The organism is Tepidibacillus infernus (genome assembly GCF_048898065.1).
GTDB classification, from domain to species: Bacteria; Bacillota; Bacilli; order Tepidibacillales; family Tepidibacillaceae; genus Tepidibacillus_B; species Tepidibacillus_B infernus.
Map to the genome: position 1 here is coordinate 282,268 of NZ_JBLWFI010000001.1, position 57,671 is coordinate 339,938.

The 57,671-nt window shown below is 36.7% G+C and carries 56 protein-coding genes and 1 other annotated feature (2 of these 57 only partly in view); of the genes, 51 read left to right on the forward strand and 5 right to left on the reverse strand.

Annotated features, from left to right (window positions below):
- The 3 genes from lonB to yihA form a co-directional block, all read left to right on the forward strand.
- A protein-coding gene (gene lonB, locus TEPIDINF_RS01410; protein WP_421691217.1) for an ATP-dependent protease LonB crosses the window boundary here: on the forward strand, window positions 1-492 show its 3' end. 1,200 nt of this gene lie to the left of the window's left edge; only the last 492 of its 1,692 coding nucleotides appear in the window; its start codon lies off the left edge, out of view; the stop codon is at window positions 490-492.
- Window positions 493-582: 90 nt separating this feature from the next.
- Window positions 583-2,910 (forward strand): endopeptidase La, encoded by a 2,328-nt coding sequence (lon, locus tag TEPIDINF_RS01415; protein ID WP_069797352.1) that lies wholly within the window; start codon window positions 583-585, stop codon window positions 2,908-2,910.
- The gene (gene yihA, locus TEPIDINF_RS01420; RefSeq protein WP_068723011.1) at window positions 2,907-3,515 is read left to right on the forward strand and encodes a ribosome biogenesis GTP-binding protein YihA/YsxC; all 609 of its coding nucleotides are present in this window, start codon (window positions 2,907-2,909) and stop codon (window positions 3,513-3,515) included. The genes lon and yihA overlap by 4 nt, the downstream gene beginning before the upstream one ends.
- A gap of 2 nt (window positions 3,516-3,517) precedes the next feature.
- Here yihA and TEPIDINF_RS01425 read toward each other — a convergent pair whose 3' ends face one another.
- From TEPIDINF_RS01425 to TEPIDINF_RS01435, 3 genes are all read right to left on the reverse strand, one after another.
- Window positions 3,518-4,450 (reverse strand): DMT family transporter, encoded by a 933-nt coding sequence (locus tag TEPIDINF_RS01425; protein WP_068723013.1) that lies wholly within the window; start codon window positions 4,448-4,450, stop codon window positions 3,518-3,520.
- A gap of 91 nt (window positions 4,451-4,541) precedes the next feature.
- Window positions 4,542-5,363, reverse strand: coding sequence for an ABC transporter permease (locus tag TEPIDINF_RS01430; RefSeq protein WP_421691218.1), 822 nt, complete (start codon window positions 5,361-5,363; stop codon window positions 4,542-4,544).
- Window positions 5,353-6,123 carry an ABC transporter ATP-binding protein gene (locus TEPIDINF_RS01435; RefSeq protein WP_068723015.1) on the reverse strand — a complete coding sequence of 257 codons (771 nt, stop codon included), beginning with the start codon at window positions 6,121-6,123 and terminating at the stop codon, window positions 5,353-5,355. The genes TEPIDINF_RS01430 and TEPIDINF_RS01435 overlap by 11 nt, the downstream gene beginning before the upstream one ends.
- 162 nt (window positions 6,124-6,285) lie before the next feature.
- On the opposite strand from TEPIDINF_RS01435, the gene TEPIDINF_RS01440 reads away from it, so the two are divergent.
- Window positions 6,286-8,055: a M3 family oligoendopeptidase gene (locus TEPIDINF_RS01440; protein WP_421691219.1), complete on the forward strand. Its 1,770-nt coding sequence runs from the start codon at window positions 6,286-6,288 to the stop codon at window positions 8,053-8,055.
- A gap of 35 nt (window positions 8,056-8,090) precedes the next feature.
- On the opposite strand, the gene TEPIDINF_RS01445 is transcribed toward TEPIDINF_RS01440, so the two are convergent.
- Entirely contained in the window at window positions 8,091-8,402 is a 312-nt protein-coding gene (locus TEPIDINF_RS01445; protein ID WP_068723017.1) for a winged helix-turn-helix transcriptional regulator, read from the reverse strand.
- Window positions 8,403-8,534: 132 nt separating this feature from the next.
- Here TEPIDINF_RS01445 and TEPIDINF_RS01450 point away from each other — a divergent pair, with 132 nt between their 5' ends.
- Window positions 8,535-8,930, forward strand: coding sequence for a DoxX family protein (locus TEPIDINF_RS01450; RefSeq protein ID WP_068723019.1), 396 nt, complete (start codon window positions 8,535-8,537; stop codon window positions 8,928-8,930).
- A gap of 156 nt (window positions 8,931-9,086) precedes the next feature.
- Here the strand turns inward: TEPIDINF_RS01450 and TEPIDINF_RS01455 are convergent, their stop codons facing one another.
- Window positions 9,087-10,097, reverse strand: a complete 1,011-nt coding sequence (locus TEPIDINF_RS01455) for an ABC transporter substrate-binding protein (RefSeq protein ID WP_068723022.1) — start codon at window positions 10,095-10,097, stop codon at window positions 9,087-9,089.
- A gap of 154 nt (window positions 10,098-10,251) precedes the next feature.
- On the opposite strand from TEPIDINF_RS01455, the gene hemA reads away from it, so the two are divergent.
- From hemA to TEPIDINF_RS01685, 46 genes are all read left to right on the forward strand, one after another.
- The gene (hemA, locus tag TEPIDINF_RS01460; protein ID WP_421691220.1) at window positions 10,252-11,583 is read left to right on the forward strand and encodes a glutamyl-tRNA reductase; all 1,332 of its coding nucleotides are present in this window, start codon (window positions 10,252-10,254) and stop codon (window positions 11,581-11,583) included.
- Window positions 11,584-11,585: 2 nt separating this feature from the next.
- Window positions 11,586-12,395 carry a cytochrome c biogenesis protein CcsA gene (gene ccsA / locus TEPIDINF_RS01465; RefSeq protein WP_421691221.1) on the forward strand — a complete coding sequence of 270 codons (810 nt, stop codon included), beginning with the start codon at window positions 11,586-11,588 and terminating at the stop codon, window positions 12,393-12,395.
- 13 nt (window positions 12,396-12,408) lie between these two features.
- Complete coding sequence (locus tag TEPIDINF_RS01470; RefSeq protein ID WP_421691222.1) at window positions 12,409-13,074, forward strand: precorrin-2 dehydrogenase/sirohydrochlorin ferrochelatase family protein; 666 nt, start codon at window positions 12,409-12,411, stop codon at window positions 13,072-13,074.
- Complete coding sequence (gene hemC, locus TEPIDINF_RS01475; protein ID WP_068723030.1) at window positions 13,071-14,000, forward strand: hydroxymethylbilane synthase; 930 nt, start codon at window positions 13,071-13,073, stop codon at window positions 13,998-14,000. The genes TEPIDINF_RS01470 and hemC overlap by 4 nt, the downstream gene beginning before the upstream one ends.
- Window positions 14,000-15,514: a uroporphyrinogen-III C-methyltransferase gene (gene cobA / locus TEPIDINF_RS01480; protein WP_421691223.1), complete on the forward strand. Its 1,515-nt coding sequence runs from the start codon at window positions 14,000-14,002 to the stop codon at window positions 15,512-15,514. The genes hemC and cobA overlap by 1 nt, the downstream gene beginning before the upstream one ends.
- 26 nt (window positions 15,515-15,540) lie before the next feature.
- Window positions 15,541-16,518 (forward strand): porphobilinogen synthase, encoded by a 978-nt coding sequence (gene hemB, locus TEPIDINF_RS01485; RefSeq protein WP_421691224.1) that lies wholly within the window; start codon window positions 15,541-15,543, stop codon window positions 16,516-16,518.
- 2 nt (window positions 16,519-16,520) lie between these two features.
- Entirely contained in the window at window positions 16,521-17,573 is a 1,053-nt protein-coding gene (gene ahbA / locus TEPIDINF_RS01490) for a siroheme decarboxylase subunit alpha (RefSeq protein WP_421691225.1), read from the forward strand.
- Between the two features lie 5 nt (window positions 17,574-17,578).
- The gene (gene hemL / locus TEPIDINF_RS01495) at window positions 17,579-18,868 is read left to right on the forward strand and encodes a glutamate-1-semialdehyde 2,1-aminomutase (RefSeq protein ID WP_421691226.1); all 1,290 of its coding nucleotides are present in this window, start codon (window positions 17,579-17,581) and stop codon (window positions 18,866-18,868) included.
- Window positions 18,869-18,880: 12 nt separating this feature from the next.
- Window positions 18,881-19,828 carry a type I pantothenate kinase gene (gene coaA, locus TEPIDINF_RS01500; RefSeq protein ID WP_068723040.1) on the forward strand — a complete coding sequence of 316 codons (948 nt, stop codon included), beginning with the start codon at window positions 18,881-18,883 and terminating at the stop codon, window positions 19,826-19,828.
- 100 nt (window positions 19,829-19,928) lie between these two features.
- Window positions 19,929-20,387, forward strand: coding sequence for a YiiD C-terminal domain-containing protein (locus TEPIDINF_RS01505; protein WP_220126407.1), 459 nt, complete (start codon window positions 19,929-19,931; stop codon window positions 20,385-20,387).
- A 197-nt stretch (window positions 20,388-20,584) separates the two neighbouring features.
- Window positions 20,585-22,960, forward strand: a complete 2,376-nt coding sequence (locus TEPIDINF_RS01510) for a glycoside hydrolase family 31 protein (protein WP_421691227.1) — start codon at window positions 20,585-20,587, stop codon at window positions 22,958-22,960.
- A gap of 247 nt (window positions 22,961-23,207) precedes the next feature.
- Window positions 23,208-23,723 carry a DoxX family protein gene (locus TEPIDINF_RS01515; RefSeq protein ID WP_068723044.1) on the forward strand — a complete coding sequence of 172 codons (516 nt, stop codon included), beginning with the start codon at window positions 23,208-23,210 and terminating at the stop codon, window positions 23,721-23,723.
- Window positions 23,724-23,962: 239 nt separating this feature from the next.
- Window positions 23,963-25,156: a LysM peptidoglycan-binding domain-containing protein gene (locus tag TEPIDINF_RS01520; protein ID WP_421691228.1), complete on the forward strand. Its 1,194-nt coding sequence runs from the start codon at window positions 23,963-23,965 to the stop codon at window positions 25,154-25,156.
- 18 nt (window positions 25,157-25,174) lie between these two features.
- Complete coding sequence (locus TEPIDINF_RS01525) at window positions 25,175-26,155, forward strand: phosphotransferase (RefSeq protein WP_421691229.1); 981 nt, start codon at window positions 25,175-25,177, stop codon at window positions 26,153-26,155.
- Between the two features lie 27 nt (window positions 26,156-26,182).
- Window positions 26,183-27,187, forward strand: a complete 1,005-nt coding sequence (locus TEPIDINF_RS01530; protein WP_421691230.1) for a phosphotransferase — start codon at window positions 26,183-26,185, stop codon at window positions 27,185-27,187.
- Window positions 27,188-27,701: 514 nt separating this feature from the next.
- A complete protein-coding gene (locus tag TEPIDINF_RS01535; RefSeq protein WP_082732332.1) occupies window positions 27,702-28,274 on the forward strand; it encodes a GNAT family N-acetyltransferase in 573 nt (190 codons plus the stop codon).
- Complete coding sequence (locus TEPIDINF_RS01540) at window positions 28,259-28,816, forward strand: GNAT family N-acetyltransferase (protein ID WP_068723054.1); 558 nt, start codon at window positions 28,259-28,261, stop codon at window positions 28,814-28,816. The genes TEPIDINF_RS01535 and TEPIDINF_RS01540 overlap by 16 nt, the downstream gene beginning before the upstream one ends.
- 97 nt (window positions 28,817-28,913) lie before the next feature.
- Window positions 28,914-29,163: a binding site (T-box leader), on the forward strand.
- Between the two features lie 52 nt (window positions 29,164-29,215).
- Window positions 29,216-31,876 (forward strand): valine--tRNA ligase, encoded by a 2,661-nt coding sequence (locus TEPIDINF_RS01545; RefSeq protein WP_421691231.1) that lies wholly within the window; start codon window positions 29,216-29,218, stop codon window positions 31,874-31,876.
- A gap of 25 nt (window positions 31,877-31,901) precedes the next feature.
- Window positions 31,902-33,233 (forward strand): bifunctional folylpolyglutamate synthase/dihydrofolate synthase, encoded by a 1,332-nt coding sequence (locus TEPIDINF_RS01550; RefSeq protein WP_421691232.1) that lies wholly within the window; start codon window positions 31,902-31,904, stop codon window positions 33,231-33,233.
- 15 nt (window positions 33,234-33,248) lie between these two features.
- A complete protein-coding gene (gene murC, locus TEPIDINF_RS01555) occupies window positions 33,249-34,637 on the forward strand; it encodes a UDP-N-acetylmuramate--L-alanine ligase (protein ID WP_421691233.1) in 1,389 nt (462 codons plus the stop codon).
- Between the two features lie 186 nt (window positions 34,638-34,823).
- Window positions 34,824-36,479, forward strand: a complete 1,656-nt coding sequence (locus TEPIDINF_RS01560) for a GspE/PulE family protein (protein WP_421691234.1) — start codon at window positions 34,824-34,826, stop codon at window positions 36,477-36,479.
- A gap of 11 nt (window positions 36,480-36,490) precedes the next feature.
- Window positions 36,491-37,528, forward strand: coding sequence for a type IV pilus twitching motility protein PilT (locus tag TEPIDINF_RS01565; RefSeq protein ID WP_068723061.1), 1,038 nt, complete (start codon window positions 36,491-36,493; stop codon window positions 37,526-37,528).
- A 13-nt stretch (window positions 37,529-37,541) separates the two neighbouring features.
- Window positions 37,542-38,753, forward strand: a complete 1,212-nt coding sequence (locus TEPIDINF_RS01570) for a type II secretion system F family protein (RefSeq protein ID WP_068723063.1) — start codon at window positions 37,542-37,544, stop codon at window positions 38,751-38,753.
- Window positions 38,754-38,838: 85 nt separating this feature from the next.
- The gene (locus TEPIDINF_RS01575) at window positions 38,839-39,201 is read left to right on the forward strand and encodes a competence type IV pilus major pilin ComGC (RefSeq protein WP_068723065.1); all 363 of its coding nucleotides are present in this window, start codon (window positions 38,839-38,841) and stop codon (window positions 39,199-39,201) included.
- 82 nt (window positions 39,202-39,283) lie between these two features.
- Window positions 39,284-40,036: a prepilin peptidase gene (locus TEPIDINF_RS01580; RefSeq protein ID WP_421691235.1), complete on the forward strand. Its 753-nt coding sequence runs from the start codon at window positions 39,284-39,286 to the stop codon at window positions 40,034-40,036.
- Window positions 40,037-40,059: 23 nt separating this feature from the next.
- Window positions 40,060-40,422 carry a prepilin-type N-terminal cleavage/methylation domain-containing protein gene (locus tag TEPIDINF_RS01585; protein ID WP_068723067.1) on the forward strand — a complete coding sequence of 121 codons (363 nt, stop codon included), beginning with the start codon at window positions 40,060-40,062 and terminating at the stop codon, window positions 40,420-40,422.
- Window positions 40,419-40,910, forward strand: coding sequence for a type IV pilin protein (locus TEPIDINF_RS01590; RefSeq protein ID WP_068723070.1), 492 nt, complete (start codon window positions 40,419-40,421; stop codon window positions 40,908-40,910). Before TEPIDINF_RS01585 ends, TEPIDINF_RS01590 begins: the two co-directional genes overlap by 4 nt.
- An 11-nt stretch (window positions 40,911-40,921) precedes the next feature.
- Window positions 40,922-41,596: a hypothetical protein gene (locus TEPIDINF_RS01595; protein WP_421691236.1), complete on the forward strand. Its 675-nt coding sequence runs from the start codon at window positions 40,922-40,924 to the stop codon at window positions 41,594-41,596.
- A gap of 58 nt (window positions 41,597-41,654) precedes the next feature.
- Entirely contained in the window at window positions 41,655-42,695 is a 1,041-nt protein-coding gene (gene pilM, locus TEPIDINF_RS01600; protein WP_068723074.1) for a type IV pilus biogenesis protein PilM, read from the forward strand.
- Window positions 42,685-43,335, forward strand: coding sequence for a PilN domain-containing protein (locus TEPIDINF_RS01605; RefSeq protein ID WP_068723075.1), 651 nt, complete (start codon window positions 42,685-42,687; stop codon window positions 43,333-43,335). Before pilM ends, TEPIDINF_RS01605 begins: the two co-directional genes overlap by 11 nt.
- Window positions 43,328-43,954, forward strand: a complete 627-nt coding sequence (gene pilO, locus TEPIDINF_RS01610; RefSeq protein WP_421691237.1) for a type 4a pilus biogenesis protein PilO — start codon at window positions 43,328-43,330, stop codon at window positions 43,952-43,954. The genes TEPIDINF_RS01605 and pilO overlap by 8 nt, the downstream gene beginning before the upstream one ends.
- 126 nt (window positions 43,955-44,080) lie before the next feature.
- Window positions 44,081-45,238, forward strand: a complete 1,158-nt coding sequence (locus tag TEPIDINF_RS01615) for an SPOR domain-containing protein (protein WP_421691238.1) — start codon at window positions 44,081-44,083, stop codon at window positions 45,236-45,238.
- An 85-nt stretch (window positions 45,239-45,323) separates the two neighbouring features.
- A complete protein-coding gene (aspA, locus tag TEPIDINF_RS01620) occupies window positions 45,324-46,739 on the forward strand; it encodes an aspartate ammonia-lyase (RefSeq protein WP_068723081.1) in 1,416 nt (471 codons plus the stop codon).
- A gap of 204 nt (window positions 46,740-46,943) precedes the next feature.
- Entirely contained in the window at window positions 46,944-47,186 is a 243-nt protein-coding gene (locus tag TEPIDINF_RS01625) for a DUF4321 domain-containing protein (RefSeq protein ID WP_068723084.1), read from the forward strand.
- Window positions 47,187-47,191: 5 nt separating this feature from the next.
- Window positions 47,192-47,797: a Maf family protein gene (locus TEPIDINF_RS01630; protein ID WP_421691239.1), complete on the forward strand. Its 606-nt coding sequence runs from the start codon at window positions 47,192-47,194 to the stop codon at window positions 47,795-47,797.
- A gap of 50 nt (window positions 47,798-47,847) precedes the next feature.
- A complete protein-coding gene (radC, locus tag TEPIDINF_RS01635; RefSeq protein ID WP_082732334.1) occupies window positions 47,848-48,543 on the forward strand; it encodes a RadC family protein in 696 nt (231 codons plus the stop codon).
- A 99-nt stretch (window positions 48,544-48,642) separates the two neighbouring features.
- Entirely contained in the window at window positions 48,643-49,674 is a 1,032-nt protein-coding gene (locus TEPIDINF_RS01640) for a rod shape-determining protein (protein ID WP_421691240.1), read from the forward strand.
- 45 nt (window positions 49,675-49,719) lie between these two features.
- Window positions 49,720-50,622, forward strand: coding sequence for a rod shape-determining protein MreC (mreC, locus tag TEPIDINF_RS01645; protein ID WP_068727401.1), 903 nt, complete (start codon window positions 49,720-49,722; stop codon window positions 50,620-50,622).
- Window positions 50,622-51,131: a rod shape-determining protein MreD gene (gene mreD / locus TEPIDINF_RS01650; protein ID WP_068723090.1), complete on the forward strand. Its 510-nt coding sequence runs from the start codon at window positions 50,622-50,624 to the stop codon at window positions 51,129-51,131. Before mreC ends, mreD begins: the two co-directional genes overlap by 1 nt.
- A 20-nt stretch (window positions 51,132-51,151) precedes the next feature.
- Window positions 51,152-53,098 (forward strand): peptidoglycan D,D-transpeptidase FtsI family protein, encoded by a 1,947-nt coding sequence (locus tag TEPIDINF_RS01655; protein WP_421691241.1) that lies wholly within the window; start codon window positions 51,152-51,154, stop codon window positions 53,096-53,098.
- Between the two features lie 44 nt (window positions 53,099-53,142).
- Window positions 53,143-53,793 (forward strand): septum site-determining protein MinC, encoded by a 651-nt coding sequence (gene minC / locus TEPIDINF_RS01660; RefSeq protein ID WP_068723094.1) that lies wholly within the window; start codon window positions 53,143-53,145, stop codon window positions 53,791-53,793.
- A gap of 13 nt (window positions 53,794-53,806) precedes the next feature.
- Entirely contained in the window at window positions 53,807-54,604 is a 798-nt protein-coding gene (gene minD, locus TEPIDINF_RS01665) for a septum site-determining protein MinD (RefSeq protein ID WP_068723096.1), read from the forward strand.
- 102 nt (window positions 54,605-54,706) lie between these two features.
- Window positions 54,707-55,834, forward strand: a complete 1,128-nt coding sequence (rodA, locus tag TEPIDINF_RS01670; protein ID WP_068723105.1) for a rod shape-determining protein RodA — start codon at window positions 54,707-54,709, stop codon at window positions 55,832-55,834.
- Window positions 55,835-56,096: 262 nt separating this feature from the next.
- Window positions 56,097-56,747 carry a M23 family metallopeptidase gene (locus tag TEPIDINF_RS01675; protein WP_068723107.1) on the forward strand — a complete coding sequence of 217 codons (651 nt, stop codon included), beginning with the start codon at window positions 56,097-56,099 and terminating at the stop codon, window positions 56,745-56,747.
- The gene (locus TEPIDINF_RS01680; protein WP_082732338.1) at window positions 56,740-57,603 is read left to right on the forward strand and encodes a site-2 protease family protein; all 864 of its coding nucleotides are present in this window, start codon (window positions 56,740-56,742) and stop codon (window positions 57,601-57,603) included. The genes TEPIDINF_RS01675 and TEPIDINF_RS01680 overlap by 8 nt, the downstream gene beginning before the upstream one ends.
- Before the next feature lie 57 nt (window positions 57,604-57,660).
- A protein-coding gene (locus TEPIDINF_RS01685; protein WP_068723109.1) for an Rne/Rng family ribonuclease crosses the window boundary here: on the forward strand, window positions 57,661-57,671 show its start. The gene runs 1,453 nt beyond the window's last position; 11 of the gene's 1,464 nt are visible here — the first part of the coding sequence; the start codon lies at window positions 57,661-57,663; its stop codon lies beyond the right edge, outside the window.

Below are 57,671 nucleotides of genomic sequence, written 5' to 3' on the forward strand. Positions count from 1 at the left end.
AAAACTATCAGAAGGAAGAGTATGGCTTTAGGCTCCTTAGAAAATGTGTTAACCGTTCTAAACCTAAAGACAGACATCAATCCTTATGATTACGATATTCATATCAATTTCCCAGGAGGAACTCCAATCGACGGACCTTCTGCAGGGATTACGATGGCCACGGCGATCTATTCTGCGGTCAAAAAGATTCCGATCGACTCAAAACTGGCGATGACTGGGGAAGTAAGTATTCATGGAAAAGTAAAACCGATTGGTGGTGTGATTGCCAAGGTTGAGGCAGCAAGACAAGCAGGAGTAAAAAGAGTATTGATTCCAAAAGAAAATTGGCAGCACATTTTCAAAGAATTTCAAGGTATCGAAGTAATAAAAGTAGAGACGATTGAAGAAGTCTTAGATTGGGCTTTAACAAAAGTCGAAGAAGAGTCTTATGCAATGACTGCCGAAGTTTTTTCTGCATCTCCTACCACCTTAAATTTTAAAGCTATGAATTAGACAAATAGATAAATATAGGTTAAAATTTCATTTGAATGTACATAGATATTGCTTTTTTGTTCTGTATTTTTGGCATGGAGGTGCTAAAGAATGGGTTCAAGTGATAAAAAAGAAAAAACCCTTCCTCTTTTACCATTAAGAGGCCTACTTGTTTATCCAAGTATGGTATTGCATTTAGATGTTGGCAGGGAAAAATCGGTTAAGGCATTAGATCAAGCAATGATGAAAGATGATTCCCTTATTCTATTAGCGACTCAAGAAAAAGTTCAAATAGAAGAACCTTCCATTCAAGATATTTATAAAATCGGAACCGTTTCAAAGGTTCGACAAATGTTAAAATTACCGAATGGTACGATTCGCGTCTTGGTTGAGGGACTTTATCGGGCGAGAATTGTAGAATACGTTAAGGAAGATTCCTATTTTGAAGTAGTTTATCGGGTGCTAGAAGAGCAGGATGAGGCGGATGCGATTGTCGAAGCATTAATGAGATCTGCCCTAGAGCAATTTGAACAATATGTGAATGTATCGAAAAAAATCTCACCAGAAACATTAGCCTCTATCGTTGATATTGATGAGCCTGGGCGTCTCACTGATGTCATTGCTTCTCATCTACCATTAAAGATTAAAGATAAACAAGATATTTTAGAGTTGGTGTCTGTAAAAGAACGTTTAGAAAAAATCTTAGAAATTCTAAATAATGAAAGAGAAGTTCTAGAACTAGAGAAGAAAATTAGCCAGCGAGTTAAAAAACAGATGGAAAAAACGCAAAAGGAATATTATTTGCGTGAACAAATGAAAGCTATTCAGAAGGAACTCGGGGATAAGGAAGGGCGAGCAGGTGAAGTAGAAGAGCTTCGTAATAAGTTAAATCAGCTTGAAGCTCCAGACTATGTACTTGAGAAAATCACCAAGGAAATTGATCGTCTTGAGAAAATACCTACTGCTTCTGCAGAAGGAACAGTGATTCGAACCTATATTGATTGGTTATTTGATATACCCTGGACACAAAGTACTGAAGATGATCTCGATATTAAAAAAGCTCAGGAAATCCTTGATACAGATCATTATGGTTTAGAAAAGGCCAAGGAACGTGTGCTTGAGTATTTGGCTGTTCAAAAACTTACCAAAAAATTAAAAGGGCCTATCCTTTGTTTGGTAGGGCCTCCAGGGGTAGGTAAAACCTCACTAGCGAAGTCGATAGCCAAATCTTTAGGAAGAAAATTTGTTCGAATTTCTCTTGGCGGGGTACGTGATGAATCAGAAATTAGAGGTCATCGAAGAACCTATGTTGGAGCAATGCCAGGTCGAATCATCCAAGGGATGAAAACGGCAGGAACCATCAATCCGGTCTTTATCTTAGATGAAATTGATAAGATGGCTTCAGACTTTAGAGGTGACCCTGCATCTGCTTTATTAGAAGTGTTAGACCCAGAACAGAATAATACCTTTAGTGACCACTATATTGAGATTCCATATGATTTATCAAAGGTTATGTTTATTACAACAGCCAATACAGTACATACTATTCCAAGGCCTTTATTAGATCGAATGGAAGTCTTAGAAATTTCAGGTTATACAGAATTAGAAAAACTACAAATCGCCAAAAAATACTTGCTTCCAAAACAAATGGAAGAACATGGATTATCAAAAGATAAGCTTCAAGTACATGAGGATGCAATTATCGAAGTAATCCGTCGTTACACAAGGGAAGCAGGGGTAAGAAATCTAGAAAGACAGATGGCGACATTAAGTAGAAAAGCGGCGAAAATCATCGTCATAGGGGAAAAGAAAAAAGTGGTAGTTACCGCCAAAAATGTAAATCAATTTTTAGGCAAATCTAGATTTCGTTATGGAATGGCTGAAACAGAGGATCAAATTGGTGCTGTAACAGGATTAGCGTGGACAGCTGTTGGCGGTGATACGTTAACCATAGAAGTATCTGTTTTTCCTGGCAAAGGAAGACTAACCCTAACAGGGCAATTAGGCGATGTGATGAAAGAATCTGCTCAAGCAGCATTTAGCTATATACGTTCAAAGGCAAATGACTTAAAAATTGACCCAGAATTTTTGGAGAAAAATGATATCCATATCCATGTTCCTGAAGGTGCAATACCAAAAGATGGCCCTTCAGCGGGAATTACGATGGCTACTGCTTTAGTTTCCGCATTAACAGGTATTCCAGTTTCTAAACACGTAGGAATGACTGGAGAGATTACCTTAAGGGGGAGAGTATTACCTATTGGTGGCCTTAAGGAAAAATCTTTGGCTGCTCATCGAGCCGGTCTAACAACGATTATCATTCCTAAAGATAATGAAAAAGATCTAGAGGATATTCCTGATAGTGTGAAGAAGGATCTAACTTTTATCCCTGTAGAACATCTGGATCAAGTGTTGGAAAAGGCGTTGGTGGAACAATGAAAGTAACGGAAGCAGAAATTGTCATAAGTGCAGTAAAACCTAGCCAGTATCCAAAGGAAGCCCTACCAGAAATTGCTCTGGCAGGGCGTTCCAATGTAGGAAAGTCATCTCTTATTAATAAAATGATCCAACGTAAAGGATTGGCAAGAACCAGTTCAAAACCTGGCAAAACTCAAACCTTAAATTTTTATCGTATAAATCAACAATTTTATTTTGTCGATTTACCGGGATATGGCTTTGCAAAAGTTTCTAAGCAGCAAAGGGCTGCTTGGGGAAAAATGATCGAAGAATATCTAACCAAACGTGAGGAATTAAAAATTGTTTTGCTAATAACAGATCTACGTCATCCGCCCACAAAGGATGATCAAATGATGTATGAATGGCTAAAGCACTTTAGAATTCCTGTTCTTGTCATTGGAACCAAAGCAGATAAAATTCCCAAAGGAAAATGGGAAAAACATCGTAAAATTGCCATAGAAATCTTACAATTGGCTCCTGAAGATAAAATCGTGTTGTTTTCATCAGAAACAGGATATGGAAAAGATCAATTATGGAATGAAATCATCCCTTATATCACAAATAAAGAGGAAAATGACCTGGAATAAAATTATACCAGGTCATTTCTTTTGCTTTTAAATCGAATTTTGTTTGCAAATGCTTCTGGTGGAATCTCTGCTAAGATCATTCCAAGGATAATAAACAATCCACCGATGATAGCAAAAGAGGTTAATCTTTCATTTTGAATCAAATAAGATGTTAAAGCGGCAAAGACAGGTTCCATAGAAAAGATTATGGCAACACGAGTTGATGTTGTATAGGTTTGTAGCATCGTTTGAGCGACAAAAGCAAAAGTAGTTGCAAAAACTGCAGTAATAAATAATGCGAATAATACTTCTTTTTGTAGGATAACACCTAAAATGACTTGATGAGTAAAGTCCTCAAACAAAAATGCAAAGATTAAACTTAAGATAGCAACAACACTAATTTGAATCCAAGCCAAGGGTAAAGTTGGATAATTCGGAGCGTATTTTCCAGTAAATACGATTTGTAAAGCAAAGAAAATCGCACACATAAAGATCAAGAAATCCCCAAATTGGATACTTGATGTTTCGACCATCGTCAAAAGATAAAGTCCAACAGCTGCAAGAATACTCCCTAAAATCGTTGGCCATTTTGGAAGAACCTTTAACAACAGAATTGAGAAAATGGGAACCAGAACAACGTTTAAACCTGTGATAAACCCTGCTTTTGATGCAGAGGTGTACAATAAGCCAACTGTTTGAAATGCGTATCCTCCAAATAAAAAAACTCCCAACAAGGTTCCTGCGATCCATCCTCTTTTGCCAAGGGATGTGAAACTATTTCGATCAATCATGAGAATGATAGGAAACAAAATTAATGAAGCAAGAGCAAAACGGATACCATTAAAACTATGTGGTAATAAAATAGAGATCGCGTTTTGAACCATAACAAAAGTGGTTCCCCAAATGAGAGCCACTATTAGCAGAATAGAATCTGCTAGAAAACGTTTATTTTTCACTATCTACCACTCCCACCTCTAAAATGTTAGTTATAGTTTGCTAGGCTTATTTAGTATATCATGTGGGACACCTATCTTTCCAATGATAAACTTATTCATGAATCGATAGAATTTTTTTCTCAAGAAGAGATACAGCTTGATACATAACGGTTGCTGCAATGCTAATGACAAATAAACTCATCATAACCAATGTTAAATTAAAAACTTGAAAACCATAGATAATCAAATAGCCGAGTCCTGCTTTGGAAACTAAAAATTCCCCTACAATGACCCCTACCCAAGACAAACCAACATTCACTTTTAATGTGGAGATGATCGTAGGAAAAGAAGCAGGCAAAATAATTTTGAAAAAGATTTGATACTTTTTCGCTCCAAATGTTTGGGCTAGTTTTAGATAATTAGGATCCACTTCCTTGAAACTTGTATACACGACGATCGTTGTGATGATAATGGAAATAGCTAAAGCCATCGCAATAATTGAGACATATCCAGCTCCAAAGGCAACAATAAAAATAGGACCTAAGGCAACCTTTGGCATCCCATTTAAAATAACTAAATAAGGATCTAACACTTTTGATATAAAAGGTGATACCCAGATAAGGGTGGCAAGAGCAGTACCAAAGACCGTTCCCAAGATAAATCCCACAAAGGTCTCCAATAAGGTAATATAGATATGATGCTGTAATTCACCTGCAACCAACATTTGTACAAATAATCCCCAGATTTTACTGGGTTTACTAAATAAAAATTCATCAACCCATTGAAGATTTACGGTTAATTCCCACATACCAAGAAAAATGATAACAATGATCAGTTGGGTAATTCGGACATAGATGTGGTTTAACCGCAGTTTGGCTAAGTAGGCACCGTGTTCAATAGATTTTGCACCTTTTGTAAAAAACTTATTCATCATTATCCATTTCCCCCCATATCATATGAAAATAAGTTTGAAATTCAGATTTTTCTCTTGTTATAAAAGGAAGAGGATCACGCAATTCATCGGGGATTGGAATGATTTTTTTCACGTGCCCAGGATTTTTTCCTAAAATGACGACTCGGTCTGACATGGCAATGGCTTCACCAAGGTCATGGGTAACTAGAATTGTGGTTTTTTGATGCTTACGAATCGTTTCGACTACTAGGTCTTCTAACTTTAATTTAGTTTGGTAGTCTAATGCAGAAAACGGTTCGTCTAATAACAATATATCTGGGTTTGTCGCTAATGTCCGAACCAAAGCAACCCGCTGTCTCATTCCGCCTGATAATTGGTTTGGATGTGCTTTAGCATAAGAAGATAGCCCCATTTCATCTAACAGGTATAGAGCATGTTTTTTCGTTATTTCATTTAATCTTCCTTGTATCTCTAAACCTAGGAGGATATTCTCTTCAATCGTACGCCATTTTAGTAAATAGTCTTGTTGTAGCATATATCCAATTTTTTGTGAAGGACCAGTTACTTCTTGACCATTAATGATAATTTTCCCTTCAGATGGTGGAAATAGGCCTGATATCATCGACAAAATTGTACTTTTACCACATCCGCTTGGTCCAACCAGACTAATAAATTCACCTTTTTTTATCGATAAATCAATATCCTTGACCGCTAGAATTTCATCTGTTTGTGTATGATAGTTCTTGCTTATGCGTTCCAAAATAATGGAGATTTCACTCATCGTCATCCCTCCTTCCATATTCTATTCACTAGGCAGAAGTTGGGTTCATCTTTAGATATAAGGAAAAATGAACTTTCCAAGAAGGGTTTTTCAATAGGATTGAGAATTATATAAAAATTTGGAAATAATCTTAAGGTGTAATCAAAAAAGGAGGATGAATCTATGAAAATGAGATGGAGTCTAGATGCTTTATATCCATCATTTGATTCAGATGCATTTAAACAAGATCTGACAAAATGCACAGAAGGGATTCGCCAGATTAAAAAATGGACAAAAATCAATTTATCAAATCAAGAAGAACCCGTGAAAAAGCTTGAAAAATACATTACAACTCAAAATGATTTTTTACATTTATATAGCCGTTTACATAGTTTTGCGCAACTAACGCTTAGTGTTGAGGCTAAAAATGAGAAGGCTTTAAAGACTCTGGAGAAGTTAGAAACGATGAGTACAGAATTGGCAGAACCTACTGTTCAATTTCAGAAATGGTTAGGTTCTCTTAACAATTTAGATCAGCTGATTTCATCTTCAGAAATTTTAAAAGAACACCGATTTTATCTTTTAGAGCAAGCGAATAAAAATCAATATCTCCTTAGTGAGCAAGAAGAAGTCATTCTTGCCAAAATGAAAAATACAGGTTCAAAAGCATGGGCGAAATTACAAGAGTTATTAACCTCTACCTTATTAGTAGAGATCACTGTAAATGACGAGGAAAAACAACTACCGTTACCTGTTGTTCGAAATATGGCCTACGATAGTGATCCTCAAGTTAGAAAGATGGCTTATGAGGCAGAATTAAAATCTTACAAAAAAATTGAAGAATCTTCTGCTGCTTCTTTAAATGGAATCAAAGGAGAATTTATAACCATTAGTGAAAAAAGAGGGTATCAATCCCCCTTGGAAAAAACCTTATTAGATTCAAGAATGGATCAAGAAATCTCAGATGCTATGTTAACAGCGATGAGAGAAAGCTTACCTTCTTTTCATAAATTTTTTCGTAAAAAAGCAGAATTATTAGGCTATAAAAACGGATTACCCTTTTATGAATTGTTTGCTCCAATGGGTGAAGTAGATATGAAATATACGTATGATGAGGCAAGAGAGTTTATTGTAAAGAATTTCAGAACTTTTAGCGATAAACTTGCAAATTTTGCTGATCGTGCCTTTGCAGAACATTGGATTGATGCAGAACCAAGAGAAGGGAAAAGAGGCGGGGCCTTTTGTTCTAATTTACATGTGATTAAGCAAAGTAGGATCTTGTCTAACTTTACAGGAAGCTTTAGTGATGTAACGACTTTGGCACATGAACTTGGACATGGCTACCATGGATCATGTTTAATGGATCAAACCTTTTTGAATAGCCACTATCCAATGCCAATTGCCGAAACGGCTTCAATTTTTTGTGAAACGATTGTAAAAAATGCTGCTCTTCAAGAGGCGGAACCAGAGGAAGCTTTTGCGATATTAGAGAATGAACTATCTGATGCTGGCCAAGTCGTTGTAGATATTTATAGTCGCTTTTTATTTGAGAGTGAAGTCTTTAAGCGTAGAAAAGAAGCCTCTCTATCAGTGAATGAACTAAAAGAAATCATGTTAAATGCCCAAAAAGAAGCTTATGGAGATGGATTAGAACCTGATTTTTTACATCCGTACATGTGGGTTTGTAAGCCTCATTACTATTTCCCAGAGCGCCATTTCTATAATTTCCCTTATGCTTTTGGGATGCTTTTTGCTAAGGGTCTTTATGCAGAATATTTAAAGAGGGGAGCAGATTTTGTTCCTGAGTATGACAAACTTCTTTCTGTTACAGGAAAAATGAACGTAGCAGATATCACAAAAACGATGGGGATTGATGTTCGTTCCCCAGAATTTTGGCGAAATTCCCTTAAATTAGTTGAGCAAGATATTGAGACTTTTATTCATATGAAATAGTCATTTAAAAACGGAGCTACAAATGGCTCCGTTGTCTATTTGATCCAAGTATCAGCCCATTTTTGAACCTCATCCATAACCGATTCTAGAGCTTTTCCTTTTTCGGTCAATTCATATTCAATGCGAACAGGGGTCTCAGGATAAACTTTTCGAACAATGATTCCTGCTTCTTCTAATTGTTTTAAACGATCCACAAGCATCTTATCACTCATATTGGGAATGACTTCGGATATATCTTTAAATCTTTTTGCTCCATGAAGGAGAACACGAATAATTAAACCCGTCCAACGTTTTCCTAAAAGTTCAAAGGCAAATTCGAATTTTGGGCATAAATGTAAATTTTCCATCATCACCATCTCCTTAAAAATAATTTTAACATATATACTTGACAAAAGTAAGTAACTGATCTATCATTACTTACATAAAGTTAGCTAATAACTTTTTTAAATGAATTTTACAAATTAAAGGAGATGAGAAAAATGAATTTAGGTTTACTTATTATTCGTTTAGTGGTTGGACTAACATTTGCAGGTCATGGTTCTCAAAAACTTTTTGGTTGGTTTGGAGGATACGGATTAAAGGGAACTGGAGGTTGGATGGAATCGATTGGTGTGAAACCAGGCGTGTTGATGGCATTTGCTGCAGGAGCAAGTGAATTGGTTGGTGGACTTTTATTTACATTTGGTTTATATATTCCCTTTGCAGCTTTACTTATTGTCATTACGATGTTAGTCGCAATCTTTACAGTTCACGGTAAAAATGGTTATTGGGCTACAGCAAACGGTTTTGAATACAATTTTATTTTGATTGCAGTAGCCATCGGCGTTGCATTGATTGGCCCTGGTGCATATACAGTAAGTGCTTTGTTAGGTTAAATGAACTACAAACGAAAAGGCGTATCAAATATCGAAATTTGAACGCCTTTCTTCTACTTATCATTTAGGGGTTTGTATATCCCATAAGCAGCGACTTTCAGGAGTACCCTTTTTATCTTGTTTTTTATTCATAGAAGGGTACGGTAACCTTTATAATTACTGTTCCATCGCTTTCTTCGCAAATTCTGTATTCACAATCGCTTCGTAAGGAATCTTTTCTTTAAGTTCTCCAGCATATTCCATTACTTTTTCTAAATTACGATATTCCTCTTCATCCACAATGGGGTCAGTGGCCCAGGAACCTTGGGAACGATATCGGTCTAATACTTTTAACATCACGTCTCGATTAAAGTCTTGGAATTGGGGGGTAATTACATCGGCGATTTCTTCTAAAGAAGCTTCGTTTACCCATTGTTGTGCCATATAGATTGCATTGGCGAATTTCTGCACGATCTCTGGATTTTTATCGATCAAACTTTGTTTTGTAATAAATACGGTATATGGAAGTTTTCCACTTCCATGTCCAAAGGAAGCCACTACATGACCTTTTCCTTCTAATTCAATTTTCGAAGCAATGGGTTCAAAAAGTTGAACAAAATCACCTGTACCAGATACAAAGGCACTTCCTAAATTAGCATAATCTATGTTCTGAATGATCTCATTATCTACTTTAGGCTCAACCCCATTTAAATGCTGTACATATTCACTGACCATTTCAGGCATCCCACCTTTTCTTTGGCCAAGGAGGGTTTTGCCTTTAAGCATATCCCAAGTGAAATTTTTGATTGGTTCTCTAGAGACTAAGAAGGAACCGTCTGTTTGTGTTAATTGAGCAAAGTTGATCGCAGGATCTTTGGGGTTTTGACTATACACATAAATTGTGGTTTCTGTTCCAACCAAAATCACATCTGCACTTCCACTAACTAGAGCGGTCATCGTCTTATCTCCACCATTGGCATTGGTTAATTCTACATCTAATCCTTGATCTTTAAAAAAACCTTTTTCAATGGCGACATAAAGAGGCGTGTAAAAGATAGAGTGTGTAACTTCAAATAACCTAACTTTATGATTTGTATCACTGTTTTTTGTATTGGAACACGCTATAGTAAAGGTTAGGGAAAATAGAACGATGACGATCAAACTGATTTTTAAACTTTTCTTAAACATATGACACCTCCGCATTTGCCTAATTCACTGCTATCATATGATTTAAATAGGAAAATGGTTCAAAAAAAAAGTGATGTAAACATCCTTCAATGGTATAATTAAACATAAGGTTTTGCTATGATGAAAAACTTTTTTTGGGGGAGGGGGAAATCATATGTTGGTAATGGTTGTTGGACTCAATTACCGAACTACCCCTGTAGAGATTAGAGAGAAATTTACCTTTACAGAAGAAGATTTAGCTGAAGCTTTAGATAAATTAAAAAAGACAAAAAGTGTATTAGAAGCAGTCATTGTTGGTACATGTAACCGAATGGAGATTTATGCTGTTGTCGATCAAGTTCATACAGGGGAACATTTCATTAAAAAATTTTTAGCCGAATGGTTTGCCATTCCCAAAGAAGAATTCGTTCCTTTTCTTTACGTAAAAAAGGAGGCGGAGGCCACTGAACATTTATTCCGGGTCATTACGGGTTTAGATTCCATGGTATTAGGAGAAACACAAATTTTAGGGCAAATCCGTGAAGCTTTTCTTTTTGCGCAAAAAGCGCAGGGAACAGGAACAATTTTTAATACCTTATTTAAACAGGCGATTACCTTTGGCAAAAAAGTTCATACGGAGACAGGTTTAGGTGAAAGCGCTGTATCCGTGAGTTATGCTGCAGTTGAATTAACCAAAAAAATCTTTTCCCGTTTAGATGACAAAGCGATCCTCATTATTGGAGCAGGTGAAATGAGTGAGTTGACGGCGATTCATTTTCATGCTCAGGGTGTAAAGCAAGTGATGGTTGTCAACCGTACCTATGAACATGCCTCTGCATTGGCAGAACCCTTTCATGGAACAGCCTATACACTGGAACAGTTACCGGTTGCGTTAAATAAAGCAGATATCGTAATTAGCTCTACCGGAGCAGATTCATTTATTTTGAATAAAACCGAAGTAGAAAAGATTATCCATGAGCGTAAAAATAGACCAATTTTCATGATCGATATTGCGGTTCCAAGAGATCTTGACCCAGAGATTAACCAATTAGATGGGGTTTACTTATTTGACATTGATGATTTACAGGGTCTTGTTGATGCCAATTTAAAAGAAAGACAAAGAATTGCTACACAAATAGAAGAATGGATCGATGAAGAAGTCTATAAGTTTTACCAATGGATCAATACACTAGGTGTGATTCCATTAATTGCTGCATTAAGAGAAAAAAGCTTCAAAATTCAAGAAGAAACGATGAAATCGATTGAAAATAAATTACCACATTTATCTGAGCGAGAGAAAACGATCATTCGAAAACATACCAAAAGTATTGTCAACCAAATGCTAAAAGACCCGATTATGAGGGTGAAAGAAATGGCTGTTGAATCAAATGCAGAAGAGATGATGCAAGTTTTTTGTAAAATCTTTGATTTAAAGGTAGAAATAGAGAAGGATAAAATGAATGAGGAACCTACTGCAACATATATCACGAGAAGAAGTAGGTCATAAGTATGAATACTGTGATTTTTATTCTCATTCTTCTTTATACGACTAGCTTCTGTTTTTACTTTATGTCAATCATCAAAGGAGTTACTCGTATTTCACCATGGTCTTATCGGTTTATCTTAGCGGGTAGTATAATCCAAGTCTTCGTCTTTAGTTTTAAAATGTTATCTGAACAATACTTTCCAATTATTACATTTTTTGATATTTTCTTTTTTTATTCATTACTTCTTATTTTATTGACTGTAATCACCCATTCCTTTTTCGAGTGGGAATGGTTTGAGATGGTGATGACATTTATTGCTATCATAATGCTGATGGGAGCGTTGTTGATTGGAGAAACATCACCCCAATTAAGTGATTCTTTTATCTCTAATTTATTATTTATTCATATTATCCTTTCTATTATCAGTTATGGCGCTTTTTCAATCTCTGCCATTTTCTCTTTGATGTATATTCTGCAAGAATACTTACTAAAAAGGAAGATTTGGCATCGGTTTTCAAAAGGGCTGCCTAGTTTAGAAAGTTTAGACCGAAATGCTTATCTGTCTAATTTGATTGGAGTACCATTATTGCTATTAGGATTGACATTTGGATCGATTTGGGCAGGAATTCTTTTTGATTGGAAAATTTTTGTAGATGCAAAAGTATTAACCTCTTTTTTTATTTTATTGATGTATGGTTTATTTATTTTTAATCGGCAAAAAAGAAGATGGATGATGAAACAATTAGCCATCTGGAATTTGATGAACTTTGTGATGCTGATCATCAATTTTACCATCTCCAACCTCTTTGTTTCTTTTCACCGATGGTTTTAGGAGGGTTGTGACCATGAATCGTTATTACGCCATGATGGTAAATCTTACAAATCGTCCTTGTCTCGTGATTGGTGGAGGAAGGGTAGCAGAACGAAAGATTCTATCCCTTTTAAAAGCGAATGCAAAAGTGAAATTAATCAGCCCGGTAATTACACCTTTGTTAGAGACATTGGTACAGGAAAATCGTATTTCCTGGGAAAAGCGTGGATATAAACGTCAAGATGTAAAGGGTTATTCGATCATCGTGGTTGCTACGGATCAAAAGGAATTAAACCAACAAATTTATCAAGAGATCGATCATCAGTACCAATGGGTTAATATTGTAGATGATCCAGAATTATCTACCTTTATCGTTCCAGCTATGATAGATCGAGGACATTTACAAATAGCGGTTTCCACTAGTGGGGCAAGCCCTGGACTAGCAAAAAAGATCCGCCAAGAATTGGAAAAGCAATACGGTGTGGAATACGAAGAGTATACAACTTTCTTGGCAGAAATGAGAGAATGGATTTTACAGCAGGGTTTAACAAACGAAGAACGGAAAAACTTATTTGAATATTTACTTGAACCAGACTTTTTGCGTAGGATCGAGAAAGGGGAAAGTAAAGACCTGCTGATTCTAAAGATCAAAGAAACCATAAAAGAGAATATCAATAAGGAAAGGGAATTGTTATCGTGAAGAATACATTCGTCGTTGGATCACGAAAAAGTCAGTTAGCTTTAACACAAACGGAATGGGTGATCGAAAAGCTAAAAAAACTTTATCCTAATATAAGGTTTGAGATTAAAGAGATCGTTACGAAAGGGGACAAAATTCTTGATGTTACCCTTTCAAAAGTAGGTGGCAAAGGACTATTTGTGAAAGAGATTGAGCAAGCTTTGTTAGATGGAGAGATTGATTTTGCCGTACATAGTATGAAGGATATGCCTGCTGAAATGGCAGAAGGGTTAACGATTGGTGCAGTACCGGAAAGGGAAGACCCAAGGGACTGCCTTATTTCAAACCAAGATTATACTATAGAAACATTGCCAATAGGTGCTAAAGTGGGAACAAGTAGTTTACGCAGAGCCGCTCAAATTGTTGCCTATCGTCCTGATCTAAAGATTGAGTCCATCAGAGGAAATGTTAACACCAGACTGTCAAAATTAGAAACTGATGGACTGAATGCAATTATCTTAGCGGCTGCAGGCCTTAAACGAATGAATTGGCAGGATCGGATTACGCAATATCTAGACGTGGATCTTTGTCTGCCTGCAGTTGGTCAAGGAGCCCTTGGCATTCAAGTGAGAGAGAATGACCAAGAAACCATACAAATGTTACAATACATCGATGATCAAGAGACAAGAATGATCATTTCAGCTGAAAGGGCGTTACTACATCATTTACAAGGGGGCTGTCAGATCCCAATTGGAGCTTATGCGAGATGGCAAAACGATCAAATTCATTTAGTTGGAATGGTTGCCGCAGTTGATGGCAAGCGTATTCTTAAAGCAGAAGCAACTGGTTCAAAGGAAGAAGCCGTTTCTTTAGGAATTAAGGTAGCAAACCAGCTTTTACAACAAGGAGCAGATCAAATATTAGCAGAGGTGAAGGAGGGGAAATAATGAAGGTAGGGAAAGTATTTTTAGTGGGTGCTGGACCAGGAGATCCCAAATTAATCACAGTGAAAGGCATAGAAGCGATTCAAAAAGCAGATGTGATTGTATATGATCGTTTGGCCCATCCTTCCCTGTTAAAGTATGGGAGAAGGGATGCGGAAAAAATTTATGTAGGCAAATCTCCAAATCGTCATACTCTGCAACAAGAAGAGATCAATCAACTCCTTGTTCAGTTAGCCTTAGAAGGAAAAGTGGTCACCAGACTAAAGGGTGGAGACCCTACGATTTTCGGTCGAGTAGGAGAAGAGGCTCTTTTATTAGCTGAACATGGGATTTCCTTTGAAATTGTACCTGGAATTACTTCGGCAATTGCTGTCCCTGCTTATGCAGGCATTCCTGTCACCCATCGCGATTTTACCTCATCGATCGCTATTGTAACAGGACATGAGGATCCAACTAAAAATGAATCCAATATCAACTGGGAAAAGCTTGCAACTGCTACTGGAACTTTGATTTTCCTCATGGGGGTTTCTAACTTAAAACTGATTCGTGATAAGTTAATCGAAAACGGCCGAGATTCAAGTACTCCTGTTGCACTTGTTCGAATGGGAACGAGAGTGGAGCAAAAAACGGTTACTGGAACATTAGAAAATATCGTACAGGTGGTAGAAGAAACAAAACTTACCTCTCCAGCGATCATTATTATTGGTGAAGTGGTAAAATTACGAGAGCAGTTAGCTTGGTTTGAGAAAAAGCCTCTTTTTGGAAAGAGAGTCCTTGTTACTAGAGCTAGAAATCAAGCAAGTGAATTATCTGCCTTAATTGAAGAATTAGGCGGAGAAACTGTCGAATTCCCTGTCATCAAAATTGTTCCACCAAAGCATACAAAGGAATATCAACAGGCTTTTCAACAGTTAGACCAATATGATTGGATCATGTTTACAAGTGTCAACGGAGTTCAATCCTTTTTCCAAACGTTAAAAGAACAACGTATTGATATTCGTAAAATGGCAAAGGCGCGGATTGCTGCCATTGGCCCTAAAACTGCAGCATTATTAGAAGAAAAAGGTCTGATAGTCGATGTGCTACCACAGGAGTTCCGTGCAGAAGGGCTTCTTGATGCTTTGACAGGCGAATTAAAGGTTGGACAAAAGGTATTACTTCCTCGTGCAGATATTGCTCGAAAGATCCTACCTGATCAACTAAAGGAAAAAGGATTAGAAGTAGTAGAAATCAATGCATATGAAACGGTGATTGATGCGGAAAACAAAGATGAAATCATTAAGATGCTAAAAGAGAAGCAGATTCAAATCATTACCTTTACTAGCTCATCTACCGTTAAGAATTTTTATGAGGCTCTTCAAGGGGAATCTTTAGAAAAATTGTTAAAAGGGGTTACTTTAGCTAGTATCGGACCAATTACAACAGATACCGCTCAACAATTGGGCTTAAACATAGATATTACAGCTTCAGAATATACGATTCCTGGATTAGTTAAAGCTATTTCAAAATCAAAGTAGAGAGAGTTAGGGAAGGAGAGGCAGATATGGATTTACAATTTACTCGTCATCGCAGATTAAGACAAAATCCCGCAATCCGAAATTTGGTTAGAGAACATCATTTACATGTACATGATTTAATATATCCTTTATTTGTCATTCATGGTCATAACGTAAGAAATGAGATTTCTTCCATGCCTGGAGTATTTCAGCTTTCTTTAGATCAATTAGAGCAAGAGATTAAGGAAATTGTGATGCTTGGGATTCAAGGTGTTATTCTATTTGGTATCCCAGAAGACAAAGATGAAATTGGAAGTGGTGCATATCACGACCATGGAATTGTTCAAGAGGCAACACGTTTGATCAAACAAATCGCTCCCGAACTTTTAGTTATTGCTGATACTTGCTTATGTGAATTTACCGACCATGGCCATTGTGGTGTCATTCATGAGGGTAAGGTATTGAATGACCCATCTTTAGATCTACTGGCAAGAACCGCTATTTCTCAAGCTAGAGCAGGCGCAGATATGATTGCACCATCCAATATGATGGATGGTTTTGTAGCAGCCATACGTAAAGGATTGGATGAAGCAGGGTTTGAGGATGTACCGATTATGTCTTATGCAGTAAAATATGCTTCTTCCTTTTACGGACCATTTCGCGATGCAGCTCATTCTGCACCACAATTTTGGGATCGCAAAACCTACCAAATGGATCCTGCCAATGGAAGAGAGGCTTTAAGAGAAGCCTATTCTGATGTGGTAGAAGGGGCAGATATCTTGATGGTTAAACCTGCTTTAGCTTACATGGATATTATTTATCAAGTGAAGCAGCAATTTAATCTACCCCTAGCAGCCTACAATGTGAGTGGAGAATATGCCATGATTAAGGCGGCAGCTCAAAATGGCTGGGTTGATGAAAAGAAAATCGTGATAGAAATGTTAACAGGGATGAAACGTGCTGGTGCAGATATCATCATCACCTATTTTGCAAAAGATGTAGCCAAATGGTTAAAGGAGGAATGAAAATGAGTGTAGAGCAGATGGATCTAATCAATCAGGAGCTATTAAACCGAATTCAAAAAGATTTTCCTTTGCAAGAACGTCCTTTCCTCGTCATGGCAGAGGATTTGAATCTATCAGAACAAGAAGTGATTGAACGCCTTCAAGCTTTGAAGGGAACGGTGATTCGCCAAATCTCTGCTATTTTTGATACCAGAAGCTTAGGCTATCAATCAAGTTTGGTGGCTGCGAAGATTGCCCCAGAACACCTTGACCAAGCGGCAGCAATTATCAATCAACATCCTGGTGTGACTCATAACTATAAACGCAATCATGACTTTAATCTTTGGTTTACCATTGCTGTTCCTCCAAACAGTAAATTAGGATTAGAAAAAACAGTAGAATTATTGGGTGAGATGGCAGATGTAGAATCTATTCGCATTTTGCCAACTCTTAAGCTTTATAAAATTGGTGTGCAATTGGATTTAACAGGGAAAGAGACAAAAAGTAAAACGGAATCCCCAGTTTACAGTGAAAAAAAGCGGCAAACCCCTCAAGCCTTATCGGAAAAAGAGATTGCATTGATCCGAGTTTTACAAAAAGATTTACCGATCATTGCTAGACCTTTTGATGCCTTTGCAGAAGAAGCAGGGGTTAATCTTGATGAATTATTTACAGCGATGAAGGAGTTTAAAGAAAAAGGACAAATGCGTCGTTTTGCGGCGGTCTTGCACCACCGTAAAGCAGGTTTTACAGCAAACGGCATGGGTGTATGGCAAGTACCTGAAGACAAGACAGAAGAGATCGGAACGAATTTTGCTGCTTATCAAGCTGTCAGTCATTGCTATTTACGTCCTACGTATGAAGATTGGCCTTATAATATCTTCACCATGGTACATGGTCGTAATGTAGAAGAAGTGGAGGAAATACTTAGTCTCATGTCTAAAGAAACAGGCATAACGAAAAGAGCCGTGCTTTACTCTACTAAGGAATACAAGAAAACAAGGGTAAAATATTTTACACCAGAAATGGAAGAATGGGAAAATCAAGTCATAGAACAATTCGGAATAAAGGGGTAAGGAAGATGGATCGTTATCAGAAATCTATCAAACTATTTGCGGAGGCAAAAGAACTGTTGCCTGGGGGAGTAAATAGTCCTGTAAGAGCATTTAAAAATGTAGATCGAAACCCTGTCTATATGGATCATGGAATAGGTTCCAAACTATATGATGTAGACGGTAATGAATATATTGATTATGTCCTCTCTTGGGGGCCATTGATAGTGGGTCATGCCCATCCAGAAGTGATCGATCTTGTTCAACAAACCCTTGTCAAAGGAACAAGCTTTGGTACCCCTACCGAACTAGAATCAGAGATTGCAAAACTTATAATCAAAACGGTTCCATCTATTGAAATCGTGAGAATGGTCAACTCTGGTACGGAAGCAACGATGAGTGCCATCCGTTTAGCAAGAGGATATACAGGAAGAAGTAAAATTTTGAAATTTGAAGGAAGCTATCATGGGCATAGTGATAGTTTATTGATCAAGGCAGGGTCTGGAATTGCCACTTTAGGTTTACCAGATAGTCCTGGTGTTCCTCAAAGTATTGCTTCTCAAACAATTACTGTTCCTTACAATGATATGGATGGTGTTCGTATAGCCTTTAAAAAGTTCGGCGAAGATATCGCTGCTGTAATTGTAGAGCCTGTAGCAGGTAATATGGGAGTGGTTCCACCAAAACCAGGCTTTTTGGAAGGATTACGGGAAATCACGAAACAATATGGAACCCTTCTTATATTCGATGAAGTCATGACTGGCTTCCGAGTAGGACCAAATAGTGCTCAAGGTCGCTTCGGTGTCACTCCAGATTTAACAACCTTAGGCAAAGTGATCGGCGGAGGCTTACCCGTTGGTGCCTATGGTGGAAAAAGGGAAATCATGGAGAACATCGCTCCAGTAGGGAAAATCTATCAAGCAGGGACTTTATCAGGAAACCCTGTGGCCATGGCTGCAGGTCTTTCCACACTTAGACTTTTACAACAGCCAGGTGTTTATGATGAATTAGAGCGCAAGTCTAAACTTCTAGCAGAAGGTTTAGGTAAAAATGCGAAGGAACTAGACATTCCTCATCATATCAACCAAGTAGGAGCAATGATCGGCTTTTTCTTCACAGGTGAGCAAGTCGTTAACTTTGAAACAGCCAAAACCTCTAATTTAGAATACTTTAAACATTATCACGGTTATATGCTTGATCATGGCATCTATCTTCCATCATCTCAATTTGAAGGCTTGTTCATGTCTACTGTCCATACAGATGAAGATATTGAAAGAACATTAGAAGTACAATATAAAGCATTAAAGGCGTTGAGGTAGGAGTTGAAATAAATGGATCATCAAACATTTTCACCTTATCTTTCTTTTGATCGTGAGGAATGGGCTGCTCTAAAGCTCTCTACTCCACTCACGCTTACCGAAGATGACTTGAATAATCTTCATAGTATCAACGAACGCATTTCATTAGAAGAAGTGTGTAAAATCTATCTTCCTCTTTCAAGACTTTTAAACTTGTATGTATCTGGAACTCAAAGTCTTTTTGAAGTGACCCAAACCTTTCTTGGTTCTATGTCTAGGAAAGTTCCTTATATTATTGGGATCGCTGGCAGTGTTGCGGTTGGCAAAAGTACAACAGCTCGGATTATTCAAGCACTACTTGCACGATGGCCAAATCATCCCAAAGTAGATTTAATTACGACAGATGGTTTTTTATACCCAAATGAGCTATTAGAGCAACGTGGGATCATGAATAGAAAGGGTTTTCCAGAAAGCTATGATACTCGCCGTTTAATATCATTTCTAAGGGATGTCAAATCAGGTGTACCAGAGGTAATTGCTCCTGTCTATTCTCACTTGTCTTATAATATCATCCCTAATGAGTATCATGTCGTGAATCAACCGGATATCTTAATTGTTGAAGGCTTGAACGTTTTGCAAACTTCAAAAGAAACCCGTTTAGATCATAAACCACAGCTTCATATATCCGATTTTTTTGATTTTACGATTTATGTTCACTCTGAAGAAGAATACATCAAAAGCTGGTATCTTGAACGTTTTCAGCTATTACGTCAAACTGCTTTTAAAGATAAAAACTCCTTTTTTCATCGCTATTCTGAATTAACCGATCAGGAAGCAAATGACTTTGCAGAACAAGTATGGCATGAAATCAATGAAATTAATCTGAGAGAGAATATCTATCCGACCCAACAACGAGCCCGATTGATTCTTGAAAAAGGATCTGATCATTCGGTACAAAAAGTTAGATTACGCAAGTTATGATCATTGAAATATGATTCTGATTTCATAAGTTGTAGGTAGTTCAAGGGAATTATTGTATAATAATATTTAAAAATAATTCCTTTAGCATCGAGGTGTACCTATGATTGATATAAAAAATATGTTAGAGACTGAATTTGAGAATTATCTACATGAACGGATTCCAATTACCGAAGAGATGAGTTTTAAAGTCGAAGAATTTAAACTAAATAAAGTAAGGATTGGCGCGAAGTTAAAACCAAACATCAATCACAAATCAACCGCTTTTGGGGGAAGTATCAATAGTTTAACAACAGTATGTGGGTGGGCATTGGTTTTTAATAATATGTTAGATATAGATCCGAACGCACATATTGTAATACAAAAAAGTTCAATTCAATATTTAAAGCCTATCGAAACAGATTTTGTCGCTGAGTGTGAATTGACAGATGAAAGAAAAAAAGAGAAGTTCGTAAATACGTTTAGAAAATTAGGGAAGGCAAGGATTGAAGTAGATGTTATCATTCGTGATGGGGAAGAGATATTTGCTCAATTTAAAGGATATTATGTGGTATTTAGATAAAACAGTTAGTCATCTAACTAAAAATAGGATCCCAGCCACCTTTAATGGTGGTTGTTTTATTACATGCATACTACTTTTGTTTTTGGACAAAAAGGTATTGTCATATGGAATCTGAATAGTATAATAATAATAGTAGTGCAATCGTTTTCACAACTTCTTTGTAAACGGTTAAATATTCAAAACACTAGGAGGCTGTCATGCAAGATACAAGTTTCGCCATTCATCCGGGAAATAAAAAGAAACTAGAAAATACACCATACCATGATATTGGTGATTTAAAAGAATTTGTCCAAGAGCATAACCTATACCGTTTTACTTGTGAACAAGGTTTTGTGAATATCTTGTTCTATCGTGATGATATTGTTCGTATTGTGATGAATCCATTTCATAAGCCAACTATGAAAAGTAGCTTTGCTGTAGTTGCAGAACCAGAGATAGTAAAGGTTAAAATTGAAGATAAAGAAGACAGCTTTTCTCTTTCTAGTTCAAAGCTTCAAGTTATGATACAAAAATCACCATTCCGTGTTAACTTCTATGATCAGGAAGGAAGACTACTTGTAAGTGAATCAGAAAAAGGCATGGGATTTAAAGAAAGCAAAGAAGTGGTTTGCTTTAAAGAAATGGATCCTGAGGACCATTTTTATGGTTTTGGTGAAAAAGCTGGATTCTTGGACAAACGTGGGGAAAAACTCACAATGTGGAATACCGATGTTTATGCACCACATAATCAAGAAACCGATCCATTATATCAATCACATCCATATTTCATGACATTAAGAAATGGTAAAGCCCATGGAATCTTCTTTGATAATACATTTAAAACTACCTTTGATATGAAAAAGGAGAAAGAATACTCTTTTGCTGCTGAAGGTGGTCAAATCGATTACTATGTAATGGCTGGGTCTTCCCCAAAACAGGTTCTTGAACAGTATTCATGGATTACAGGGCGTATGCCATTACCTGCTAAATGGGTGATTGGTTACCATCAATCCCGATACAGCTATGAAAGTGAACAAGAGGTTCGTGAATTAGTGAATTCCTTTATCCAAAAAGAGATTCCTTTAGATGCGGTCTACTTAGATATTCATTATATGAATGAGTATCGTGTCTTTACCTTTGATCGCGATCGATTCCCTAACCCAGAAAAAATGATGAAAGATTTAAAATCTGTAGGCAAGAGGATCGTTCCGATAGTTGATCCAGGTGTTAAAGTGGATCCAGAGTATTCCATTTATCAAGAAGGAATTCGCCAAAACCATTTCTCTAAATATATTGAAGGCGATATTTTCTATGGAAACGTTTGGCCTGGAAAAAGTGCTTTCCCTGACTTCACAAAATCAGAAACAAGAAAATGGTGGGGAGAAAAACATCGTTTCTATACTGATTTAGGGATTGAAGGTATATGGAATGATATGAACGAACCAGCTGTATTTAACGAAACAAAAACCATGGATGTAAACGTTGTTCACGAGAATGATGGTGATCCCAAAACCCATCGAGAAATGCACAATCTCTATGGCTTATTAATGGGGGAAGCGACTTACCATGGAATAAAAAATCTACTTCATGGAAAACGGCCTTTTTTATTAACACGAGCAGGTTACTCTGGTGTTCAACGTTATGCAGCCGTATGGACAGGGGATAATCGTAGTTTCTGGGAGCATCTAGCATTATCCATTCCAATGTGTATGAATCTAGGACTTTCTGGCGTTGCGTTATCAGGACCAGACATAGGTGGTTTTGCCCATGATACAACTGGCGAATTGCTTGCACGTTGGACACAAGTAGGAGCTTTCACTCCTTATTTCCGTAACCATAGTGCCATTGGAACTGCACGTCAAGAGCCATGGTCATTTGGCCCAGAAATTGAAAAAATCATTAAGAAATATATTCAATTGCGTTACCAGTGGTTGCCACACTTATATAGTCTTTTTGCAAAAACAAGCAAAACAGGAATTCCAGTGATGAGACCATTGTTTATAGAATATCCAGAAGATCGTCATACTTTTAATTTATCTGATCAATTTATGATTGGAGAAAATGTAATCATTGCCCCTATCATAAAACCAGATACCTACCATCGTGTTGTCTATTTACCTGAGGGTACATGGGTTGACTATTGGACAGATCAAATCTATGAAGGTAGAAAACATATCTTGGTCGAGGCTAATCTTGAAACATTACCTATTTTTATTAAAGCAGGAACAATGATTAGCCACGGTTCGATCAAACAATCAACTACTATACCAGAAAAGGATATGACTATCCATCTTTATCAAACAGAAAGTGGGGAATCCCATTATACTTTATATGATGATGATGGTGAAACCTTTGCTTATGAAAAAGGAGAATATCTAGAAAAACAAATCCGTTATCAAGCAAATGGAAATGTCATCAAATTGACGATTGAAAATTCTGTAACGGGTTATCAACCTACATGGAAGCATTGGACATTAAAGGTTCATCACGCAACTCCCTATCTAAAACTCATCATCAATGGCAAAGAAGTAGATGCGAAAGATATAAACTTCAATACAGAAAGTAATATTGCGTCAATAAGAATAAATCTATAATGAGAAAGCACCTAGGAACTGAATGACTCAGTCAACTAGGTGCTTTTTGGGTTGTATATATTATTTTATATCGTCTTTATTGAAAAAACTAGTATCATTTATATTTATTCACAAGTACGTCATAAATTTTTTGCAAAAATATGAAAAACGTGATAAGGATATGTTTAAATTTGTAAAAACTTAATATAATGATCTTGTAGTAAGGGCCCTTTATTAAATAATAATAATTTAAGGAGGTAGGAATCATATGGTTTTTAAGTGGTTACGAGAAAATTTGTATGCAAGTTTTGGTCTTTTAGTTTTACGTTTATACCTTGGTTACGATTGGTTAACTGCAGGTTGGGGAAAGATTACTGGTGAAAAACCTTTTAGTGCAGCAGGACTAATAAACAGAGCAATCGAAAATCCTGTAACAAGTCATGATGCAGTTGTATACCCTACTTATACTGCATTTCTAAAAGGATTTGCCTTACCAAATGTTGGACTTTTCAGTTTCTTAGTTGAATATGGCGAATTCCTTGTAGGTCTTGGTTTAATTCTTGGATGCTTAACTCAAGCTGCAATGTTCTTTGGTGTATTTATGAACTTCATGTTCATGTTTGCTGGTACAGTTTCTTCCAACCCTTGGATGGCTCTTCTCGGTTTCATCGTATTAGTTGGTGGAGCTAACTCTGGAAGAATTGGTTTAGATCGTTGGGTACTTCCATACATCAGACAATATTACAATAAAACCTTTAAGAAAAACAACCCTGTTTCTGCCTAATAATAATATAATAATAAAATAATAAACTGATAAATGGTAAAACCTCTCCAAGAATCTGGAGAGGTTTTACGTGTTTCACCCATTCTTTTTCAACAATTTCTTGAAAATGCAAAAAGGTTTCTTAAAAAAATTAACCGTGTAAGTTCTAAAGTAGGCTGATAAGGTCTACTTTTTTGTCATAACAAGGACGAAGTTAAAATATATTTAATCGAAGAAGACCTTTATAAGGGGTGAGTAAATTGACAGACCAACCATTTATGAGATTTGAGATTAGGGAAAAGGTAAAACATTTTAAGGAAAATCAGAGTTTTCAGTCGCTATCTAGTTTAGAATTACATCCGATAGTAAAAGTTTATGATTCTAAACATCACATAGATATCACAGGACATTTGGTATTAAATGGAGAATTTGAAAGAACTCCACTCGATAATAATTGGCAAGAAGAAGCAGATCAGGCAGACGCTATTCATCATGGATCATTTTTTACAGAAAATGAAATTGCTGATACATTCCAATATCAAATCCCTATCTCAATTCAAATTCAACATGAAAGAGTAAACGATCCAAACGATGTGTTCGTAACGGTAGAATTTTTTGATTATGAAGTCCTTTCAGATCAAGAAATTGAGATCGTTGCCCAGGTTCAGTTACTAGGCGTCCATCCTGATCCAAAACAAGAGACTCCAGTCGATGTGACAGAAGAATTCGAAACAGAATATCCTGTGGATGTTACCTTCGAAAATGATGCCAATATCATGAAAGAAGAAGAAACCGAAGTAGAACAAGTTCAAGCAAATCCGGTTGATGATAATGTTGATGAGGTTGAAGCAAAAGAAGTGATAGATGAGAAAGTAGACGAAACAACAGAAAATTCAGAAACTATTGAAACTGTCGAGATGGTAGAGACTCCTCTTCCTACTCCTGCAATGAAAATAGGCATCCAAGGCAAAAATCGAGAATTTAACCATGATCAGAAGAGTTCAACAAATCCGCTATACTCCCTATTGAAAAAAGAGAAAAGGGAAGAAACCAATGTCATAAAAGAAGAACAGGTCGTCGAAGAAAAGGCAGAAGAAGTGATTGAAGAAAAGGAATTAGCAGCCAATATTACGGAAGAAGAGTCCAAGCAGAAGATAAATACAGAAGACGTTGAAACGGATATCAATCCAGCAATTGAGAAAGTAGAACAGGAGGTAACCGAAGAAATCGGTGAAGATTCTGAAGAACAATCAACGAAAGATATGCTCTTTAGTTTGTTAAAAGGAAATGAAGAGAATAAATATACGTTAAAAATATACTTTGTACAAAAGGAAGATACACTTGAACAAATAGCAGAGAAATATCAGCTTCGTACTGCTGATTTAATGAACCATAATCATTTGCAAAGTGATGAATTAGAAGAAGGACAGATTCTTTTTCTTCCGATCCGTTAGACAAAGGGAGTTTTTAATATGATTGATTATCCTGTAATAGATGATGTTCTAAAAAACTATAATCTACAAGTAGAGGAAATAGAAGAATACTCCTCCTTCTATAAATTAAAAACAAACCGAGGAACAAAAATATTAAGAGCTTGGAATGATGTAGAAACTCTAGATTTTGCCTTTCAATTTAGAGAATCTCTGGCGCATGAAGGGTTTCGAAAGATTGATCGCTTTATTCGAACCAATGATGGGCAACCCTATATTTTAAATGAGGATCAGGGATTTGTTTTAACAGATTGGATCGAAGGAAAAATCCCTGTCTCCTCCAACCCAGAACACATGAAAACGATTGGGAAAACATTAGCAGAGTTTCATCAGGCGATGGTGAAAATAAAGACAAACCAAACGTTTGAACCTTGGTCTCATCATTTTAAACGGGGATTAGGACATTTAATGCAAATAGAAAAGGTTGTCTCACAAAAGCAAAGAAAAACACCCTTAGATGACATTGTATTAAAATATATCCCTAGTCAACAAGCACAAATGAGAAGAAGTATAGAAATGTCTGAAAAGTTGGAACGAACTTATTTTCGAAATGAAAAAGAACCCGGATGGTGCTTAGGAAATGTCCAACTGAACCGATTTAGAATCGATCGATTTGAAGAGGGATGGATTTTTGATCTAGGTTTACCAATCTATGATCTTCCAGCTTATGACTTGGCTAAGATGGTTGCACATGTTTATCAAAGAAATGGATTTCAAGAAGATATCATCTATAAGCTGCTCGATGCTTACCAAGAAAAGAATCCTTTAGAAATAGACGATAAAAAGTGGATTTTAACCTACTTGTCCTATCCGCATGATCTATGGAAATTTCTTTATATCTATTTTATTGCAAAGGTGCCTCAAAAGGGATACTCTTTAGAGATGCAATATCAACAATTAGTAGGGTTGCAGATCAATATTGAGCAACTTTATCAGGTCTTGTATGTTTATTTTCAACTTTAAGTTGACGTAATTAGGGAGGATCATATCATGGCCCTTACCCAAGAATGGTTTGAATTTGATATACATCCCCACGTAATCGATGAGTATGATTTTCAGGTAAGTCAGATAAAATGGTATGGTTCAGTAGCGAAAATAGAAACCCAACTAGGTGTTTTTGCCGTTAAAAAAGCAAATATGAGTGGGTCGCAAGCCATACGGATGAATGAGATTTTACAATTCTTACAGGAACATAGATGGAATACTTCTACAATTGTTTCTAATAAATTTGCTGAACCGTTTGTACCAGTCAAAAATGGGATTGTTTATGTGACAAAGTGGGTTGAAGGTGAACACTTAACTTTGAATCATCGGCCTCATTTCTTGGTCATGGTAAAGGTGATGGCTCATCTTCATAAGCTGGGGTTTGAATATAACCCCGAACCATTTTCTTATCATTTTGTTGATGAAACGTATCTTCGCAATTCATGGGAAGAACGCTTAAAGTGGTTAAAAAAATACCAAAAGAAATTAACGAGAAAAGAATCTTTAACCACCTTTGAACATGTCTTTTTAAGTTATCTACCATTTCTCAAGGAATGGTCTGAAGAAGCTTTAGAACATTTAACTCAATGGGTCATACAATATAACTCGATTGGTGATTTACGGAAAACCATCTGCCACGGCAAATTCCATCACCGGAATATGCTACTTAAACCAAATGGTAAAATGGTATTGATTGACTTTGACCATGTAAGTCTTGATACGCCTGTTAGAGATTTGGCTAATTTTATCCGAAAATATATTTTAAACAAAGAACACCGTTTTTGGGCGCAAGAGTGGTTTGATCGCTATCAAAAAATTGTTTCCTTGACAGAACCGGAAAAGAAATTATTAGCAATATACCTTCTTTTTCCAGAACGAATTTTCACCTTAGCAAAAAAATACGAGGAAAAGCAACAGTATGGATTAGAAGAACAGTATTTAAAAAAACTTCAGATTCGTTGGGGTCAAATGAAAGAAATCATATGGTTTATTGACCAACAATTTATATAATATTCATCATAAAACCAATATAAGCAATGAAAAGAATGAATAAAATGAACACATCAAACGGAGTCGGGAAAAATAAGGTTCTCAAAAATTGCAAAACAATAAGAGGAAAGAGGATTGTACGAAGGATTAAACGAAACCTTTTCAACCCATCCATATGACCACACATCCTTTACGTTATCATTTGGGTTTGTATATTCCTTAATCAGCAACTACCCTATTTTATATCTTCTATACTTTATGTAGTAAAGATCCATTTGGTTAATATCAGAACTTTTAAAAAATATTCCAATTTTATATTGACATGCGATATAAATGTCAATATAATAATTTCTAACAATGGAAGGGAAACTAGGGTTCCGTTTGCAAAGGCAAAGACAGGTCCGAGCGATTCCAAGCTTTTTGCTACACCGTGGGGATAAAAGACTCGTGCGGTAAGTTCCAATGGCGAACTTATCAGGAACGAGTCTTTTTTGTTTTACCATGATAAAGAATTAAATCAAAAAGGGGGAGGGTTATGATGTTAAAAGGAAAGCTGGTTCAATTAAAAGCGGTAGAAAGAGAAAATCTATCCAAATACCTAGAATGGGTGAATGATCCAGAAGTCACCCAATATTTATCACCACAAACACGTTTTCCAAAGACGCTTGCAGAGGAACATCGTTGGTACGATAACCTTTTAAAGCAGGATGATAAGTTTGTCTTTTCCATTTATACGCGAGCAGATGATCGAATGATTGGAAGTGTTGGTTTACATTCTATTAGTTGGAAAAATCAATGGGCAATCGCAGGGATTTTTATAGGAGATAAAGATTATTGGGGGAAAGGATATGGAACAGAGGCTTTTCGTTTATGTCTCTATATAGGGTTTCAAGAATTAGGATTACAGCGAGTTGAATTAGGGGTTTATGCTTTTAACGAAAGAGCGATCAAAAGCTATCAAAAGCTTGGCTTTGTTGAAGAAGGTAGAAGAAGAAGATTTTTGTACCGCAATGGTCAATTTTACGATGAAGTGATGATGTCTATTCTTCGAGAAGAGTACCTTGAACGCTACCAAAAGGAGGATGAAGAGAGATGGAAAACCTTTTAAAAGGAAAGAGAGTTCAGCTTAAGACCATCGATCCAGAAAAGGCACCATTATTTAACCAATGGTTTAATGATCCTCACATTACGGAAAATTTGCAATGGGGTACCCTTCCTATGCCAATGGAGTTATCCAAGAATTTTGGGGATCAGGCTCAACAACCCTCAAAAACAGATCAACACTTTTCTATCCATGCACTAGATCTTCCTGAGGGAGAGGAATCCTATATCGGCCATATTAGCTTACATCATATCGATTGGCGGAATCGAGTCGCTGAATTAGGAATTGTGATAGGCGATCAGAAGCACTTAAGTAAAGGTTATGGAACTGATGCAATCAAAACGCTACTTCACTTCACTTTTATGGAAATGAACTTAAACAAAGTGATGTTACGTCATTATCAATTTAATGAAAGGGGACATCGAGCCTATCTTAAAGCCGGTTTTAAAGAAGAGGGACGCTTACGTCTGCAGCTTTACCGTCATGGTAGGTTTTGGGATGTGATCTATATGGGTATATTAAAAGAAGAGTTCATGAACAACCAATGACCTACTTTCATAGAATAATTGTAAAAAGAAATTTGACTTTATCTTTTGTTGTGATTACAATATAGTTAAATATTTTGTCGGTTAACATGTAAATAGAGGAATAACCATGAAAGGGAGGAGTAAGTAACCTTACCTTCAAGAGAGGGAAACCATTAGCTGTAAGGTTTCCTAAGGCAGAAGTTACTGAAGGTCGCCCTGAAGTTGTCCATTTGAAATGATGTAGAATGGACCGGATCATCAACCGTTACTGATTGAGTGCATGAACACACAAATAGAGCTAGGTCTAAGCTAGTTGTGTTTCATGAACAAAGGTGGCACCGCGAAAACAAACTCTTTTCGTCCTTTGGGATGGAAAGGGTTTTTTATATTTTATGGGTATTATGAATAGGAGGAAAATCAATGGCTGAACAACTTGAATTACAAATCCCAACTCAATACGATCCGAAGGATATTGAGAAAAAGTGGTATGAATATTGGTTAGAGCACGAATTTTTTAAAGCAGGCAAAGATACATCAAAACAACCCTATAGTATTGTGATTCCACCACCCAATGTGACAGGGATGTTGCATATTGGTCATGCATTGGACTTCTCTTTACAGGATATCATCATTCGGATGAAGCGAATGCAGGGATATGACGCTTTATGGTTACCAGGAACAGATCACGCTGGAATAGCGACGCAAGCCAAAGTAGAGGCAAAGCTTCGAGAAGAAGGGATTAGCCGCTATGATCTTGGGCGGGAAAAATTTCTTGAGCACGCATGGGAATGGAAAGAAAAGTATGCTAATCGAATTCATGAACAATGGGCCAAATTAGGACTCTCTTTAGATTATTCTAGAGAGCGTTTTACCCTTGATGAAGGCTTATCCCAAGCAGTTCGTAAGGTTTTTGTTAGTTTTTATGAAAAAGGACTCATCTATCGTGGAAAATATATTATTAACTGGGATCCAGAAGCAAGAACCGCTTTATCAGATATTGAAGTAGAATATAAAGAAATCATGGGTGCTTTATATCATATGAAATACCCACTGAAGGATGGAAGTGGTCATATTGTCGTTGCCACTACTCGTCCTGAAACCATGTTAGGGGATACTGCGGTTGCTGTGCATCCAAATGATGAACGTTACCAACATTTAATCGGCAAAACGGTAGTCTTACCTATTACAGACCGTGAGGTTCCAATTATTGCAGACGAATATGTTGAAAAAGAGTTTGGAAGTGGTGCAGTAAAAATAACACCTGCCCATGATCCGAATGACTTTGAAATTGGCTTACGTCATCAACTTCCACAGGTTTTAGTGATGGATGAATCAGGACATATGAACGAGAATGCTGGAAAATATCAAGGCATGGATCGTTTTGAATGTCGTAAACAAATTGTCAAAGATCTTCAGGAACAAGGGATTCTTTTTAAAATTGAAGAACATCTTCATTCTGTTGGACATAGTCAACGAACAGGGGCGGTTGTTGAACCCTATTTATCTACCCAATGGTTTGTGAAGATGAAGCCTCTGGCAGAAAAAGCAATTCAACAACAAAAAAGCGGTAATGGTGTTCACTTTGTACCAGAACGTTTTGAAAAGATCTATCTAAATTGGATTGAAAATATTCGCGACTGGTGTATTTCCAGACAATTATGGTGGGGTCATCGTATACCTGCTTGGTACTGTGAAGATTGTGGCGAAACGATCGTCCAAATGGAAGAGCCAAAATCATGTTTAAACTGTGGCCACACCCATCTTAAACAAGATGAAGATGTTTTAGACACTTGGTTTAGTTCTGGTTTATGGCCATTTTCAACGATGGGTTGGCCAGAGCGAACGGAAGATTTACAAAGATTTTATCCAACAAATGTATTGGTAACTGGATATGACATCATCTTCTTTTGGGTGGCAAGAATGATCTTCACTGCCCTAGAATTTACTGGAGAAAATCCATTTAAAAATGTCTATATTCACGGCTTGGTTCGTGATAGTGAAGGAAGAAAAATGTCCAAATCCCTAGGAAATGGAATTGATCCAATCGAAGTGATTGATCAATATGGCGCAGATGCCCTACGTTTCATGCTGGCAACAGGGGGTACGCCTGGGCAAGACTTAAGATTCCATTTTGAAAGGGTAGAAGCTGCCCGTAATTTTGCAAATAAAATTTGGAATGCTTCCCGTTTTACCATCATGAACTTAGGCGATTTTTCTGTAAAAGATATTGATTTATCAGGTACATTAATGACTGCGGATCAATGGATTTTACATCGTTTTAATGAAACAGTAAAAGCTGTCACAAGACTGTTAGAACAATATGAATTTGGTGAGGCTGGAAGAATGTTGACCAACTTCATTTGGGATGAATTTTGTGACTGGTATATTGAATTAGCCAAACTTCCTTTATATGGTGACCATGAGCAAGCGAAGAAAACGACGAAATCGGTTCTTACCTATGTCTTAGATCGTACCTTACGTTTGTTACACCCTTATATGCCATTTATTACAGAAGAGATTTGGCAACACCTTCCACATGAAGGGGAAAGTATTACTCTAGCAAGCTGGCCAGAATATCGTGAAGAATTTGTTAATGAACAAGCAGCAAAAGAAATGGTATTATTAATGGATGTGATCCGCTCTGTTCGTAATATCCGTGCAGAAGTCAACGTGCCATTAAGCAAAAAAATTCAGCTTCTCATTAAACCAGTGAATAAAACCAATGAAGAGATTTTACTCAAAGGAATCTCATATATTAAAAAGTTCTGTAATCCAGAAACCTTAGAAATCTCTACAGAGGTTACTTCACCTGAAAAAGCAATGTCCGCAATTGTGACAGGAGCAGAGATTTATTTGCCTTTAACTGGCTTAATTGACATTAGTCAAGAAATAAGCAGATTGGAAAAAGAATTAGAGACCCTTAATTATGAAGTAGAACGAGTTCAAAAGAAATTAGCTAATAAAGGTTTTGTAGATAAAGCACCTGCTGACGTTATAGCCAAAGAAAAAGAAAAAGAGCAAGACTATCTAGAAAAAAGAGACAAAGTATTAGCAAGAATCAAAGAGCTAAAAATGTCATAGTATATTTTGAGAGTGGTGGATTGTCATGGGGTTAGGTAAAGTGAGAACAAAGGAAGAAGCAATTGAATGGATTCACAGTTTAAAAACATTAGGGATTAAACCAGGACTAGATCGTATGGAATGGATGTTAGAGAGATTAGACCATCCTGAACGAAGGGTTAAATTTGTCCATGTTGCAGGGACGAACGGTAAAGGGTCAACAGTAAGCTTTATTAGCCAAGTCTTAAGGAAATCTGGTTATAAAGTAGGTACCTTTACCTCCCCTTATTTAATTGAATTTACCAATCGAATTCAAGTAAATGGCAAGGATATTTCTGGCGAGGACTTAGTTAAGACCTTAAATCAGGTGATCCCTTTAGCTGAAGAGCTTTCCCATTTGGAATTGGGGGCGCCAACTGAGTTTGAAGTGGTAACAGCGATTGCTATTCAATATTTTGCGACTATAGCCTATCCTGATGTAGTGGTTTGGGAAACAGGGCTTGGAGGAAGGCTAGATTCCACCAATGTGGTTCACCCTATTGTATCTGTGATCACCAATGTGGGATACGATCATATGAATCTATTAGGAGATACCATCAAAGAAATTGCATGGGAAAAGGCGGGGATTATCAAACCGGGAGTTCCAGTTATTTCTGGAGTTGAAGATGAAGAGGCTTTACAAGTGATCAAGGAAATGGCTGCGTCTAAAAAAGCCCCAATTTATCAGTTAAATGAACACTTTACTTTTACTGCCAATAAAATAAATCAAGAGGGAAGTTCCTTTGATTTTACAGACCCTTTTTTGACCATGCCTGAGATTCAAATTAGGATGTTAGGCCCACACCAAGTGAAAAATGCGGCTGTCTCACTTATGGCATTAGATGTTTTGCGGCAGTTCTATGCTTTCTATATAGATGAAGAGGCATTTTATTCAGGGATGAAAAGCACGTTTTGGCCAGGTCGACTAGAAGTGCTTTCTGAACAGCCCAAAATCGTGATCGATGGAGCTCATAATCCTGAGGGGGCTAAAAGCTTAGCAGAGGCCATTTCTCTATTTTCTTATCAGCGCTGTATTATGGTTACAGGGATTTTAGCAGATAAAGCGATTAGCAACTTTTATCAAGCGATACATTCCATTGCTGATCTGCTGATTGTGACAGAACCTGATTTTCCAAGAGCGGCAAAAGCAGAAGATGTAAGAAATAAGATTCATTCTATTGATCAACAAAAAGAAGTGATAGAGATTTCTAATTGGCAACAAGCTGTTGATCGGGCGATTCAAATGGCTGATCCTGATGATTTGGTGATCATTACTGGGTCATTGTATATGATTTCTGATGTTCGTCGGTTTCTTTTAAACGAACGTGAAAAGAATTGAAGGTTGGTGAATAAGGTGAATAAAACACAACATGTTCATTTTATAGGGATTGGTGGCTATGGGATGAGTGCCATTGCACGCGTCATGCTTGATTTAGGTTATCAAGTAAGTGGATCTGATGTCACTCGTAAAGAGTTAACAGATAAGTTAGGCGCAAGGGGAGCAAATATTTTTATTGGCCATCACGAATCCAATATTGACGGTGCAGAATTAGTTGTCTATTCCACAGATATCCCAAAAAACAATATCGAATTGCTAGCAGCGGAGAAACAGAATATTCCCCTTATTCACAGATCTGAGATGTTGGCAAGACTTTTAAATGAAAAGAAAGGGGTTGCTGTTGCTGGAGCTCATGGAAAAACAACAACCTCTTCAATGATAGCTTTAGTCATGGAATATAATCAATTAGACCCAACCTTTGTAATCGGTGGAGAGGTTTTGAATATTGGCAGTAATGCTAAAGCTGGGAAAGGTGAATATGTGGTTGCTGAAGCCGATGAAAGCGATGGGACTTTTCTGCAATACTTTCCATCAATTGCTGTTGTAACCAATATTGAAGCCGATCATTTAGAAAACTATGATGGAAATTTTGATAATTTAAAAGAAGCTTATTGCAAGTTTCTTAATCAAGTTAAACATGACGGGATCGCTGTCGTGTGCTACGATGATCCTTACATACAAGAGCTCCTTCCAGACCTAAAAGGAAAAGTGATCACGTTCGGATTTGATCCAAGGGCGGACATGTATGCAAAAGAGCTTACTTTTATCGATCGAACGGTTTCTTTTACTGCTGTTTATCATGGAAAAGAGTTAGGGCAAGTGCAATTATCAATTCCCGGAAAGCATAATGTTTTAAATGCATTGGCTACCCTGATTGTTGGTCTTGAAGCAGACATTTCCTTTGAAGGAATTGCTCGGGCTTTACATGAATTCACAGGAGCGAAAAGAAGATTCCAAGTGATTGGGGAATATAATGGAATGACTGTTGTTGATGACTATGCCCATCATCCTACAGAAATTCAAGCGACGATTAGTGCTGCCAAAGCAACAGAAAAGAGAATTGTAGCTGTATTTCAACCTCAACGTTATACACGAACCTTTTTCCTTTTAGATCAATTTAGCCGTGCTTTTGCAGAAGCAGATGAAGTAATCATCACCAATATCTATTCTCCTGCGGGTGATAATAAGATTGAAGGGGTTAATGCTCAAAAATTGGTGGAATTAATCCGCCAAAACAGTAATGGAAACGTGAAATTTTTTCCTACAAAAGAAGAAGTATTCGACTATTTAGTTGAATCATCAAGACCAAATGATCTGATCCTAACGATGGGAGCAGGAGATATTTGGAAGGTAGCTTCCCAACTGGCAGAGGTTTGGAAGAGAAAGAAAAAAGAAATCGAATGATTGTGACCAATGAGGTATCCTTCTTGTTGTGAAGGGTGTCTTTCCTTTTGCCACAGTTTTTTAAAAAAATTTCCTTGATTAACAATTGAATCATTGCAGGGAAACGACTCCTTTTAACGAATATATAAAGATTAAGAATTATAGTTCAATAGTCCTATTCCGTGGGTTGAAGGGTGGATACTTTTTATGGCAAAAAAACGGATCGGAGATATTTTAGTAGAAAGTGGTCTAATTACACAGGAGCAGTTAGAGCAAGCATTAAAGATCCAAAAGCAAACCAAAAAAAGATTAGGAGATACCCTGATTACAAATGGTTTTATTACAGAACAACAATTGATCGAAGTATTAGAATTCCAATTAGGAATCCCTCACGTTAGTTTATATAAATATCAGATCGATCGCTCAATCGCCCAGATTATTCCAGAATCGTTAGCTATTCGTTATCAAGTTATTCCAATTAAAAAAAAAGGAAATAAACTTACTGTTGCCATGGCTGATCCTTTAGATTATTATGCAATTGATGATTTGAGAATGACCACCGGTTTTCAAATTGAACCTGTGATTGCAACCAAAGATGAATTATCAAAAACGATTGATCGCTATTACGGGATGCAGGAAACAGTAAAAGAGATTATGCAACAACTTCCAAAAGAGGAAGATGAAGATGAAGAGAATCAATCGGATGATGCACCGATTCGTCGAATGGTGAATCAAATTATTCAAAATGCCGTTCAGCAACAAGCAAGTGACATCCATTTTGATCCGACAGATCATGAATTAAGGATTCGTTTTCGTGTCGATGGCGTCATTCGTACGGAACAAACGGTATCCAAACATATGCAACCAATTGTAACAGCAAGACTAAAGGTGATGGGGAACCTTAATATTGCTGAAAAACGACTGCCTCAAGATGGCCGTATCCAAATGGTAATTGACCATCGTACCATAGATATTAGGGTTTCTACTCTACCTACCGTTAATGGTGAAAAAGTAGTTTTAAGATTATTAGATTTAAGTCAAGCAGTAAAACACATTGAACAACTTGGTTTTACAGAAGAGCATGCACAAAAATTTCGCCGAATGTTTAAAAAAGCATATGGATTGATCTTAATTACAGGACCAACTGGTAGTGGGAAAACTTCCACACTCTATGCAGCACTTAATGAATTAAATCATGACGATGTAAATATCATCACTGTAGAAGATCCTGTGGAATATCAACTGCAAGGAGTTAACCAAGTTCAAGTAAATGAAAAAATTGAACTAACGTTTGCTAAAGGTTTAAGATCTATTTTACGTCAAGATCCTAATATTATCATGGTTGGGGAAATTCGTGATACAGAAACGGCAGAAATGGCAATCCGTTCTGCACTAACAGGACATCTGGTTTTAAGTACATTACATACCAATGATGCCGTATCAAGTATGACTCGGTTAATCGATATGGGAATAGAGCCCTTTCTTATCTCTTCTTCTGTAAGTGGCGTGGTTGCCCAAAGGCTAGTTAGAAGGGTTTGTACCGATTGTGCTGAAGAATATAGGCCAACTATTGAGGAACAATTGTTACTTGATCAATATCATATAGACAAGCCCAAACTATTAAAAGGACGGGGCTGTTCTAAATGCAATCGTACTGGATATCGAGGTAGAATTGCCATTCATGAATTGTTAGAATTAGATGAGCAAATGAAACAAATGATTGTAGAGAAAAAGCCCGATTCAGCCTATAGAGAGTATTTTAAAGAAAAGGGTTTTGTCACAATGGTCGAAGATGGACTGAAAAAGGTACGCCTTGGGTTAACTACGATTTCAGAAGTAATGAGGGCGACGATGAATGATTGAGGTGAATCGATATGTATTCGATTGAAGAGTTAATGCTAGAAGCATTTAACCGACAAGCTTCTGATTTACATATTACAGTAGGGGCAAAACCTACCTTTCGCATTCATGGGAAACTCGTTTCGATGGGTGATACTGTGTTAACCCCTACGGACACGGTAGATTTTTTAAGATCAATTGTAACAGAAAGCCAATACCAAGAGTTTTTAGAAAAGAGAGAATTAGATTTTTCCTATGGAGTCCCTGGTATCTCAAGATTTAGAATCAATGCCTATCAACAAAGAGGGACAGTAAGTTTGGCTGTTCGCGTCATTCCTACCAAAATTCCTGGTTTAGAAGAATTAGGGGCTCCTCCAATCTTGAAAACCTTTATTGAAAAACCGCAGGGGCTAATCTTGGTAACTGGACCAACAGGCAGTGGAAAATCAACAACTTTAGCATCCATGATCGATCTGATTAACCAGACTCAAGATAAGCATATTATTACGTTGGAGGATCCGATCGAATACTTACACCGCCATGGAAGAAGTTTAATTGACCAACGTGAGATCGGTGTTGATTCTTCTAGTTTTGCAACTGCATTGCGCTCCTCCTTACGTCAAGACCCAGATGTTATTTTAGTAGGAGAAATGAGAGATTTAGAAACCATTTCAACCGCTATTACTGCAGCAGAAACAGGCCATTTGGTTTTTGCTACCTTACATACGACTGATGCAGCGAATACGATCGACCGAATCATCGATGTATTTCCTGCCTACCAACAATCACAAATTCGTATTCAGCTTGCATCGGTTTTAGTAGGAATCATCTCACAAAGGCTAATACCAACGATTGATGAAAAAGGTCGAGTGGTGGCAATGGAGATTTTGGTGAATACACCTGCAGTAGCCAATCTGATACGCACGGAAAAGGTTCATCAAATTAAAACCGTGATGCAAACAGGAAAAGGGTTTGGTATGAAAACGATGGAAATGGCATTAAAGCAATTAGTTGCACAAGGGAAAATTAATGATGAGATAGCAAAAAAAGTGGTACTTAATTGGAATGTATAAGTAGGTGAGAAGGATGGCCCAATTTCAATATCTAGTCGTTGATCGAAAAGGAAATCGAATCAATGGGACCATCGAAAGCGATCGACGAGATATGGCGATTATGGAATTAAAAAATCAAGGCTTCTATATTCTACAAATTAAAAAATCGAGAACCAATGCTTTAAAAAGAGAAATTGAAATTGGAAAAATAGTCAAAGTGGAAGAATTAGTAGTATTCATTAGACAGTTAGCTACCTTAATCAAAGCAGGGGTTACAATTATTGATGCCTTATTTGTTTTAACTGAACAGACAGAAAACAAAAAATTTCGTAAAATCCTACGACAAATTGAAGCAGATGTGCGAAATGGAGAAACCTTCTCTTCAGCACTTTCCAACCACCCTAAAATTTTTCCTGTTTTAATCATCAACATGGTAAGAGCAGGGGAAATTTCCGGGAATTTAGATGAAACCTTAAATGGTGTTGCCATTTTTTTAGAGAAAGAGAGTAACACAAGGAAAAAGGTAAAATCGGCTTTAACCTATCCAACAGTGGTCAGTATCTTTGCCGTTCTCGTAACCATCTTTTTACTAATTAAAGTAGTACCAGGGTTTGTGAATATGTATGCCGATTTTGGTGCGGAGCTTCCACTCCCAACGAGGATTGTGATTGGAATCAGTAACTTTTTTATCCATCAGTTGTATATGCTGATCGGATTTGTTCTTCTTATCGTTGGTTCTTTATATATGGTTAGTAAAAACCTGAAATGGAAATACTATTTAGATTATGCGAAATTAAAAATTCCTGTATTTGGTAAGTTGATGCAAAAATCGGCTTTATCCAGATTTTCAAGAACCTTTAGTACCTTATTAGCGAGTGCCGTACCGATTCTTCAGGCCTTAACGATGGTGAGTCAAGTGGTGAATAACGAAGCGATTGCAAAACCAATTCGCGATGCAAGAGACCATTTGCGCCAAGGCAATCCTTTACACGAACCTTTGAAAAAAAATCCGCTTTTCCCACCATTATTAACACATATGATGGCGATTGGAGAAGAAACGGGTTCGATTGATGAAATGTTGAATAAAGTGGCGGATTTTTATGAAGCTGATGTAGAAACGATGACAGACCAATTAAAATCATTGATTGAGCCATTGATGATCGTTTTTTTAACGGTGATTGTCGGTACAATAATACTGGCTGTTATTATGCCGATGTTTGGAATTTATAATCTGATTGGGAGTTAGTGTGGCCGAGAGTGCGATCCTCAGTGGCCACAACAAAGTTAATACTTTTATGTAAAGATAAAAAGAGAAATGGGAGGTGAGAACCATGAGAGAAATGATACGTAAACATGTAAAGAATCAACGCGGTGTTACTTTAATTGAGTTACTGGCTGTTATTGTGATCTTAGGTATTATTGCAGCAGTGGCTGTTCCGGTAGTTGTTAATCAGATCTCTGATGCTGGCAAGAATACTGACGAAGCATCAATAGCAATTATAGCAGATGCTGTTCAAAGGGCAGCTATTAAGGGAGACATTACAACTCCAACTTCAGAAACTGAACCGGTTCAATTAAGTGTATTAGTTGACAAGGGATATTTAAAAGAAGTTCCCGTACCAAAAGAAAAAGGTAAGACTAATTTTAGTGCTACAATTGATTCTAATGGAAAAGTGACTGTAACTGCAAACTAAAATAAACTTATACTCAATTATCTTCAGGTGCCAACTTTCCTGAGTTGGCACTTCCCTATTTTTTAAAAATCGAGGGATCTCTATGAATTTACTATTTTGGACAATCTATATTCTCTTAACCTTATTTATCGGCTCATTTTTAAATGTAGTCGCTTTACGCATACCCAAAAATGAATCGATTATTTATCCACCTTCCCATTGCCCATCTTGTCAACATCGTTTATCTGTACTAGATTTAATTCCTGTTTTAAGCTACATCGGGTTAAAGGGAAAGTGTCGATATTGTCGGGTTAAGATTTCTCCTATTTATCCATTAGGAGAGCTTTTGACTCTTGTTCTATTTTTTTTGATTCAGTTTTCTTTTGGTTTTTCTAAGGAGCTTATCATCGCTTATCCTTTTGCTATGATCATGATCGCCGCTACCTTAAGCGATCTTAAGTATCAAGTGATTCCTAACCGTATTACTTATTTTGGGATCGCCTTATTTTTGATTCTTCGTTTTTGGATTCATCCATTATCGATTTGGAATTATTGGATTGGCGCAGTTTTAGGTGGAGGGTTACTCTTACTAATTGCTATTTTAAGTCGAGGTGGAATGGGTGGTGGGGATATTAAGTTATTCTTCCTCATTGGCTTGGTCTTAGGATGGCAAAACACCTTGCTGGCACTCTTTTTGTCGACAGGGATCGGTGCCGTGATTGGTGGAATCCTGATGTTATTAGGGGTTGTAAAACAAAAGCAATTGATTCCTTTTGGACCTTTTATTTTTATTGGAACAATGATTACTTATTTCCTTGGAAATCAAATCTGGCAGTGGTATCTTGGGTTATATTAACAATTCAAAAGGAGGTAGTCCCTTTGAAAAATCAATATATACAGAATCAAAAGGGGATTACCCTGATTGAATTACTTGCTGCCATTACTATTTTAGCAATCATCATTATTCCTGTTTTTCAGCTATTGGGGTATAGTTATTCCTCCTACATCGATGATCTAAGAAAAGTAAAAGCTATTTCGCTTGCTCAAAAGTATATGGAAGAAGCAAAGATCGATTCAAAAATGGCTGGGGTTTATACAGACGAGTCATATAAAACACAAGTAGAAGTAAGTAAAAATAATCAATCGAAATTGGATCAAATCAAAGTAAGTGTCTATTGGCAAAATATTGATCCAAATCAACGTTTGACCTTTTTAATGACAGAAGTAAGGGATCCAAAATGATGAGAAAATACTTTAGGAATCAAAAAGGGGTTACATTAATTGAACTATTAGCTGTGATTATGATCCTAAGTGTGATTATTTTGGCGATCTCTTCTGTTCAACTTTACTTTCTAAAAAGTCATAAAGAAATCAATGAAGGCTCTTTTAAAAATGATGAGTCCGCTTTTTTTATTCAATGGTTTTCCAATCAAGTCCGAGATGCTAGTGACATAACTATTCAGACAGATTTCTTAGGAAATGCCATATCAGTCACGATTACAAAAAATATTGAACCATCCATTTCAATTGAATATGATCAAGTTACGAAAAAAATCAAAATGAAAGACTCTGAACTTACCTTGTTGAAAGATGTTTCTTCCTTTCAAGTTGTAAAAAGAATACAAGGGAACAGAATAGGTGTTAACCTTTCAATAGAATTTATGAATCAAAATCAATCTGCTCCTATTGAAATAACCATTTTTTCTCAAGTAGATGATAAAAAGAATTAAGGATGAGATCCATGTGCCAAATCAAGAATCAATTGAATAAAGAGAATGGTTCTGCACTCATCATGGTCCTATTATTCACAACGATCATTGGTATATTAGGGACAAGCTTGCTATATGTTTTATTTACACATCATCAAAATGTATTAAAAGAAGAATTAAAAATGCAAGCATATTACGCTGCAGAGGCAGGGATAGCGAGGGGAATTGATCTTATTGGTCTATTTGCTGGACAAGAAGAAGATGAAGTAGATGGTGAGAAAAATAATAATGGAAATGGGAATGAAAATGGGAACGGGAACGGTAAGAAAATAGGACTTAAAAACCGTGATACGATCTCTGAATTCCCGTTAACTGATACGATATTATCTGAAGATAAGATAAAATTAGAGTTTCAAGTCGTTCAAGATGGAGAACACTTAATTTCCACAGGAACGGCGACAAACGGCAATCTAGTTTATTCCACAAAGATCACCGTTGAGTTTGATTTCACCGCGACAAATGGCAACCATTATGGTTGGTATAAGTGGCTTGATGAAATTGACAAACAAAAGAAGGAAAAAGATAAAGACAAAGACAAAGACAAAGAAAACATACAAGATGAAGGCAATGATAACGGAAACCACAATGGTTGGAATAAAGGGTACAAGGTAAAGGGGCTAAGCATTATAAGCTGGAAAGTAGATTAAGCATCTTATTATCATTTGAACAAGATATTGTTTTTGACGGGGAGGAGGTAGGATCAACATGAGAAATATTTTTTCAAAAAAACAACGGCTATTATCGATTGTATTTGAAGAGCACAAGATTCGTTTTTTAGAAGCTTCGATAATAGAAAGGGAAATCTCTACCGTTCATCAAGTATTTTCCATAGAAAATTCCATCGTAGATGAAGGTGGGATACTAGATAAAAAGAAATGGACGGAGTTGTTAAAAACTCAAGTAAAACAATATAAGATTAAAGCTAAATCGGTACATCTTGTGATTCCAAGTTCATTCATTATTGTCCGACAGCTTACTTTGCCTGACGTGCAAGAAAAAGATTTAAAGCAAATGGTACAATTCGAAATAGGGAGTACTATCCATCTTCCGTTTGAACAACCGATTATAGACCTAGTAAAAATAAAAACAAAAGAACCAATATTGAATGAAGAAGGGGAATTGGCTGCCCAAGTCGTATTAGTAGCTGCACCAGGTCAACTCATTTATCCACTAGTTGAAGGGCTGCAAGAAAACCGTTTGAAAGCAAAAATCATCGATATTCCAGCCTTAAGCCTTTATCGTTTGTTTAAACAGCTACATCCACAACTAAAGGATGAACCGATCCTTCTGTCATATGTAACAAAAGAAGGCATCGATATTCATATCTTAGATGAAGGAATTGTTTGGTTTACTCGGCATATTCCCATGGTTATTACATCGTTTTTATCTGATTTGTCGGTTGAAGAAGTTTTGGATGCAAAAACCTTGTTGGAAAGAATTCAAAAGAAGGAGAATTACCAATCCTATGTCTTCGACTTAGGAAATGAAATAGAGCGGGCCATCAATTTCTTCCAATATACCTTAAACAAGAGGGACAAACGAATGAAAGGATGTTGGATTGCTACTGATCTTCCTTTTACGGATAGTTTCTACCAATACTTACAAGAGCGAATTGATGTTACTGTTCATCAGTTGACTTGTCAGCCTAAACAAATCACTGTTCCTATGACTAATGAACAATTATTGGGATATGAAGTGGCTGCTGGTATGCTTTTTAAAGAGGTGAGACATGGCCATGGAAATTAATTTATTACCACAGGTGCCGACAACTAAAAAATTTCTTTGGCCGATAGCAGTTGTAATAGGTTTGATTGTCATTGTCTATAGTTCCTTTGTAGGGCTACAAATCTGGAGTAAATCTAACCAGTTAACGAGTCAAACGCAGATTTTAGAGCAACTAAAAAAAGAACGTAAGGCTTCTACAAATCAATTAAATCAAATGAGGCAAGAACGTCAATTGCCTGCTCTTTATTTAGAAACCATAAAACAGTTAGATTCGGCTCATATCAATTGGATATCATTAGTAGATGAGATTAGCAAAAAATTACCAAAAGATGGAAATATTATTAGCATGAGCTGGAAAAATAATGGGAAAATAGAGATGATCGGTTATTTTCATTCATTAGAAAGAGTGGGACAATATATTCAATGGTTAAATCAAATCGAATGGATAAAGGAAGCTAATTTTATTAACACACAGGAAACAACGACACAGGAAACGTATATCCAAGACATATTGGTTTCTGAAAGCAATCTTACAATAACAAAGGAACCTACAGAAACGTTGATACAACCACCTGAAATAGACGTTTATCAAATTACAATTCAAATCGATCTTAATCTTCCATCCTTAGCCATAAAGGAGGGGAATTATAAGAATGAATGAAGGTAAAAAAGCATTACTTCTCCTCTTCGCCTTTTTTGTATTGATGGGAAGCTTTTACTTTTATAAAGTGAATCGGTTAGATAAACAAATCGACCAGATCGTAAATGAGATTGAGCAAGAAAAAGAACTATCCACCTTGACATCAGAGCAAATAGCCAAAATAAAAAAACAACCGATCTCTAAGGAAGTTACTAATTATTCTGTCCATTTACCTGCGAATAAAGGGGTACCTCAGATTTTGTTGTATTTAAATCAAATAGCAGACAAGAATGATATCGATATACTCACGATTAATATGGATGAAATGCAAAGACAGTCGAATCAAGCTAAAAGTTCGGAGCAACCAACTAATGGATTGCAAACTCTAGCAATTCAGTTAAAGCTAGAGGGAGATTATGATAGAATGAGAGCTTTTATTCAAGATGTTTATGAATCGGAGCGATTGATTGATTTAGTCAATTGGAAATGGGAAGTAAGTGGAGAAAGCGAAGCAAGCACTAAACTGACAGCAGAATTAACGTTATATACCTATTTTTACCCTGAGCTGAAAGACTTGATTCCAAACCTTCCAGCCATCCCAACTTACAAACCTGAAAATCGAACAAATCCAATAAAATAAGTTTGTACATTCCAACGCGCTGCGTTGTCCGTGTATTTCTTTCTACTTTTTTTGTTCTCCATGTTCTATTAATCTTCTAAATACATATATATGGGATTAAGAGATTAGGACAAGGAGTGTTTGAGGATGGACAAACCAAAAGTAAATGTAAGAGCATGGAAACCTCTTGATAAAAGAAATAAGGAAACGATTACCTGGAATATGGAAAAAGAACTAACGATACCAAGTGTAAAACCCACCCTATCGAAAAAAGAACCTACAGAATCCCTATTATTACCTATCGAATTACTAAATCAAAATACAAAAAACGAAAAGCAAAGCGAAAAGAAAAGTGAAAAAAAAGATGAAAACATCTTGGAAAAAGAACATTCGAAACCTAAATATGATATTGAAATTGATGAACAATTAGAAAATCGCCAAATGTATAATGATCAACTACTACCTAGGAATAGTTCAAAGAGAAAAAGAAATTCCTCCCACTCGAATTTACTTTGGCTAAAAACGTTTGCAGCAGGAGTAAGTGCCATTGCAACTGGGTTATTATTTGGTTGGATCGTTCTTCAATATTTTGTTTATCCAATGATGAATGGTGATGCGGCCCCTACTACCCCTCCGATCAATGAAATTTCTGTGGTGAATAATCCTGAACAGAATCAAGGAGCTATTGCATTGGTTCCAGAGCAATTCATGTATATGATTCAAGCTGGGGTATTTTCTGACCAAACTGGGGCGCAAAATGTGATCAATACGCTTGTGAATAAAGGGAAAGTAGGTGTGGTAACAAATAGCGCACCTTACCGGGTATTTATGGGGATTGCAATAAGAAAAGAAAACGCAGATAAGTTAAAAGAAATCTTAACAGAAAGCGGTATGGAAGCCTATGTAAAAGAGTATGTGATCCCTGCTTTTAACGGTAATATGTCAAAGCAAACAGCTGAAAGCTTCACAAAATGGATCAATACAGGCGAACAACTAGTCATTCTTTTAACCGACCAATCAGTAAAAATGTTAACTAATCTAAACGAGAAGGTAGAAGATGCTACAATCATTAAAAGCCACCAAGAATTTATCAATGAGGGTCAAGTATTAACTGGTTTACTTACACAGCATAATCAATTAAACGAACAAAATATCGTACAAAAAATGACGGAGCAGATGAACTATGCGATAACCGCACTGAATGCATACAAAAAAAATCCCAATCCTCAATATGCCTGGAAAATTCAAGAGGCATTGATGAATTATAAAATGAATTATCAGTCCATCTTTCCTAAAGTAAGTTAAAAAAATTGAATATTGATTGTTTTTCTACTGCCTCAGTGAGATAATAAGGATGGTAAATTTTGAAATTACATGGGGGTAACCTTAGATGAGTGAATTTCGCCTAGAAAAAGACCTGTTAGGCACAAAAGAAGTACCAAAAGATGCTTATTATGGAATTCAAACCATGCGTGCAGTAGAAAACTTTCCCATTACGGGATATCCTCCACACAAGGAATTAATTCGGGCTTTTGGCTATGTAAAAAAAGCGGCTGCAATGGCTAACTCAGAGGTAGGGGTATTAAACAAAAAAATAGCTGGTGCGATTATTCAAGCGGCTGAAGAAGTAATAGAAGGTAAATTGCATGAACATTTTATTGTTGATTCTATTCAAGGTGGAGCAGGAACTTCATTTAATATGAATGCGAATGAAGTAATTGCCAACCGTGCTATTGAAATCATGGGTGGGGAAAAAGGAAATTACCTATTAGTAAGCCCTAATACCCATGTCAATATGGCTCAATCCACCAATGATGCCTTTCCAACTGCTATACATATTGCTGTTTTCAACTTATCCAAGGGGTTGATTGAAGCATTAAAGGAACTACATCAATCATTGGAGAAGAAAACGCAAGAATTTGACGATGTAATTAAAATGGGTAGAACTCATCTTCAAGATGCAGTGCCTATTCGTTTAGGGCAAGAATTTAGCGCATATGGCAATGTGATTAGCCGTGATATCACTCGGATTCAACAATCCGTTCAACACCTTGGAGAAGTGAACATGGGAGCAACAGCTGTTGGAACTGGATTAAATGCCATGCCTCAATATATTAAGCGAGTTGTAGAAATTTTAGCTGAAATTACGGGTCTACCTTTAAAAAATGCCAAAAATCTTGTGGATGCAACTCAAAATACAGATGCTTACACAGAAGTCTCATCTTCACTTAAAATATTAGCGATTAACCTTTCGAAAATGGCTAATGACTTGCGATTGATGGCCTCTGGTCCTCGCACTGGATTCAATGAAATCAATTTACCGCCTCGGCAACCTGGATCATCTATTATGCCTGGTAAGGTGAATCCTGTTATGGCAGAAGTGATTAACCAGATAGCTTTCCAAGTCATTGGCAATGATCATACTATTTCCTTAGCTTCAGAGGCAGGCCAATTAGAGTTAAATGTAATGGAGCCAGTATTGGTTTTTAATCTTTTGCAATCATTAAGTATTCTTCAAAATGGTATTCGTGTTTTCACCCAATATTTAATTGATGGAATAACGGCAAATGTGGAACGTTGTAAACAATTGGTTGAAAATAGTGTGGGCATTGTAACCGCGATTAATCCGCATGTGGGATATGAGATTGCAACACAGGTGGCAAAGGAAGCATTAACAACAGGCAAACCTGTAAGGGAAATTTGTTTAGAAAGAGGTTTACTCACAGAAGAGGAACTAGAACTGATTTTAGATACCAAAGAAATGACTGCTCCAGGCATTGCTGGAGCCCAACTGATTCTTAGATGAACCTTAAAGATTTACTTAAGACTGTTAGGAGTTCTAGCAGTCTTTTTTACATTCTCCCCACAAAAGTGACGACTCCCTTCGAATTTTGTAAGGAAACTTCTGTTGTTTTGCTTGTCACCTTATGATACTTTTGCTACACTTAAATTGACATATCATGACAATTTTAAACAAAAAATATATTGTTTAGGGGAGAAATAGAAACAGATGAAGGCACCGCAGACATTGATATTTGTTATTATTCTCATTAGTGGATTGCTTTTAGGAAGTTTAATTGGACAAATCCTAGGAGAATGGCTTCCAATTTTGAAGGAAAGTCAACAAATTGTTTGGCACCCACGCGCAGATTTAAATATTTTGAAGTATGATTTCAATGTTCAGGTTAAACTAAACTTAGCTAGTTTTATTGGTCTAGGCCTAGCATTCTGGTTATATCGAAAATATAGGTGATTTCAATGGAAAAAATCATTTTAGCTTCTTCATCTCCTCGGCGTAGAGAGATATTAGAATTAATTGGAATCTCCTTTTTGGTTCATCCAAGTGATGTAGATGAAGGTTATAATGAGTCAAATTCCCCTGAAGATATAGTGAAACAGCTGGCAACAAGAAAGGCTATGGATATTGCTTCCTATTATCAAGAGGGAATCATCATTGGTGCTGACACAATTGTGGTATTGGATGGGCAAATTTTAGGAAAACCCAAGGATGAAGAAGACGCTTTTCAAATGTTAAACAGACTACAAGGTAGATCCCATCAGGTATTTAGTGGAGTTGCAGTCGTTGATGCAAAAACAAGAGAAGTGAAGGCATCTTATCAAATGACAAAAGTATATATGGATCCCTTATCAGAAGAAGAGATTCGTTTGTACATTGCGACGAAGGAACCGATGGATAAGGCCGGTTCTTATGGGATTCAAGGCTTTGGTGCCATATTTATTGAAAAAATTGAGGGAGATTATTTCAATGTGGTTGGGCTCCCTGTTGCTTTATTATCTACCTTATTAAAAGATTTTGGTATACAAATTTTAAAGGATATGATCCATCCTAAAAGCATAGTCTAAACCTCTATGTATCCTCTAACGCTTCGGATGTGATGTTTGGAGGAACTCACATGGAACAGATGAAACAAATAATGGTTAAGGACATTCCTGTAGATGAACGTCCGCGGGAACGAATGATCTATTATGGTGCTGACAGTTTAAGTAATGTTGAATTGTTAGCGATCCTGTTGCGAACGGGGAGTAGTAATGAATCTGTTTTTCAACTTGCCCAAAAAATTTTATCAGAAATGGAAACATTACAGAACTTATTAGACGTTACTATAGAGGAACTTACTAAAATTAGAGGGATAGGTCCGGCTAAAGCTGTGCAATTAAAAGCAGCGATTGAGTTGGGTAAAAGAATAGCAAAACATTCTCCTCAAGATAAAGTGACAATTCGTTCCCCAAAGGATGTTGCTGATTATTTAATGGAAGATATGAGATATCTTAAACAAGAACAATTTGTTGCTTTATTGTTAGATACCAAGAATCAAATCTTGGCAAAAGAGGTAATCACCATTGGAACATTAAATTCTTCAATTGTTCATCCTCGTGAAGTATTTAAACCGGCAATTAAGAAAAGTGTTTCGGCGATAATTGTTGCACATAACCATCCAAGTGGTGATCCAACACCTAGTCGTGAAGACATTGATGTGACAAAGCGTTTAGCACAAGCAGGTGAGATTTTGGGGATTGATCTGTTAGATCATCTTGTAATTGGTGATGGACGATATACATCGTTAAAAGATAAAGGATTTTTTACCTAAAAATGGTGATGGATTTATTTCTTTATTGAAGTATAATTTTAAATTGATTGGTAAACTTTTATGACATCATTTGTATAGGGCGAAGGGAGACTTTTTATTATGTTTAGTGGACGTTACATCGGTATAGATTTAGGAACAGCAAATACATTAGTGTATGTTAAAGGAAAAGGAATAGTTGTAAGAGAACCTTCTGTAGTAGCCATTAATAATGAAACGAAAGAGATTAGAGCGGTAGGTAATGCAGCCAAACAAATGATTGGGAGAACACCTGGAAGTATCGTGGCAAGACGCCCAATGAAGGATGGGGTAATCGCTGATTTTGAAACAACAGCAAGAATGATCAGCTACTTTATTAGCCAAGCAGTAAAAAATCGTGGTTTGATCCCAAGAAAACCATATATCATGGTCTGTGTTCCATCTGGTATTACAGAAGTGGAAAAAAGAGCAGTCATTGATGCTGCAAAACTAGCTGGTGCTAAAGAAGCTGAAGTGATTGAGGAACCTTTAGCCGCTGCTATTGGTGCAGATTTACCTGTTTGGGAGCCAACAGGTAGTATGGTTGTAGATATTGGTGGTGGAACAACTGAAGTAGCGGTTATCTCTCTAGGTGGAATTGTAAGTAGTCGTTCTATCCGTGTGGGTGGGGACGAAATGGATGAAGCCATTACTCAATATATCAAAAAAGTGTATAGTTTAATGATTGGGGAAAGAACGGCAGAACAATTAAAGATCGATATTGGAGCAGCGATTGCACCGATTAAGGATGAACAGATGGAAATCAGAGGACGTGACCTCATCACAGGTTTGCCAAAAACAATTACTGTGACTTCCAAGGAAATTGCTGAAGCCTTAACTGATACAGTAGATAACATTATCGAAGCTGTAAAGATTACATTGGAGAAGACCCCACCTGAATTAGCAGCAGATATTATGGATCGAGGGATCGTACTAACTGGTGGCGGGGCTTTATTACGAAATCTAGATCGTTTACTTAGTGATGAAACAGGTATGCCAGTTGTTGTCGCGGATAATCCATTAGATTGTGTGGCCATTGGTACAGGAAAATCTTTAGAACATATGCATTTATTTAAAGACAAGGATAAAGGAAAACGATCAAAGAAAAGTAAATAGGGGTAAGGTTTGACCGAACAAATAGAGAACGAGTAGGTGTTTGGATTGTTTTCTAAGTTATTTAGTAATAAGCATCTGATTATTATTTTGTTTAGTTTAATTATTTTGGTCATCGTAATGGGACTAACGCTTAATCATCGTGAATTAACATGGCCAGAGAAATTTTTAAAAGATACCATCTCGCTAACCCAAGGTATTTTATATAAACCCGCTAGCAAAATAGCGGGTTTCTTTGAAGATATCAACAATTACACCTTGACTTACAAAGAAAATAAGTCACTTAAAAAGATATTACATCAATATTCACAAGTCGTTGCAGAATTAAATCAGCTGCGAGACGAAAATAAACGATTAAAAGAAATGCTAGATTACAAGGAGAAGGCAGTCAACCAGTACCAACTTAAAGTAGGACAGGTTATTGCCAGATCTCCTGACCGCTGGAATAATATGCTTATCATAGATCAAGGTTCAAACGATGGGATCAAAAAAGATATGGCAGTTATTACGACCCAAGGTTTGATTGGGAAAGTATATAGTGTGTCTAGTTTTTCTTCTACCGTCCAATTGGTCTCTAGTAGCACAGATGGTGGCTTTATCTTTGCTGCTATTCAAAGTGAACCTATGACATATGGTGTGGTTGAGGGTTATGACAAAAAGAGAAATGAATTGCAAATAAAAAAAATTGACCTCGATGCTGTGATCGAGCCTGGACAATTGGTTACTACCTCAAATTTAGGTGGCGTATTTCCTTCAGGGATAGTGATCGGAAAAGTGGTTAGGGTAGAAGAAGGAGAAAATGGAGGTTTAACCAAAACAGCATATGTTCAACCTGCAGCAGATCTGTACCATATAAATGAAGTATATATTGTGATGAAAACCAATGTTCAATCGATTAACAGTGGAACAGTACAAGAATCTGAAGAGACACCATCGAAGGAGGTAAAGTAATGGGGAAAGGTTGGATCAATGGTTTACTTTTTCTTCTTTTCCTTTTTGAAGGTACAATTTTCCAATTCCTGACCGCTGATCGATATGGTTCTTCATATGGGATTGTTCCTCGTTTTGTTCTAGCCACAATCATTTTCATCTCAATTTTTAAAGGTAAAACTTATGGCTTGTATGTAGGACTTTTTTTTGGATTTCTTCAAGACATTGTCTATGGAAATGTAATTGGGGTCTATACGATTGGAATGGCTGCTATTGGTTATTTTAGTGGATGGTTAATTCAATATTTTCATCCTTCTTTATCAATCTATGTTTTGTTTCAACTTTTTAGCCAGCTCCTTTTTGAACTCTATCTATATGGAATGTTACGTCTATTTCATCTGATTGATATATCTATAGAATGGTCAATGTTACACTTAATGATCCCATCTGTTGTTGTGAATGTTGCTTTTGCTATATTGGTGTATAAACCATATTTCAGACTTATACAAGAAAAAAGAAAAGATGGCTAGTATAGAGTGAGGTGATGACAATGAAGAAAAAAACCAAAGAAAAGAAACCCATTTCTTTAATACGGATCAATATCTTATTTTTTATTGTGTTTCTTTTGTTTGCTGTCATTATCTTCCGCCTATCTTTTGTTCAATTAGTAGAAGGGGCTAAATATAAAGCTTTAGCTGATACAAATCGAGTTAAAGAGATTCCTTTTACTGCACCGCGTGGATTGATTATGGATGCGAACCATGAGGTGCTTGTGAATAACAAAACAGTTTGGACGATTACGTTCCAAATCAATGAAAACCAAAAACAAGATTACGAACAAATTGCAGCCTATTTAGCAGATATTCTTGTTAAGCCTGATGAAGACAAGCAAAAATTAAAAGAAACAATTTTAAATGATATGGATGTGGGTCCTTTTTTTAGGGCTTCAAAATATATTCCTAGAACGATTCGCGTAGATATTGATGAAAAAACCAGAGCTTTTATTGAAGAACATAAGTCGGAATTACCTGGAATTGAAGTGATTCCAGACCAGATGCGCAATTATATCAATGGGGATTTTATGGGTCATGTCTTAGGATATACCCGTAACATTCCTAGTTCTAAATTGGACTACTACCTTGCCTTAGGTTATAAATTAAACGATCGCATTGGGCGATATGGATTAGAAAAGCAATATGAGGAAGTCTTGCATGGAAAAGATGGGGAATATGTTGTTGAAGTAAACAGTGATTATGAAACAGTGGAGCAAAAATCGTTTACGAACCCTGTTCCGGGTAATAACCTCATTTTAAGTATTGATAAAAGGTTTCAAGATGAAGTAGAAAAGGCATTAGAAAAACAAGTCAATGAAATTAAAAATAGGCCTATAAAACCGGCAAAAGATGTCGAAATTGCTACGGCTGTGGTGATGAACCCGAAAACGGGAGCTATTTTGGCAATGGGAAACTATCCCCGGTTTGATCCCAATTGGTATAATGGCTCAATTTCCACTGAGCTTTATAAAGAGAAAATTATGCCTTATGAGGCAAATACGGCTATACGCGGTCGTTTTCCAATGGGTTCTACCATGAAGCCATTAACTGTTCTTATGGGATTACAAGAAGGCGTGATTACTCCAAATACGTATATTTTTGACAATGGTAGAATTCAATATGATAAGGATCCATTGGGTAATCCAATCTATATGAGAAATGCGCAAGGTCACGCCTACGGCAACTTAAATCCTCAAACTGCTTTACAAAAATCAAGTAATATTTTTATGACTGAAGTCGTCATGAGAATGAGAGCAAAATATGGTCTTTCAAAAACCATGGAAAAGATGCGGTATTATGATCAAATGTTTGGCCTAGGGAGTGTAAATACAGGGATTGACCTTCCTGAAGAACTACCAGGAATGATTGCAATGAGTTCTAAAACAATCAAAGTGAATGGAAAAGAAAAAAGAACTACTTTCCCAAATAGCAACTATGTTCAACAATCGATTGGGCAGAATGACACTTTTACGCCATTACAATTAGCTCAATATGTAAGTACAATTGCTAATGGGGGTTACCGTATGCAACCTTACCTCGTGCAAGCGATTGAAGAAGGAACCCCATCAGGAACAAGCGGAAAAATATTATTTAAACGAGAACCTAAGGTGTTAAATAAAGTAGAAATATCACCCGAAAATTTAAAAACCGTACAAGAAGGAATGCTTTTGGTAACCCAGCCAGGAGGAACAGCTTATAGCAGCTTAGGAAATCTCCCTATAAGAGTTGCTGCAAAAACGGGTACGGCTCAGTCCTCGGATCGAAGAAAAGAAGATAATGCTGTATTGATTGGATATGCACCATATGAGGATCCAGAAATTGCTTTTGCCATTATTGTCCCTCATGGTGGTTATGGTGGCTCAACTGCAGGGCCGATTGCGAGAGAGATCGTAAAGGCCTATTTAGAAATCTATAAAAATGGATCGAATCTTAAGCAGGAATAATCAATAACTTGGCGAATTGTAAAAGAACGAGGTGATCTTTGGCGATGACTATGAAACAAAATGTAATCATCAAAGGGACCAAAGATGGCCTAATGTTCCTTTTAAATGATGATTGTTTATTTGACGATGTCATTGAAGAAATAAAGGAAAAATTAGAACATAGCCATCAAGCGATTTTAACAGGTCCAATCATGAGAGTCACAGTAAAAACAGGAAATCGAAAGTTGACACCCTTTCAAAAGGAATTGATCAAGGATGTAGTAAAAATTCAGGGGAATTTATATATCCATTCTTTTGAAAGCGAAGAAGATGAATTAAAAAAACAACCGGAAGATCAGGTTCAATTGATCTCAGGGACGATACGTTCAGGACAGGTATATCGATTTGAGGGAAATGTACTTTTTGTCGGTGATGTAAATCCTGGCGGGAATATAATAGCGACTGGGGATATTTATATCCTTGGTTCGTTACGTGGGTTGGCGCATGCTGGTTTTGGGGGGAATAAAGATGCGGTTATTGCAGCATCCGTGATGAAACCAACACAATTACGAATTGCTGATGTGGTGAGTCGATCTCCTGATCAATGGGAAAAACATGCAATCCAAGAATATGCTTATGTAAAAGATGATCAGGTTGTCATCGATCCAATACAGTATTTTACTAAGTTTAAAAAGATTATGAATTCGGTGATTTAGGGGAGGGGTTAAAATGGGAGAAGCAATCGTCATTACTTCTGGAAAAGGTGGAGTTGGTAAAACCACAACAACCGCTAATATTGGAACGGCCCTTGCTTTATCTGGAAAAAAAGTATGCTTGGTCGATACAGATATCGGTTTAAGGAATTTAGATGTAGTGATGGGACTGGAACATCGAATTATCTACGATTTGGTTGATGTGATTGATGGTTCCTGTCGATTACAGCAGGCCCTTATCAAAGATAAACGATTTGATCACCTCTTTCTATTACCAGCAGCACAAACCAAAGATAAAAATGCTATTTATCCAGAACAGATGAAAGAGATCGTGAATGAATTAAAGAAAGACTTTGATTATATTCTAATCGATTGTCCAGCGGGAATTGAACAAGGGTTTAAAAACGCAGTGGCAGGTGCAGATCATGCTGTTGTTGTTGCAACGCCTGAAACAGCATCAGTCCGTGACGCAGATCGAGTGATTGGCTTATTGGAGGCTGAACGTCATATTAGCTCTCCCAAATTAGTGATCAATCGGATACGTCCTCACATGATGAAAAAGGGAGACATGCTAGATGTGGAAGAGATTGTTTCCATTTTAGCTATAGATCTATTGGGCATTGTTCCAGATGATGAGCATGTGATTAAATCTTCTAATCATGGTGAGCCGATTGCCTTAAATCCCGAGACCTTTGCAGGAATCGCTTATCGTAATATTGCCCGTCGGATTTTAGGGGAAACTGTTCCTTTAATCAATCTAGAGGAAAAACAAGGATTATTTTATAAAATGAAAAAATTACTTGGCATGAAATAGCAGGCCTTTTAAGGGTTCCTGCTATTTTTTCGGTGTGCTTTGTAGGTTATAATAGTAGTGTGCTTGGCATAGGCCGAGCTTTCTTTTAGGGAGGCTTCAAGGATGGATTTTTCAAAAAAATATCTCAAATATATTGATTATTGGATCATTATGATCGTTATTGGCTTAGGTGTATTTAGTTATTTTGGGATTTCTAGTGCAAAACCAGATAGTTCTTTTGCAACAAAACAATTGATTTGGTTTGTGTTAGGTTTCTTTGTCTTGATCATGGTCTTGTTGATTGATTATGAACTATTAAGCCAATACGCGTACTTTCTATATGGAATTGGAATGGTTCTATTACTAGGGCTATTATTTTTTGCAGACGAAACAAAAGGTATTACGGGGTGGTACGAAATTGCTGGGATAAAATTTCAGCCGTCAGAGCCGATGAAAATTTTTACGATTATCACCCTAGCAAGGTACCTTCATAAACGAGAAGAACGGCCTTTTAATCGATTTATTGATCTTTATCCTATTTTTTTGATCATTGGTGCTCCTCTCCTTTTAATTCTTTTACAACCTGACTTAGGGACTGGATTAGTCTTTATTACGATCATGGTTAGTATGATGTTAGTCTACGGAGTAAAAATCAAACATTTTGCCATCTTAGGTAGTATAGGAGCAACAGGGATTGCATTCTTAACGTATCTTTATTATTTTCAGGAAAAAATCTTCTTCAAAATCATCGCTAAATACCAGTGGCTTCGATTAACTTCCTTTTTAGATCCTAGTAAGGATCCAGTAGGCAGTGGATATCAAGTGATCCAGTCGCTAATCGCTGTTGGCTCAGGAATGTTAAAAGGAGTTGGCTTATATCAGGGAAAACAGGGGAAGAATAACTGGGTACCTGAGGCCCATACAGACTTCATCTTTTCTGTGATTGCAGAGGAGCATGGCTTTATAGGGGCTAGTTTATTGATCTTACTCTTTTTTCTCTTGATTTATCGTATTGTTCGGATTGGGATGGAATCAAAAGACCGCTTTGGTACTTATGTAGCTGCTGGAATGGTCGGCATGTGGGTCTTTACCATCTATGAGAATGTGGGCATGACCATTAGTTTAATGCCGATTACAGGGATTCCGTTACCTTTTATTAGTTATGGGGGAAGTTCTTTATTGGCCAATTTTATTTCATTAGGAATTATTTTAAATATAGGGATGAGAAGAAAAACATTAATGTTTGAATAAGGTATATATTCCTTTGGCTTGTCATATCTTTTATTAAGTTTGTATATTCCAACGCGCTCCGTTGTCCGTATATTTCTATGACAGAAAAAAAGGTGAGAAATACATTCCCAAAGTACACAAAGTGTACAAGTGACGCTACACAGCTAAAGCTGCTAGTCGTCCTACGATCGCTGTTTTTGGAATATACAAACCTCCAATGATGAGAGGAAGAAAGTTACACTTTCTTTACTTTTAAATAAGACAAGCCGAAAGGATGAGAAGTGTGAGGGGGCCGCAAAAACCTAGTCGTATCCCATTTCCAACCAAAAAGAAAACCTATCCCTATTCAACCCAAGTAGAGAATAAAGATCATTTTAAGTCTGTATTTAGGATTTTTTTATCGCTGGTGCTAATTACCGCCCTTTATTTTGTATTTCAATCAAACCATCCTGTTGCTCAAATGATCCAAAACTTTACAAAAGAGGCTTTAACAAAGGAATATAATTTTGCTGGTGTGAATCGTTGGTATCACGAAACATTTGCAGGGAACCCAGCGATTTTACCTACCTTCGCCATCAAAGAAAAATCATCCGAGACTCAAGTTTTTGGGTCCCCTATCAACACTCCACCTATTGATGTAAAAGGAGCAGATCAGGGAATCCTGATCCAAACCAATTCAGCTGAAACCGTTGTTGCGGTAGACAGAGGATTAGTTAAATTTGTAGGGGAAGACCAAAAGCTAGGACAGACCATCATAATTCGTCATACCAATGGAATTGAAAGTATTTATGGAAGACTTAGCAAAATTGAAGTAACTACAAATGATTGGATTGAAGCAGGTCAAATGGTTGGAAGAACAGAACGAATCTTGTTTTTTGCTATGAAAAACCAAGACAAATACATCAATCCTTTGGGTGTGATACCGTTTGATTAACATCCTATCTGAAACCAAAATCGCTATTAATCCTTTTTTTTGGCTTGTGATTGTAGGGGCAATTCTTACAGGGCAGTTTTTAGAAATCATTACCCTATTTGGAATTGTGATTATTCATGAACTTGGACATGTCTTTGCAGCAAGAAGTTATGACTGGAAAGTAACGGAGATTCAGCTATTGCCCTTTGGTGGAGTAGCCAAAGTAGAACAAGCAACAGATTCACTCTGGCAAGAGTTTATTGTAGCGATTGCAGGGCCATTTCAAAATCTAATGATGATTTTGGTCGCGATCGTTTTTGAGAGATTACATTTGTGGTCAAATGATTGGACCACTTTTTTTATTCAAGCAAATACTTGGATTGGTTTATTTAATCTTTTACCTATTTCTCCCCTTGATGGGGGCAAACTTATGAAGATCTTTTTTTACATCTTTTTGTCATTTAGAAAAGCGATCCATACCTCCATTTTTTTAAGTCTTTTTTTATCCGTGATTTTTCTTATTTGGGGAAGTGGGTTTGGATTTAGTGAGAAAATGAATATCAATGGTCTTTTTCTAGCGATCTTTTTTATCTACATCAATTGGATGGATGCAAAGCAATTACCTTATCATTTTTGGCAATTTCTCTTGATGAAGGTACAAATGGAACCAATGAGAAATGTAGCTGCTATTCCTATTATCGTCCATCAAGACACTACTGTGATGCAGGCTTTACGTTTATTAAGAAAACAACGTTATCATCTTTTTTATCTATTATCCAATAATGGTGAGGTGATTCGTGTACTCCCCGAAGAAAAAGTACTACAAACCATTTATCAGGGAAAAGAATTGTATCAACCCATTCATCATATACTCTGACTATCAGGATATGATAAAATAAATTAAATAGAATTTGGACGGGAAGGAAGGGAAACGATGAGAAAGAT

Coding starts and splice junctions, on each gene's coding strand:
- lon (WP_069797352.1), top strand. CDS start 583: ATGGGTTCAAGTGATAAAAAAGAAAAAACCCTTCCTCTTTTACCATTA.
- yihA (WP_068723011.1), top strand. CDS start 2,907: ATGAAAGTAACGGAAGCAGAAATTGTCATAAGTGCAGTAAAACCTAGC.
- TEPIDINF_RS01430 (WP_421691218.1), bottom strand. CDS start 5,363: ATGATGAATAAGTTTTTTACAAAAGGTGCAAAATCTATTGAACACGGT.
- TEPIDINF_RS01435 (WP_068723015.1), bottom strand. CDS start 6,123: ATGAGTGAAATCTCCATTATTTTGGAACGCATAAGCAAGAACTATCAT.
- TEPIDINF_RS01440 (WP_421691219.1), top strand. CDS start 6,286: ATGAAAATGAGATGGAGTCTAGATGCTTTATATCCATCATTTGATTCA.
- TEPIDINF_RS01445 (WP_068723017.1), bottom strand. CDS start 8,402: ATGGAAAATTTACATTTATGCCCAAAATTCGAATTTGCCTTTGAACTT.
- TEPIDINF_RS01450 (WP_068723019.1), top strand. CDS start 8,535: ATGAATTTAGGTTTACTTATTATTCGTTTAGTGGTTGGACTAACATTT.
- TEPIDINF_RS01455 (WP_068723022.1), bottom strand. CDS start 10,097: ATGTTTAAGAAAAGTTTAAAAATCAGTTTGATCGTCATCGTTCTATTT.
- hemA (WP_421691220.1), top strand. CDS start 10,252: ATGTTGGTAATGGTTGTTGGACTCAATTACCGAACTACCCCTGTAGAG.
- ccsA (WP_421691221.1), top strand. CDS start 11,586: ATGAATACTGTGATTTTTATTCTCATTCTTCTTTATACGACTAGCTTC.
- TEPIDINF_RS01470 (WP_421691222.1), top strand. CDS start 12,409: ATGAATCGTTATTACGCCATGATGGTAAATCTTACAAATCGTCCTTGT.
- cobA (WP_421691223.1), top strand. CDS start 14,000: ATGAAGGTAGGGAAAGTATTTTTAGTGGGTGCTGGACCAGGAGATCCC.
- hemB (WP_421691224.1), top strand. CDS start 15,541: ATGGATTTACAATTTACTCGTCATCGCAGATTAAGACAAAATCCCGCA.
- ahbA (WP_421691225.1), top strand. CDS start 16,521: ATGAGTGTAGAGCAGATGGATCTAATCAATCAGGAGCTATTAAACCGA.
- hemL (WP_421691226.1), top strand. CDS start 17,579: ATGGATCGTTATCAGAAATCTATCAAACTATTTGCGGAGGCAAAAGAA.
- coaA (WP_068723040.1), top strand. CDS start 18,881: ATGGATCATCAAACATTTTCACCTTATCTTTCTTTTGATCGTGAGGAA.
- TEPIDINF_RS01505 (WP_220126407.1), top strand. CDS start 19,929: ATGATTGATATAAAAAATATGTTAGAGACTGAATTTGAGAATTATCTA.
- TEPIDINF_RS01510 (WP_421691227.1), top strand. CDS start 20,585: ATGCAAGATACAAGTTTCGCCATTCATCCGGGAAATAAAAAGAAACTA.
- TEPIDINF_RS01515 (WP_068723044.1), top strand. CDS start 23,208: ATGGTTTTTAAGTGGTTACGAGAAAATTTGTATGCAAGTTTTGGTCTT.
- TEPIDINF_RS01525 (WP_421691229.1), top strand. CDS start 25,175: ATGATTGATTATCCTGTAATAGATGATGTTCTAAAAAACTATAATCTA.
- TEPIDINF_RS01530 (WP_421691230.1), top strand. CDS start 26,183: ATGGCCCTTACCCAAGAATGGTTTGAATTTGATATACATCCCCACGTA.
- TEPIDINF_RS01535 (WP_082732332.1), top strand. CDS start 27,702: ATGATGTTAAAAGGAAAGCTGGTTCAATTAAAAGCGGTAGAAAGAGAA.
- TEPIDINF_RS01540 (WP_068723054.1), top strand. CDS start 28,259: ATGGAAAACCTTTTAAAAGGAAAGAGAGTTCAGCTTAAGACCATCGAT.
- TEPIDINF_RS01545 (WP_421691231.1), top strand. CDS start 29,216: ATGGCTGAACAACTTGAATTACAAATCCCAACTCAATACGATCCGAAG.
- TEPIDINF_RS01550 (WP_421691232.1), top strand. CDS start 31,902: ATGGGGTTAGGTAAAGTGAGAACAAAGGAAGAAGCAATTGAATGGATT.
- TEPIDINF_RS01560 (WP_421691234.1), top strand. CDS start 34,824: ATGGCAAAAAAACGGATCGGAGATATTTTAGTAGAAAGTGGTCTAATT.
- TEPIDINF_RS01565 (WP_068723061.1), top strand. CDS start 36,491: ATGTATTCGATTGAAGAGTTAATGCTAGAAGCATTTAACCGACAAGCT.
- TEPIDINF_RS01570 (WP_068723063.1), top strand. CDS start 37,542: ATGGCCCAATTTCAATATCTAGTCGTTGATCGAAAAGGAAATCGAATC.
- TEPIDINF_RS01575 (WP_068723065.1), top strand. CDS start 38,839: ATGAGAGAAATGATACGTAAACATGTAAAGAATCAACGCGGTGTTACT.
- TEPIDINF_RS01580 (WP_421691235.1), top strand. CDS start 39,284: ATGAATTTACTATTTTGGACAATCTATATTCTCTTAACCTTATTTATC.
- TEPIDINF_RS01590 (WP_068723070.1), top strand. CDS start 40,419: ATGATGAGAAAATACTTTAGGAATCAAAAAGGGGTTACATTAATTGAA.
- TEPIDINF_RS01595 (WP_421691236.1), top strand. CDS start 40,922: ATGTGCCAAATCAAGAATCAATTGAATAAAGAGAATGGTTCTGCACTC.
- pilM (WP_068723074.1), top strand. CDS start 41,655: ATGAGAAATATTTTTTCAAAAAAACAACGGCTATTATCGATTGTATTT.
- TEPIDINF_RS01605 (WP_068723075.1), top strand. CDS start 42,685: ATGGAAATTAATTTATTACCACAGGTGCCGACAACTAAAAAATTTCTT.
- pilO (WP_421691237.1), top strand. CDS start 43,328: ATGAATGAAGGTAAAAAAGCATTACTTCTCCTCTTCGCCTTTTTTGTA.
- TEPIDINF_RS01615 (WP_421691238.1), top strand. CDS start 44,081: ATGGACAAACCAAAAGTAAATGTAAGAGCATGGAAACCTCTTGATAAA.
- aspA (WP_068723081.1), top strand. CDS start 45,324: ATGAGTGAATTTCGCCTAGAAAAAGACCTGTTAGGCACAAAAGAAGTA.
- TEPIDINF_RS01625 (WP_068723084.1), top strand. CDS start 46,944: ATGAAGGCACCGCAGACATTGATATTTGTTATTATTCTCATTAGTGGA.
- TEPIDINF_RS01630 (WP_421691239.1), top strand. CDS start 47,192: ATGGAAAAAATCATTTTAGCTTCTTCATCTCCTCGGCGTAGAGAGATA.
- radC (WP_082732334.1), top strand. CDS start 47,848: ATGGAACAGATGAAACAAATAATGGTTAAGGACATTCCTGTAGATGAA.
- TEPIDINF_RS01640 (WP_421691240.1), top strand. CDS start 48,643: ATGTTTAGTGGACGTTACATCGGTATAGATTTAGGAACAGCAAATACA.
- mreD (WP_068723090.1), top strand. CDS start 50,622: ATGGGGAAAGGTTGGATCAATGGTTTACTTTTTCTTCTTTTCCTTTTT.
- TEPIDINF_RS01655 (WP_421691241.1), top strand. CDS start 51,152: ATGAAGAAAAAAACCAAAGAAAAGAAACCCATTTCTTTAATACGGATC.
- minC (WP_068723094.1), top strand. CDS start 53,143: ATGACTATGAAACAAAATGTAATCATCAAAGGGACCAAAGATGGCCTA.
- minD (WP_068723096.1), top strand. CDS start 53,807: ATGGGAGAAGCAATCGTCATTACTTCTGGAAAAGGTGGAGTTGGTAAA.
- rodA (WP_068723105.1), top strand. CDS start 54,707: ATGGATTTTTCAAAAAAATATCTCAAATATATTGATTATTGGATCATT.